The organism is Alkalihalobacterium alkalinitrilicum, from assembly GCF_002019605.1.
Classification (GTDB): domain Bacteria; phylum Bacillota; class Bacilli; order Bacillales; family Bacillaceae_F; genus Alkalihalobacterium; species Alkalihalobacterium alkalinitrilicum.
The window spans coordinates 3,969,533-4,027,203 of sequence record NZ_KV917368.1; the positions used below are offsets into that span (position 1 = coordinate 3,969,533).

The following is a 57,671-nucleotide window of genomic DNA, read 5'->3' on the forward strand; positions in this document are numbered from 1 at the left end:
ACAGGAGTTTTATTTTTAATCGGCTGTTTAGCGATCGCTGGTTTCCCGTTGTTCTCAGGGTTCTTTAGTAAAGAGGAAATTTTACTTACAACATTTGCGGATGGACGATACGTGCTGTTTGCACTAGCACTCGTTACAGCCTTACTTACAGCGATTTATATGTTTAGATTGTTCTTTATGGTATTTACAGGTAAACCTCGTGGAGATCAAAGTAAAGTTCATGAGTCTCCAGCTATTATGACAATACCTATGATTGTACTCGGTGTGTTAGCGGTTATTTCAGGTTTTGTTCATACGCACTGGTTTGGAACGTTCTTAGGAGATTGGCTCGCTGATAGTCCGTGGACGAGAGGACATGTGTACCTTCATGATCCAGGCTGGATTATGCCAGTAGCTGTATTTGTATCCCTGCTGGGTATTTTCATTGCTTGGTTAATTTACGGAAAGGGAACTATTTCCCGAGAAAAGCTTGCCCAAGACAGCGGCTTGTATATTTTACTGTACAATAAGTACTACATCGATGAATTATACAATCGTACGTTTGTGAGAGGTACTACGATTGTTAGTTATCTAATGTTATATATTGAACGATATATAATTGAGTTTACCGTACAAGCGGTTGTCGGTATGACTGATACAATCGGCCGCTTAAATGCTCGATTACAAAATGGTCAAGTCCAAACGTATGGGGCTGTAGCATTTCTAGGATTAGTAGTAATCCTTGTCGTCTTGACCGTGACAGGGGGGTATTTCAGATGACAGATTCATACTTGCTTTCCTTACTCATCTTCTCCCCACTCGTAGGGATTATCATTTTAGCATTTGTACCGAAAGGCCAACATCAGCTACTGAAGTCGATTGGCTTTTTAGCAACATTGTTGCCGCTCATTTTAGCGTTTGTAGCGTTTGTCAATTTCGATCAAGGTGGCTCAGGAAATCAATTTGCGGAAACACGAGAGTGGATTAATTTTAGTAGCAATGGATTATTAGCGCATGGTATAAATCTTTCCATTCCATACGAGTTAGGACTAAACGGATTTGGAATGGTCCTGATCTTACTAACAGCGGTAGTATCAACATTAGCGGCACTGGCTTCCATATTGCAAATAAAATCAGGTTGGAAAGCCTACTTCATGTTATTCCTTTTATTAGAGATAGGGATGCTAGGAGTATTTGCTTCACAAAATCTATTTTTGTTCTTCTTATTCTTTGAAATAACACTCATTCCGATGTACTTCTTAATCGGAAAGTGGGGATTCTTAGATCGAGAAAAAGCAGCGAACAGTTTTTTAATTTACAATGGGCTAGGTTCAGCGGTGTTACTCATTGCGATTATTACGATATTTGTTTTAACAAGTACGACAAATATCGATCAAATTACAATGATGATGCAAATGCTTGGTCCTGAAGCCGATAATTTAAAGTGGGGCTTACTCATCGCTTTATTAGTGGCGTTTGGTGTTAAGTTACCAATCTTCCCGTTGCATAGCTGGATGCTCCGAGTGCACGTTCAAGCACCGCCAGCGATTGTTATGCTTCACTCAGGGATCTTATTAAAAATTGGTGCATATGGACTTATTCGCTTTGGAGTCGGTTTCTTCCCAGAACAAGTGAACCAAATGGCAGCAGTCCTTGCGATTTTAGGGGTTATTAATCTTTTATATGGTGCGTATTTAGCACTCATTCAATCAGATTTAAAAATGGTGTTAGCGTACTCGAGTATTTCGCACATGGGAATTGTTCTTATTGGGGTAGCTGCATTAAACGATGTCGGTATGCAAGGGGCCGTCTTCCAAGTCGTCTCACACGGATTAATTTCCGCGTTGCTCTTCTTCTTAATCGGTGTCTATTATGAGCGTACAAATACATCTCAGATCCCGAATTTAAGTGGGTTAGCACGCTCCATGCCAATCGCTTCAGGCTTCTTGTTAGTCGGGGCAATGGCGTCACTAGGCTTACCAGGAATGTCTGGTTTTATCAGTGAGTTTTTAGCTTTCCTTGGATTATTTAGAGAAATGCCTATTATTGCAGCGGTGGGTACATTAGGTATTATTTTAACGGCTGTTTACTTACTTCGAGCCGTTTTAAATGTAACGTTTGGCCCTACGCCTGAGAAGTGGAAAGAACTTCAAGACATCAAACCACTTGAAATGGTACCTGTGCTCGTTTTGCTTGCTTTTATCATTTTAATTGGTGTGTATCCAAGCGTTTTAGCAGAACCATTGCAAGCATCATTACAATTCATCTTAGCAGGGATAGGGGGGTAAACGATTATGGATTTAGAAACACTACTTAGCTACCCGTGGGGGATTATGGCACCAGAGTTTACAATTCTGATCGTTGCGACGCTCCTATCGCTAGCCGACTTATTTATGAAAGATAAGGTTGACCGAAATGTATTAGGTTGGGGTGCAATTGGTGGGGTTGTACTCGCTCTCATCTTCCTCGTTGGCCAATTTGGTGCACCTGTACAAATGATTTTGTATGATACGTATCGACTTGACTCATTTTCGGTAGCATTTAAACTGATCCTATTAATAGGTACGCTTTTTGTCCTATTGATTGGTCTCGATTATAGTAAAAAGGAAATTAAATATCGCGGCGAATTTTTCTACTTATTACTAACAGCATTACTTGGTGGAATGATCATGTCATCGAGTGCCGACATGATTACATTATTCGTCGGATTAGAACTACTTTCATTATCTTCATACGTAATGGCAGGGCTTCGAAAAGAAAATCTCCAATCCAACGAGTCGGCATTTAAATATGTCGTTAATGGTGGAGTAGCAACAGCGATCACATTATTCGGTATGAGTTATGTTTACGGTCTTACAGGGCATACTAACTTATTTGATATAAGAGATTCCTTGCAAAATCCAGTAGTACTCGAAAACAGTTTCCTGTTAGCGTTCGCGTTTTTCTTAGTCTTTGTTGGTCTAGCGTTTAAAGTCGCTGCAGTGCCGTTTCATATGTGGTCCCCAGATGTGTATCAAGGCGCACCAACACCAGTTACTGCATTTCTAAGCGTTGTTTCAAAAACAGCAGGGTTTGCGTTAATCTTACGCTTTTTACTGGTTGTCTTTGGTGGAGCACACGGGATTGTACCGATGCAACCACTGTTGTTAGATACACAAATTTATATTGCGGTCATCGCTGGCTTAACAATGATTGTTGGTAACGTCATGGCCCTTCGCCAAACGAATGTAAAGCGGCTGTTTGCCTATTCAAGTGTAGCGCAAGCGGGGTACTTGTTAGTTCCTTTCGCAACGTTATCGATTGTTATGTTTGAAAATGTTTGGTTCTACTTAGTTGCTTATCTGTTCATGAACTTAGGTGCGTTTGCAGTCTTACAGTTCGTAACATCACAATCTGGTACGGAAGATTTAAAAAGCTTTTCGGGTCTTGGTGGACGTTCACCATTGCTTGCGGTTGGAATGGCAGTATTCCTCGTTTCATTAGCAGGGATCCCGGTCACTGCAGGGTTTATGGGTAAATTTTATATCTTTATTGGTGCATTAAGTACAGGACACTTTATATTAGCTTCTGTCATGATTGCGACGTCAGTCATTTCGTACTTCTATTACTTTGGCATTATGACGCAAATGTTCTTTAGAAGGTCAGCTACAACAGAACCGATGCGAGTACCAGTTGGGACATCGATTGTCATAGTGGTAGCTGTTATTGCAACCATTGGACTTGGAATTGTTCCACAACTAGCCATCGACTTTTTCAATACGAACTTTGATTTCTCACAAATTTTCATGCGAACCTAATACTAAGGTGTAATGAAGAAGAGCTTTCCTAATTGGGAGGGCTCTTTTTTTAGGTCATACATTGATTAAATGAGGAAGCAAGGAGAGGGGTAACCTTGGAGGGTTCGTGGATCATGTAAAAAGGGACAGTCGTGAACTAAAAAACTTCTCAATGAAATGTGACGGTTTTGTATCTTTGGCGTCTAAAGAAGTGACGAAAAAAAAAGAGGTTTTGAAGTTAGTAAATAGTGGTATCTATAAATTACAAGCTTGAGCATTGCTAATTTGAAGCATTTGGCCTCTATTTTTCAAGAACTTTGTAGATTTATGTATATTTCCAAGGAAATGTAGATTTTTATCAAAAAATCGGGTATTATGTATTTTGCATTGCTTTGTTAGTTTAGGTAAAACGTACCTTTTCATGGAAAAGGCAAATCGAGTATAGTTAACAATGCAGTGATCTTTTGACTAAAGGAGTATTGGCGATGGATGGCTTTGGAATGCAAGGTTTGCTACATATTACAGTTAGTTTAATGTTTGTAGTGATTACTTGGTGGGCGCTTCAAACCTTTAAGTTTGATCTTTTCTTTATAGATCCAAAAGGCCCAAAAGCAAAAACATTAATGATTTTACTCACGATTGGAATAGCTCATCTCGTAAGTAGCTTCTTTTTGGATTATTTGAATTGGTCAACGATGCTTAAATACCTATTTTAAATCAAGTGAAGTCATAACATACACAGTTTATTAAGGCCTTGGCTTCTGAGGTCAAATGTTCTGATAACTTGAGATTTAAAATGAATTTTGAGATACCAGAACATTTGTTTGTAAATAAATTGGCGCAGTTCTGCATCTCACAAATGGGAGTTGTCGAAAGTTGACTGTAACTTCCATGTATGTAAAGCCTCTCAATGGAAAAAATGTTACTAATTAATTGTTTTGTAACGGAGAGGGGCTTACAAAGAGAGATGAAAAAAATAGTGCCGATTATAGGATTGGTTCTTTTATTTGCAATGAGTATCTTAACTCACGGGGAAACAAAGGAACAAACACAACTAGTTGACATTGTTCACTTGATGGAAGAGCAAGCTGTTCAAATTGAAGGTTGGAGACTGTATACAAGAGGGACGGGAAAAGAAGTCGCAACGATTGAAGAGTATGAAGAACAACTCCATGAGATTTTGGCTTCCGAGCAAGACTTTCAATGGGACACCACGAATTGGAAAGATAACGAACATTGGAAAGTGACGGGAACAAACGGTTTTGAACAACTTACTGTTCTAGCTTACCCTCTAGAAGATCAATACTCCATGTACCTCATTTATGAATTTTTAGGAAAAGGTAAACCACAGGACGTAGAGACCATTACTTCTTTTTTTCAAGAACGCTTGGACCAGTTGTATGTAGAAACCCCTACTGTATTTACAACCGTAACAGGACACCGCGAAGACTTACACCAAAGGTCTATGTATGATTTTGGATCTGAGATAGTAGAAGAATTCTCGGCTGAAAAAGTTGAAGAATTAAAAGAAGAAACTTTTATATCGATCTCTGCATATACTAAACAATGGGTACACTCTCTCGATACGAACGGGAACAACATGAACTTGCAAATTGCGTTAAGGCAAGATTCCAGGTTGGGCACTAAAACAACCATAACAATAGGAACGCCTATAATTACGACTGAATATTGATATATAAGAGACGCTGAAAATAAGACGCGGAGGGGAATACGTTGGAAAAAATAATTGTCCAAGGCGGTAAGCAGCTCTCTGGCTCTGTGAAAGTGGAAGGGGCTAAGAACGCTGTTTTACCAGTTATCGCTGCATCTATTCTCGCTAGCCGTGGCACTAGCAACATATATGATGTGCCATCATTGGCTGATGTATACACGATGGAGGAAGTTTTACGAAATTTAAATATTGATGTGACGTACGAAAACGGAACATTTTCTGTGAAAGCAGAAAAACCATTAAAAATTGAAGCACCTTTTGAATATGTAAGAAAAATGCGTGCCTCATTCCTAGTTATGGGTCCATTACTTGCTCGCGTTGGTCATGCAAGAATTGCTTTGCCAGGAGGATGTGCGATTGGTTCGAGACCAATTGATCAGCATTTAAAAGGCTTTGAAGCGATGGGAGCAGTTGTAGAAATCGGTAATGGATTTATCGAAGCGAAAATTGATGGCCGTTTAAAAGGGGCAAAAATATATTTAGATTTCCCAAGTGTTGGAGCAACTGAAAATATTATGATGGCAGCTGCAATGGCAGAAGGAACTACCATCTTAGAAAATGCTGCAGAAGAGCCAGAAATTGTTTGCCTTGCTAACTATTTAAATGCTATGGGAGCTAAAGTTCGCGGAGCAGGAACAGGAACGATTCGCATTGAAGGTGTAGATGAATTAATCGCAGCCAATCACACGGTAATTCCAGACCGAATTGAAGCAGGAACATTTATGGTTGCTGCCGCAATTACAGGAGGAAATGTCCTTGTTGAGGGAGCGGTTTCTGAACATTTACGCCCACTTATTGCGAAAATGGAAGAAATGGGAGTACAAATCATTGAGGAAGAAAACGGTCTACGAGTCATTGGCCCTAAAACGTTAAAACCAATTGATATTAAAACGATGCCGCATCCTGGTTTCCCAACAGATATGCAAGCGCAAATGATGGCATTGCTTCTAAAGTCGAATGGAACGAGTGTTATTACAGAAACGGTATTTGAAAATCGTTTCATGCATGTGGAAGAATTCCGTCGCATGAATGGAAATATTAAAATTGAAGGAAGATCTGCAATTATTAGTGGACCAAGTTCACTACAAGGTGCTGAAGTGTCAGCAACTGATTTACGTGCAGGTGCTGCCCTAATTCTTGCTGGATTAGTTGCAGACGGTGTAACACGTGTAGTGGAACTCAAGCATATAGACCGCGGTTACGTTGACCTTGCTGGTAAATTGAGTAAGCTAGGTGCTAACGTTGAACGAATCGAAGAAATTGTGGAAGAGGAAATTCAAAATCAGGATGCTCCTGCACCCTTGAAAATGAATACAAACCTTGTTTAATACAGAATGTGTCTTACGCTAACCTAAGTGTAAGGCACTTTTTTTGTTTTCGTATTTTTCTAATTTACTTAGCATACAATAATATTCTGTTATAGAACCATTATAGCCATAATTTTATAGAAATATATTAAAAAATTCTAAATAATATGTAAAAATCTTTAATTTGTAAACAAATTGAAAAAAATGGTCTATTTCATGACAAGCCTGCATAAAATCAGTAAAGAGACAAAAAGGATTCCCAGTATACTAAAAAACACGTAACTAACTATGAACTAGGCGAATTTTTTTATTTGACCATCAGTGTGGAGGACACTGATGGAAGTTTTAGTTTAAGTACTGGAGGCTTGGCATGAAACGAATAGTAATTATAGGAACTATTTTATGTAGTATTATTGTAGGTTTACCTGCGATGCTCGTCATCATGTTTTCATCAGATGATCTTGAAACGATAAATCCAGTTGAAACCGCCGCCTCAGCAGGTACGGAGCAAGAGATGCAGCTAGAAAATTCAACACCTATTTCGGTATCGGTCTATCGGTCAAAAGAAAGTAGGATTGAAGAAGTTCAACTCGAAGAATATGTGGTCGGAGTGGTGGCTTCTGAAATGCCAGCAGAATTTGAAATTGAGGCATTAAAGGCACAAGCCCTAACGGCGAGAACGTTTATATTAAAACAAATGCTAGAACCTAGTGATTTTGCCATGCCTGAGGGCGCAATGGTTACGGACACAGTTCACCACCAAGTATATAAAAGCCAAGAGCAGTTAAAAGAAGAATGGGGTAAAGACTATGAATGGCGGATTACTCGTATTCGTGAAGCCGTCGCACATACACAAGGTCAAGTGCTAACCTATGACGGTAATCCAATCACAGCCGCTTTCTTCTCGACGAGTAACGGCTATACCGAGAACTCAGAAGATTATTGGCCAAATCCGATTCCATACTTACGAAGTGTTGAAAGCCCATGGGATACGAATTCACCGAGATTTACGGCAACAACCGCTATTTCTGTTAGCGAATTTCAAGAAAAACTAGGAGTACAATTACCACCCGATGGCTCAGTGGGGCAAATTATCAATCGCACAGACGGAAATCGTGTGGCTCAAGTAAATATCAATGGTAAAGAATTAACGGGACGTCAAGTAAGGGAAAAATTAGCATTAGATTCCAGTGATTTTAACTGGAGGAGACAAGGCGACCAAATTATCGTAGAAACCAGGGGCTGGGGCCATGGCGTTGGCATGAGCCAATACGGTGCGAATGGAATGGCAAAGGAAGGAAGAACTTATCAAGATATTATCCAGCATTACTATCAAGGCGTAGCCGTCTCACCTGTCGATCCATATATCGGTGATCTTGTAGTGCGAAAAGATTGATGTCGAGCTAAGCGCTGTGCTAGAAGTGATTGATGCGGAAATTTATCCCGTTTAACTGGCGCTAAGACCCCCACTTCAAACCTTTGAGGCCACAAGAAAGACTATGTAGGAGATAAGCGCCAGTAACAACCCGATTGGTTCAACTAACATTCAGCGGGGATGAAAGAAAACTTCCTATGAATTAAGTTTCACTTTATATACGAATGAATAGGAGGAGTGCAGGTCCATTTAGGATCAGCTTCCTCTTTATTTTTATTTGTGAAAGCAGTAATAATGCAAGAGCGTTTTTTAGATATCGGAGAAAGAAGGCATATTGAGATTAATTCAGGTTTCAGACGCGAGTATTTACAATAAAAGGAAATAAAAGCGAGTAACAATGCATTTAGGATGAAATGTTTCCAGTAAAAGGAATAAATAATAAGTAAACTCCATTTTAGATCAAAATTATCCCTTAAAATGGAAGCGAAGTCGAGTAAATCAGCTTTTAGATTAAATTTCTCCCTACTCGAGATCCTTACTGAAGCCCTGGTAAATTAGTAACGTTAAGTAATTTCGTTCAATTAAAAAGAGGTGTAACTACCTATAAAAAGTGGCTAACTTAACACATTGTAAAAAAATTTAGTTTTTCTTGCATAATATGAAAGGGTTTGTCGAAAAATAATTCAAAAAACTTTTTTTAGAAAATGTATATAATGTCTTGAATTTGATCAGAATGGTTGCTGAGGTGATGATCAAATGAGAGATGAAGAAAAAAATCAATCTTCAAAACAATCAAATGAAGTGAACAAATTTAATGTTCAACGATTCTTACGCAAGAAATGGATGTTACCGGCTGTTTACTTAGGAGCTGCTGCAATTGTACTTAGTGCTTTTTTCCTCATGCAAAATCAAGATAATACAGCTTTAGAGTCTGATCCAATCGGGGTCACACAACCAAGCGGTGATGGAATTGAAGTACACGAAGGTGATGCAATCCCAGTTACAAGTGCAAATGAAGTTATCAAAATGCCAGTAGCAAACGAAAGTGAAGTTGATATTGTAGGATATTTTTATGACTACAATGCCTCAGCTGAAGAGCAACAAGCTGCATTAGTGTATTACAACAACATGTACTACCAAAACAAAGGAATTGATTTAGCACAGGAAAACGGCGAAAGCTTTGAAGTAACTGCTGCACTTAGTGGTACAGTTGTAAAAGCTGAAAAAGATCCTTTACTTGGTCATGTGATTGAAATTAACCACGATAATGGGGTTATTACACATTATCACAGCTTAGAAGGTTTAGAAGTTGAAGAAGGTTCTTCTGTGAAACAAGGTGACATTATTGGACGTGCTGGACGCAACTTGTACAATGCTGAAGCAGACGTTCACGTTCACTTTGAAATTCGTCATAACGGTGAAGCTGTAAATCCTTTAGACTATTTTAACCAATCTCTTGAAACGTTAGTCGATGAAAGCCATCGTATGGATGAAGACATCGCAAGCGCTGAAGAAGATGTAGATGGTGCTAAAGACGCAGAAGATGACAAAGAGAAAAATGAAGAAGACGAAGAAGTTCAACCAGAATAATTAAACCAAAAAAGTGGTGGCAGACACTTCTAACGAGCAATCGTTAAAGTGTTTGTCACCTTTTTTAACGTGTTCATTGTGGAAAGTTAATCTATCAATGGTTCCGAGAGTTTCAAGAAAAAATTTACAAAAAAAAATAAAAAAACAGTTGACTAAGTATCTGAAAATTTGGAATAATGTGTATTGTAAAACAATAAAATGAAGACTGAGCAAGAGTGCAACCTAGTGATTTCAACAACAATCTTCTGTTATGTAATACATACAGAAAAATGAGAATAAGAGATCTCAACCGATAGTAACGTATAAGAGAAGTTTGAAGAGCTTGGTTCAGTAGTTGTAAACGTAAAAAAATGATAGCGTTTACACCGTAATATAACACGTTAAAATTCTATGTTTTATTTTTTCGCCAAGGAGGGATGGTATAAGAACTTTTTTCAAGCGATCATCATCGCTCAGTCTTAAAAGCAACTTTTGGGTTCTTTTAAAAACTGATTACAGGGTCAGTTTTTCATGCGTTAATAATTTAAGGGGGAAAACTGATATGATCTATGTCTTTTTACTGATTACACTGTTTAGCTTTATATTTGCTTTCTGCAAGAAAAAGCCATTATTCTTATCCGTACCATTCGCTACGATTTTCGTATATATGATCGTCCAAATTGCAATGGTCCCTCTTCCATTTTGGGATACCGTAAAGTTTATTGTGAGTTTAAGGTGATCAAGTGAAAAAAAAGACCAATTGTAAGAAATGTAGTAGCGACGAAACGGTAGTGATGAACAAGTGGCAATACTTCATATTTTTATCAACTTTACCCATCCTAGTATCTCTCATCTTTAGCTATATTTTTCATCCGATCTTACTAAGCTTTATCCTCATTGTTTTTCTCGTCAACATGACTATCGCCAAAAAGAAAACACCATTTATCATCTGTAGAAATTGTAAACAAGCCCAACCAGGATAACAAGCGAGTGTCTCTTCCTTTAGAAACAGTAGCTCAAATAGCACATACGTTTATAGAAAAAAGGCAATAGACCAATTATTATGTAAGCGGTTACAAAGTCTAGGTAACGAAAGTCCTATTGATTATTTAAAGGGGGTGAGAATATGAAAAAAATCGATAAGTCTGTAGCAGATGCCTATTTTAAAGCAAGAAACAGAGTGATCCTCATTTGTCTACTCATTGGGGGTTTAGCATCTTTTGGTGTAGTAGCGATTGCAGAGTCTCTCGTTAACTTCACATTTATGGGAATGCCGTTCCATTACTATATGGGGGCGCAAGGAGCAGTCATCACTTTCGTTGTTTTACTTTATGTCAATGCCATCATAAGTGACCGAATTGATAAGAAGTTTGGTATTGATGAGGAACAAAATACACGGATTGGTGCAGGAAAAGCACTTGATCACTAATTTGCATCTGATTAAAGACACTGACCTCATGTTCAGTCGAACATCATCTCTATAAAAAAAAAGTGAGGCAGGCTCTAAACAGTGCTTAGACACTGCTAGAGTCTAGCCCCTCAAAATAAGCGACATTCATCATTAAGTGGCCCTTAATCGATGAAAAAAAATCGAACACTATTAGTTTAACAAAATTCATAAAAAAATAGAAACCTTATCCTTTAGGGGGAAGATATATGGACTCTCAATCAATCGTTTCAATATTAATGATTTGCTTAACGTTTGGACTTTATATCGGTATTTCCGTTTATAATCGTGCGAAAGTGACATCTGACTTTTACGTAGCGAGCCGTGGTGTACCACCGTTCTGGAATGGTATGGCCATCGGTGGAGACTGGATGAGTGCGGCCTCTTTTATTGGTATGGCTGGTACGCTCATGATCTTAGGGTATGACGGTTTAGCCTACATCATGGGTTGGACAGGTGGATACTTATTTTTAACGTTTTTACTTGCACCGCAATTACGTAAGTACGGTCGTTACACGGTGCCAGAGTTTATCGGTGACCGTTTTGATAGTAATGCGGCTCGTTTAATCGCGGCGATTGCAACGATTATTATTTCCTTCACATACATTATTGGTCAGCTTTCAGGATCTGGGGTTGTTATCGGCCGTATTCTCAACATTCCAGCGATGTACGGAACGATGATTGGGGTTGTCATCATTGCAATTTACGCTACACTGGGTGGTATGAAAGGGATTACGTGGACTCAAGTGGCCCAGTATATCATCTTAATTATTGCCTACATCATTCCAATCGTGTTTATGTCGTTACAAGTAACAGGAAACCCAATCCCATGGTTAACATATGGAAACATCGTTACACAACTTGGTGAACTCGATAAGGAATTGGGCATAAGTGAATATTTCGCGCCATTTGCGCAAAGTGATAAATCTCAGTTTATTGCCCTTTTATTTACATTAATGGTAGGTACGGCAGCGTTACCACACGTTATCGTTCGTTTCTATACGGTATCAACAATGAAAGCAGCTCGTTGGAGTGGAGCTTGGGCGCTTCTTTTTATCGCGTTACTTTACTTGTCAGCTCCAGCATACGCAGCATTCTCTCGTTTCATCTTAATGACACAAGTAGCAGGAAGTCCGATTAATAGTTTGCCAGCTTGGACGCAAAGCTGGGTAGATACAGGTCGCTTGCAAGTTGCTGATACAAATGGAGACGGCGTTCTTCAATGGGAAGAAATTATTATTAGTAATGACATCGTCGTTATGGCAACACCAGAAATCGCTAACTTAGGCATGTTCGTTATCGGTCTTGTCGCAGCAGGCGCGATGGCAGCAGCCTTATCAACAGCGGGTGGTCTATTAATTACGATTTCTTCATCGTTTGCTCATGATATTTACTATCGTCTTATGAACCCACAAGCAAGTGACAAAAGGCGTCTAGCCGCAGGTCGTTGGGCGATCGTATTATCGACGATTGTTGCAGGAATTGTCGCGCTTGATCCACCAGGGGTTATTACGCAAATTGTCGCATGGGCGTTTGCACTCGCGGGCGGTACGTTCTTCCCAGTTCTTTTACTCGGGGTTTGGTGGAAACGTTGTAACGCTAAAGGTGCAATCGCAGGTATGCTTTCAGGTTTATTTGTCACACTTCTGTACATTTTATTAGCTCGTCAAGGAATTACCATTTTTGGTATACTAGACACAGGTGCTGGTATTATCGGCGTTCCGGTCAACTTACTTGTAACGTTTCTAGTGTCTAAAGCTACAGCAGCACCATCGCAACGCATCCAAGATGAAGTCATCGATTTACGTTACCCGGAGCAAATGACTTATAAAGATGGCGAGGTATGGATGGATGAATCGGCAGGAAAATAAAGACTTATTTGAACAAATTCACAAGCACCCTTTATTTTATGGGGTGCTTGATTCTCAATTTATTAGCTTAATGGAAAAGTGTACATTAAAGCATTATAACAAAGCGGAAAAAGTCCTTTATTCGAAAACACCAAGAGAAGGGCTTCTTCTGATTTTAACAGGAATGGCCGAAGTGTATGTTCAAGGAGATGACGGTCTTTTTCAGCAAGAAGTTTTAGAAGTTTTGCAGACGGGTGATATGATTGGCTTTTCTAGTTTAGCCGACTTTTTAGGAGAACCCAATCCCCATGTGGCGAAGTATACGGTTGAAGTCCGCGCCGTGGAAGATTCGTACTGCTTAAAAATTCCTTATTCTGTCGTTGAAGCGCGCTGGGATGATGAAGGGGTACGAGACTTTGTTCTTCGCCAAGTGGCCGTCCGTTTACGAGATATTTACGGATCTTTAGCGGAACAAGTGAAGCTAGCGAACCAATGGGGCGAGAGTGATCCGTTCATTCGCCGAATTCAAGATTTAATGAATGAGCCCGTCGTGTCTGTGGTGAAGGATGAAGCGGTTCAAGTCGCTGCGAAAAAAATGGTCGAACAGCGATCGAGCTCAGTTGTCGTTAATGATTTTGACGGTACGTTAATTGGGATTATTACGGAAAAAGATCTCGTCCAACGCGTTGTTGCGAATAATAGTGATGGTCCGTTAAAAGCGAGTGATGTGATGACCGCAAACCCTGTGACGATTTCACGCTACGCCTATTATTATGAGGCGATGTCTAGTTTTCTTTTAAATGGAGTAAAGCACTTACCTGTTGTGGAAAAAAGTAAAGTCATCGGGATGGTCACCTTATCAGATTTGTTACGAAAGAAAAATCGTGGCTCAATGGAAATTTTACAAAAAATTGAGCAGTCTACTTTGGCGAATCTACCAACGGTAAAAAATGCAATCTATGATGTGCTTGGGCAACTGATCAATGATGAAATTCCAACGGTTCATACGCTGGAGATTATTACGAAGCTATACGACCGGCTTGTCAATCATTGCATAGATTTAGCGGTTGAATCACTCGCAGCGAAAGGAAAAGGCAAGCCTCCTGTGCCGTTTTGTTGGTTTCAAATGGGCAGCGGTGGACGTGGAGAACAGTTTTTATTAACCGACCAAGATCATTTCCTCGTCTATGCGAACCCTGACAGTGATAATAGTGGTGAAGTCGAAGAATATTTTGCACTCCTCGGTCAAGAAATCGTCGATCATCTCCATACAGCTGGCTATAAACTGTGTATCGGTAAAATGATGGCAAATGAAGAGAGTTGGCGTGGGACACTTAAGACGTGGCAAGATCGCTTGCGAGGGTGGGCATTACGAGCAACAAATGACAATGTGTTGTTAGGCCATAATTTTATGTCTTTCCGATTTTTATACGGGGACGATGATCTTCATGATGAGTTTACTAAGATGGTAAAAGATCAAGTGGCGAAATCACGAATCTATTTATACCGAATGGCAGAACAAGAAAGGGACCACCCTGTTCCGACACTCGATCACCCGATTCGTGCATTATTCGGATTAAGACGAAATTCAATCGATATCAAAAAAAATGCACTCTTTCCGCTGCACCATTGCTTACAAATTTTATCCGTTCATCATGGAATTGTGGAAGGAACACCTATGCAACGACTTGATGCCCTCGTGAAACAAAATGTGTTTACACCTGAAGTGGCCGACGATATTCGCTTTGCCTATGAAATCGTCTTAAAAGTAAGAGTCGAGCAAGCATGGGGGAGATATCTGCGCAAAGAAGAAGGAACGAGTGAAGTCCAATTTACGCATCTTCGCTCTCGTGATAAAGAAGAACTCATGATTGCGTTAAAAGCCGTCCGCTCTTTACAAAACCAAACACTTGGTGCATTTGGAATGTTGTGATTGGATTGAGGAAATGGTTTTTATTGTTAAAGGCGTTTGAAGTGGGGAAAGTTAGCTTAAGCAAGATGGATTATCATCATAATAAAAGTACTATAGTGACCGTTTGAGCAGCTCAAAGGAGATAGCGGTCACTATGAAAGCATCATGGTGACCGTTTGAGCAGCTCAAAGGAGATAGCGGTCACTATGAAAGCGTCATGGAGCCCGTTTGAGCAGCTCAAAGGAGATAGCGGTCACTATGAAAGCATCATGGTGACCGTTTGAGCAGCTCGAAGGAGGTAGCGGTCACTATGAAAGCGTCATGGAGCCCGTTTGAGCAGCTCGAAGGAGGTAGCGGTCACTATGAAAGCGTCATAGTGACCGTTTGAGCAGCTAAAAGGAGGTAGCGGTCACTATGAAAGCGTCATGGTGACCGTTTGAGCAGCTCGAGGAGGTAGCGGTCACTATGAAAGCGTCATAGTGACCGTTTGAGCAGCTAAAAGGAGGTAGCGGTCACTATGAAAGCGTCATGGTGACCGTTTGAGCAGCTCGAGGAGGTAGCGGTCACTATGAAAGCGCCATGGTGACCGTTTGAGCAGCTCGAAGGAGGTAGCGGTCACTATGAAAGCGCCATGGTGACCGTTTGAGCAGCTCGAAGGAGGTAGCGGTCACTATGAAAGCGCCATGGTGACCGTTTGAGCAGCTCGGAGGAGATTGCGGTCACTATGAAAGCGTCATGGAGCCCGTTTGAGCAGCTCAAAGGAGATAGCGGTCACTATGAAAGCGTCATGGTGACCGTTTGAGCAGCTCGGAGGAGATAGCGGTCACTATGAAAGCGTCATGGTGACCGTTTGAGCAGCTCGAAGGAGATAGCGGTCACTATGAAAGCGTCATGGAGCCCGTTTGAGCAGCTCGAAGGAGGTAGCGGTCACTATGAAAGCGTCATGAAGCCCGTTTGACCGTCCTGAAGACACAAATACAGCTCGTATTTTATAGAACATTAGTCTTGCGTATCTTGAGCACTAACATAATAAGAATACTTACCGTGTCCCATGGGTTTAAAATTTGTTGATAGGATCCTTCGAATGGTTTTCGTAGACTTGATTATTTTGCACCATTCGTGAACAGTATTTGTTGTTATTTTTCTGTTTGGAAAAAGAGTTTTAAATTCCTCTATGCTCCTTAGGACTGCAGTTGTGATATTTTCTCTGCAACCACATTTTTTACAAATTAAATTTTTTTCTTTGAATTCAGTAATAAATGAGTGGCAATCTAGACATGTTACCCCTTTTTCAAGTTGTTCAAAGGTATATTCAGGTAATCGTGTGTAGGGGGACTCATTAAGGTGAATGGATATTAATTGTTTTGCGGCCTTTTGGTGAAGATCATTTAATGTTGAGGATGTTTTGTTTATTTTGTTCATAAAGCGATTAAGCTGAGCAGGAAAAATAATCGGTAGGTTTAATGGGGCTTGATATAGTTGAAACCCGTGGTTAACGAAGATAAGGTATGCTTCAATCGAAAAGTTAAATCCATGATCTTGGAGCAATCGTCGGAATAAGGATTCACTTCGTTTCAACTGAAGTAGTGGGTTCTTTATTTCAGTCCTTGAAAGTTTATACCAGCTATCACCTTCGACATAGAAATCACCTTCATAATTTTTTATTTCAAAAAGATAAATGGAATCTGAGGATAATAATATTGTATCAATTTGGAATAAAGTGTTATTAAACTCGAACAATAAATCATTTAAAATAAGAAAATTACCATTTAATAGGTCTAATCGGTCCGCTACCCGTTCATCAAACTTCTGCTCACCAATAAACCCCTTTTCAAGATTTGTATAGTGACTCTCAGAGTTAGCACTTAAACTCATACGGTTATTTAGCAATCTCAAAATTTGCAATTCTAAGGGGACATTACGAGGTTTTATAATCATATGTCACATCCTTTCGTCTATTAAATTCATTTTCATTTTATTTAATAGTGAAAAAATTTACAAGATAGAAAGTATAATCGACAAAAAGTGCCTAGTACCTCTCCCCGTTTTTCTTCCTTAATGTACCTAACCCGTCTCAAAAAGCTAGTATTCAATTATATACCGAAAATATTTTTTTTCAATTCTATTCAAAAAAAAATTTTAGCCTTATATTAAATATGAAGAAACTGAATATATTTTAGGAGGAAACGAAGTGAAACGCATAATAATGACATTGGCTTCTATCATTTTATTATTGTCTTTTTCATTACCAACAGTAAGTAACGCTGCACTCAACCAGATCGAGCTAGATGAGTTTTTAATAGAGATAGGATTGACGCAAGAAGAACTTGAAGATCAACTCATGATTCATCACTTTATGGAATTAGGAGGTTTCGAATCAGTAGAAGAGTTGAGAGATTATTTAGGCCCTGTAATTGATGATGAAAATTTACAAGCTTTACTGGATCAATATGGACTAACACTAGAGGAATTAGTCATTCTTTTAGAAGAGTACGGTGAAAGAATAGAAGATTATGTTTTTCTTTATGACCTTGAATTCACGATTGATTTTTATCTTAACTTTGAAGATATCAGTTGGGAAGATATTCTTGCTGAATTAGATGCGATTTTTGCTGAGTTTGATTTAACAGCTGAAGAGCTTGAGCGATTGTTTGACCACTTTAGAAATCTTGATTGGGAAGATCCAGCTTTTGAAGAACGACTTTTTAATCTTGAAGAAAGAGCGATGGCCCTTCCAGACTTTGAAAGTGCTACTGAACTGTCAGCGGAAGAGATTGCGGAAATTTTAGCAATTTATTCAGAATTAATGAACCTTCTTGAGTTAGATGCGAAATATTATCTTATCGAAGGAAAAAACAAAGCGAGTAAACAGCCGATTTCATTGCAAACATTAGTTACGCTTGACCACTTAGAAGGGTACAATCTATTGATCGAGCTGTATAATTTAGAGGGAGATTTCCTTGCTGATCTTATCATTACTGCGGATATGTTCGGATCTGATCTCATTAAAGAACCAGCAGGAGATATAAAAGAAGTGAAAGAAATTGTAAAGAAGGCTCCTGCTAAAGGTCAATCAGAGGCCAAAACAGAAAAAGGAGCAAAAATGCCGAAAACAGCATCAAACTCGATGCAAAATGCGTTAATGGGTGTCGGAATGATGTTAACGGCTGTGTTTATTTATCGTCGCTTTAAAGTTAAAGGGGTATAGGCGATGAGGCTAGAAGAAGGAAAGAGAAGAAGGAGGCGGACGAAACGTCTTCTTCTTCTGTCTGTATGTATTGTTCTGTTTGTAGGTGGATTTTGGTTTACGACAACAAACGCTTACACCTTTTTAAAAGGCTACGGGCTGTATAAGGTCAACGAGGTGAAACAAGATCGTGCCCCTGTTCAGGAAGTTGCAATTAGCGAAAAGGAAGCGAATGAGGATGAGGGCGAGGACGAGGGTCCACTGTATCCTGAACGTCCCAGTCAAGGAGAGTTAATGGGGGAACTTTATATTCCAAAGCTGCAAGCAACGCTACCTATTTATCATGGAACGGATGAGGATGAGCTAGAACGCGGTGTTGGCCATTTTCTAGGAAGTGTTTTGCCAGGTGAACAGGATAATAGTGTCTTATCAGGCCATCGTGACACGATTTTTCGTCATTTAGGAGAAGTCGGGGTACAAGATGACCTCATTGTAACAACGAGTGCTGGGGAATTTACGTACCGCATCAACAAAGTTCGGATCGTCGATGAAGATGACCGCACTGTAATCGTCCCTAAGCCAAGAGCAACCTTAACGGTAACGACTTGCTATCCGTTTGGGTTTATAGGTGCAGCACCTGAGAGGTATGTATTAATTGCCCATTTGGTGAAATTCGATCGAGAGAAGAAGTTTGGTGTTTGATCTCTATATCTTTGAACTTAAGCGTTAGTCACACCCTCTCGTGGAGATCGAGAGACCTCGTGACTAACGTTTTTTATTGGGGTGGAGGTCTGTTTGACTTTCACTTTCTCGAGGACACTAGTGCCGTTATTTTGCAAATCAACAGCACTCTAATGGAGTTAGCGAACACAGACGCACTTATTGACTGAAAAAGACGAGGAAATGGCCATATCGATGGTAGATAACGGAACCACTCGACCTCACTGTTTGGAAACACATCCTGTTTGTCACAGATAGTAAAATAGTCGACATAAGCACTGCGGATCATCAAGACTCTTCACTAGAGCTAACAATAAAAAAATTAGCAATTAAGCATAGAAAAAATTTAGAAAATTCGGTAAAATGTAATCATTGTATATATAAAAAACAAAAAAACATTTCTAGGGAAATACTGTAGCTTTTCATTTCCTAAAACATGAGCAACAGTAAACATCGTTGAAGAAACGATTTCATTTGTAAAGATCTATCAATAAAAAACGCAAAAAAGGCAGATCACCATTACCTGTTGGCTTTCTTCCAAATAAACCAACCAATAAACTAGGAAGCTATCAATCAATTGAAATAAAATGGACTTAAAGAAGTAGAACAAACAGGGGGGAGGTTTTTTATGTTCTGGAAAAAAAAATTAATGCACTATCAACTAGACCAGCAACCCTCTTTGGATACTCCGTTACGCGATTTATCATTTACCGTGTTTGATACGGAAACAACAGGATTTGCTGTTGGTGGAAAAGATCGTGTGATTGAAATTGGAGCGGTACAAGTAGCAGAACTGATGGTAACCGACAATCAGTTTCAGACGTATGTGAATCCAGAAAGAGACATTCCACCTAAAATTACCGAACTGACAGGAATTGAACAACACTTCGTCGATCAAGCCCCCTCTTCACTAGAAGCAATCGAGTCTTTTTTTCAGTTTATCGAAAAGTCAAAAAGTGGGGGATGGGTTGGCCATTATTTAAGTTTTGATGTGATGGTCATTCGCAAAGAACTGCAACGAGCGAAATACACGTTTGAACAACCACTCTATATCGATACTCTTGATATGATCGGATATTTATGTCCGTCTTGGGATATGCGTGATTTAGAACAATACGCTAGGTCATTCGGAACAAACATGTACGATCGCCACAGTGCCATTGGAGATGCCTTAACAACCGCTCATCTCTTTGTTGAACTACTCCGCCTTCTTGAAGACCGAGGAAAGACAACTCTCGCAGACTTAGTTCAAGTGACAGATGCGAACAACCGCAACCGAGTTCTCCAATTTTAACCCTCACTACACCTATCCACGGACCTGTAATTCTGTGCTAACTATAGGTCCGTCGCATCATTTTTACGCATAAATTCATTAACGCATGAAAAAATGCCTTGTCCCTCTTGACTTTTTGGTATATATACCCTCCCTCCTTAATAAAATGTACCATTCACCAACATTGATTAGGAGGCGAGTGGTGTGCACGATTACATCAAAGAACGTACTATCAAGATAGGTAGGTACATCGTCGAGACGAGGAAAACAGTCCGCACGATCGCAAAAGAATTTGGCGTTTCCAAGAGTACCGTACACAAAGACTTAACCGAACGATTACCTGAAATCAATCAAGAGTTGGCAAACGAAGTAAAAGAAATTCTCGAATATCATAAGTCGATACGCCATTTACGCGGTGGTGAAGCAACGAAAGTGAAATATAAGAAAACCGACCTACCGAACGAAAAAGTAGTAAAAACACAAAATTGAAAATAAAAATCAATCCCTGTATTAACAAAATATGATAAAATAAAACATTAGTAGGAATACAGCTTCAAAAGCTGTCGAATGATTAGCCAAAACAGGGAGGATATCACTAATGTTCGGACGGGATATAGGGATTGATTTAGGTACAGCAAATGTTCTGATCTATGTCAAAGGAAGTGGAATTGTATTAAATGAGCCGTCTGTTGTTGCACTAGAAACAACAACGGGGAGAGTTCTTGCTGTAGGGGAAGAAGCGTTTCGAATGGTCGGACGAACACCAGGAAATATCGTTGCTTTACGTCCCATGAAAGATGGGGTTATCGCCAATTTCGAACTCACAGAATCAATGCTAAAACACTTCTTAAGTAAAATTAATGTAAAAAGTTTTTTCTCGAAGCCGAGAATTTTAATTTGTTGTCCTACAGAAATAACATCTGTAGAACAAAAAGCAATTCGAGAAGCTGCTGAGAAAAGTGGTGGAAAAAACGTTTACTTAGAGGAGGAGCCGAAAGTAGCTGCGATAGGAGCTGGAATGGATATTTTTCAACCGAGCGGTAACATGGTCGTAGACATAGGCGGTGGAACAACAGATGTTGCTGTTCTTTCAATGGGTGATATCGTCACCGCCTCTTCTATAAAAATAGCTGGGGATAAGTTTGATCATGATATTCTCCACTATATTAAAAAGAAGTACAAGCTCCTTATCGGAGAACGGACGGCTGAAGAAATTAAGAAGCAAGTTGCAACGGTATTTCCAGGTGCTCGTAAAGAAGAATTGGACATCCGCGGACGTGATATGGTAAGTGGACTTCCACGAACCATTACAGTCTATTCAGAAGAAATTCAAGATGCACTGATTGAATCCGTTTCCTATATTGTACAAGCTGCTAAATCTGTTCTTGAAAAAACTCCACCAGAACTATCAGCCGACATTATTGATCGAGGTGTTATTTTAACTGGTGGTGGCGCATTGCTACATGGAATTGATCAGCTGTTAGCAGAAGAGCTTAAAGTTCCTATATTTATTGCTGAAGAGCCGATGCATTGTGTAGCCAAAGGAACAGGAATTCTTTTAGAAAACTTAGATAAAATGTCTAGTAAAAAAGTTCGCCTATAATCCTCGAGAAGAGCCGAAACTTAAATCTGTGTTTGGATAACAGAAAAAATTACCTCTATCCAATGACTAGGGGATAGACGATATAATAGAGGGAAGATAAAATGCACAGTTCAGTACATGAGTACATGAATTGATTAAAGGTGCAGGTACCACCATAGGTACCACGAATAAGGAGGATGTCATGCTTCGCGGAATTTATGGTTCAGCTGCAGCAATGATTGCCCAACAACAGCGTCAAGAAATGTTAACGAATAATTTAGCGAATGTGAATACGCCAGGATTTAAAGCAGACCAAGCGTCATTACGTTCATTTCCCAATATGCTTATTCAAGCAATGGACACGTCAAACTTAAAACCAGGTACGAGTCATTATGTAGGGTCGTTAGCGACGGGTTCTTATTTACAAGAGCGAACACCGAACTTTTTACAAGGTGATTTACAACAAACCGACAACAACACCGACCTTGCGCTTCTTCAAGGAACAGTGCCCGTAAATGAGGACGGCAGACAAGGAGCTCTATTTTTTACTACTCAAAATGGTGACGGTGAAGTACGGTATACTCGTAACGGAAATTTAGCGGTAAATGGGCAAGGTTTCCTCGTCAATAGCCAAGGGTTTTATATGCTGAATACGGCAGGACAGCCGATTCAAGTAGGGAATGAAGGGTTCAGTGTCGATCGTGAAGGTTTTGTATTTACAGACGATGATGTTCCTGTAGGGCAAATGCTAGTCGTTCTTGCTGAAGACCCAATGCTTCTTGTAAAAGAAGCAGACGGGTTATTACGATTGACTGAAGGTGGAGCGCTGCCAACAGCAATTGGAAATGGACAAGTGACGTATCAAATTCAACAAGGCTTTATTGAACGATCAAACGTAGATTCGTCTCAAACGATGACGGAAATGATGAGTGCTTATCGTTCGTTTGAGGCCAATCAAAAAGTATTACAAGCATACGACCGTAGCTTAGAAAAAGCGGTCAATGAAGTTGGAAGAATTGGCTAAGGTGGTGGAAACGTAGATGAACACATCGATGATGACGGCGTCAGTAACAATGGGACAATTGCAAAAGCAAATGGATACAATCGCTCATAATTTAGCGAATACGAATACGACGGGGTTTAAACGTCGTGAAGCTACTTTTTCTGATTTATTATTCCAACAAGTCAACAATCAGATGGTGCCTTCCATGGAAACAGGACGTCTCACACCGAATGGAATTCGTGTAGGAGCTGGAGCGAAGATTGGACAAACGGCTTTACGTACGGAACAAGGTTCAATCCAAACAACGGATCGACCTCTAGACCTTGCTATTCAAAATCCTAACCATTTCTTCCAAGTAGAAGTGCGGAATGATGATCAATCAGAAGTGCGTTACACGAGGGACGGGGCATACTACTTTTCACAAAATCCAGATAACCCAAATGTGTTAAATATCGTTACAGGTCAAGGCCATTTTCTTCTTGGTCCCAATGGCCCAGTAACTGTACCAGCCGACCACTCAGAAGTGCAAATTGATGAAAATGGTGTCATCTCTGTTATACTTAGAGATGGAACAACGGTTGGAGCAGGACGGTTAGAATTGGTCAATGTCCAACGACCACAAATCCTTGAACAATTAGGGGGAAATTTATTTGGGCTTCCGAATAACTTGATCGAGCAAGGATATGTACCTGCAGATATATTAGGAGTTATCCCAGCTGGACAAGTTAGTGTACGACAAGGGGCTTTAGAAATGTCTAACGTTGATATGGGTAGAGAAATGTCAGAAATGATTTTGGCGCAACGTTCGTATCAATTTAATGCCCGCTCAATTTCAATGGCAGACCAAATGATGGGCTTAGTAAACTCCATCCGTTAAACTTTGCCATGTTAACTTTTCTAAAGTAAACGATAAGAAACGGCACCGTGACTCGCGATATCATCAAAAAAACGGGTCTCACTGAAAAAATGATTGGGCTAACGCTGCCGTACGGGCCTGGCGCTAGCCTTCACATATTTAACTTAGAAATTATTGAACAAATTCGGCAACCCTACGATACTAGGTATGACAGGACAGGGAGAAGTTATGGATAAGCGCGATGTAGCACAACATAAACTTAATAACGAACACGAACCACATTCAGAATCAGACACGAGTCAAGTCACTGAAACAGACGAAACCGTACAGGAGTCTGCATCTGAACAGGAGAGTAAAGAGGAATCCGCAGTGGACCATCAAGTGGATGAAGAAACGAAAGTCTTTACACCTGTGGAATCACAAACGCACGAGCGTGCAGATGATCTAGTAGCTGAACATCAAGAAGACGATGTGACAAAGAGGTACGACGCAGTCGACGGCACATCACTGGAAACAAGTAAGCTCGATGCTGCATCAGCAAGCGAAAGCGATGAGGCAGAGTCAGATGATACAAAGGTCTTTGAATCTACTGACAAATCAACTTCCGAAACACTAGAAGAAGAGAGCTCTTCTGTAGACTTGAGTCAAGACACGATCGTTCATGGTGCACCTTTGGCTTCTTCCACCGAAGCACAGTCGAGTTCAAGTGAAAACGATGAAAACGCTACTAACACGGAAGAAGGAAAAAAGGATACTCGTGAAGAACGGAATAAAAATCGAAAAAAGCGAAAGAAAGAACGAATTCGCATAGTTCCTATCTGGCTACGTTTATTCATTGTGATTTTATTATGTGGTGTAAGTTTGGTAGCTGGTTTAATGGTTGGTTTTGGAGTGATCGGAAACGGGACACCTACGGAAATCCTGCAACGAGAAACGTGGGAACATATATATAGTATCATCAGCGGTGCCGAGTAAGTGAAAGGTGCCGTTTTTGGTTTTTGTATAGTTTTTATAATACTATATTTTTCTACTCAATATATGTTGTAAATACTACGCCCTGGTATACTACAAATAAGAGCAGTATTGTTTAAGTAGAAAAAATAGAGATCTGTGCTACCATCAAGGTATCTAAAATCAAAAAATTGTTCATCTGGGTATAGATTTATTCCCAGATGAACAATGTCAAAACCGCCACTGATAATAATGACGGTTTTTTATAGTTTAAACAAAATTTAAAGGCACTTTAGAATATATTTTATAATGTTACTGTTAGCTAAAGGGAGTATAGGGGGATAATGTTGATGGTTACTAAAATTTTATTATACGTTTTTATATTGTTTAATATTTTAGGATTACTCTATTGGATTGGTGCAATGATTAAATAAAAATAGGATTTAGGAATTAATAAATAGTTTTTCTTTATTATATGGCATGGAGACGTTTTTTTCTCTTTTGTATCGGTTCAAGGTCAACAGAGTATATAAATTAAAATACTTATCGAGACTTAAGTGATATACATCTGACCTGAAAATAATTAATGAAAATGCACTTGTATAAAGAATAAGGCTCATTAGGTTCATATTTCCAGAAAGAATAAAATTAATGTGCATAAAGAGACAAGTAAGGATAGAAGGTATGGTAAATAAACCTGCTATAAGGAATATGCCAAGTATAATTTGGACAATTGGGATAACATAATTCAAAACCATCACATGCTCTAAAGCTATATTCTCTATGAAACTCTTATAAAAGGTTGGGACATGGGAATTTTGTAATGAAATTATTAGATAATCCTTCAAAAATAAACCTGGTTCTTTAAACCAAAACTTTTCGGTAATTTTGGTCACACCTGCCAATAACCAACCTACTCCAAAAAGAATACGCATTAAAACAAAAAGAAATGAAAGGAATCTTACATTTTTCATTATTTTCATTTAACCTCCTAAATCTTATTTTTCCTAAAGGCATTTATTTTGCCTGAGGGAAACTTTTTGATCAAAAAAATTACTAAAAGTTATTTAGGTATTATCCCTAATAAATCATATGCCTTACTGCTGAAATGTTTCCTCCATGCACAAAAGTTTACCATACGCAAAAAGATTTTGTAAATATATATTTATATATCAGGTACTTTAAGAAAAAGTGTGAAATCACCCTGCTGTTATTCTCCCCCCACTTATCAGAGGATATTGTTGAACGTAACGAAACTTGGGAGATTAAAAGATTTAATTATAATCAAGAATGTCTTTGGACTTAATATTCCAATATCTGTTCTATTTATGAAAGTACCTGACCCCCAGCGCGTGGTCAAAATCGGTGATATCCCCCATTTCTGCATAGAATTCAGCACCCGTAACAACTCCTATTCCAGGTACAGCTAAAATAATAGCGCCAGGGGTCTCGATAAACAGGTCTTCAATTTTCTTCTCTAACCGTTTAATTTGATTATCTAATAATTCTAACCGGTCTAATTTTTGAGCAAGAAGATAGATATCAACCTCTACATTCTCCTTAGGCTGAGAAATAGAGCTTTGTGCAAAATCTAGTAAACATTCAATCGTACTATCACGCAGTTTCAAATTTTCACGAATAGATAACTCACGTAACCCTTCTTTACCCAGTTCTAGAATATCGTTAGGGTGTGGGTAATGTCTCATCATATAGCGCGGGGCTTTACCAAACAATTTAGAGAAGGGTTGGACATGTTTTCGCTTTCCATTATCCCAAATACTTTTTCCTTGGAATTCACGAAATACATGGTCTATATGCATCCGAATTAAGTTCTGTGTAGAAGTCCGGTCATCAACTAATTCACGGCGTGCGCGAGTTAATTTTTGTAAAGAACCTATACTGCCTGAACGTAGCTCACTAGATGTTCCTCTCCCGTGGATCAATGACTGTATAATAGCCATGAGATCAATATTATCTGTTTTAGACCAATTTAAGAGAGCTTGCCTTTCTTGGTCCGTTGTCGCTGCATTTATGATTCGGACACGGTATCCTTCTTTATGACATCGACGAACAAGATCTTCGTAATAATGCCCAGTGGTTTCAATTCCTACCACAACCTCTTTCATACCATACTTTTCTCTTTCCTCCCGAATATGCTTTTTAACTATGTCTAACCCTGTTAGAGACGCATCAAACTCAAACGGTTTAACTAATATATCCCCATAGAACGTACAAATCATTGCTTTATGTGTATACTTAGCCGCATCAATTGCCACCATTAATAGGTTTTCAGTCCCAGTTTCTCTTATAAACTTTGCCCACTGACTTCCGTTTTTCCCTTGAATATGGTTCAATAATGTATAAGTCATCGTTTTCATCTCCTTTAGTAAAGGTGTTGTAACTGGAAGTACTGTGGTAGGTCCTTCTATTTTACAATGAAAACGGTGGCCTTTTTTATTTCCTTGAACTATTTTCTATACTAGGCACCCTTTTAAAAATATTTTGAATTTTTTGACCTAATTTCAAAATAAAGGATTGTATGAAATCACTATTAATGATAGTATACTAATAAGTTTAATAGTATAACACATATACTCAAAAATTGAGTAGAAAGTATAACCTAATTAGTCTATAAAACAACAAAATTCGTCAAAGGAATAGGAGGTCGGATGTGAAAAAGAAGGATATTGTTTACGTAGTATCTGATTCGGTTGGCGAAACAGCTGAGTTGATGGTAAAAGCCGTTGCATCACAATTTAATTGGGAAGATGTTGAAATTAAGCATATTTCCTACGTAGAGGATATTAACGATCTTAATAATGTCATTACTGCCGCTAAATATAATAATTCCATCATTGCCTATACGATCGTCATACCGTCTTTAAAGCAATTTCTAGACCAGAAGGCAGAGGAAACAGGAATTACGGCGATTGATTTATTAAATCCCCTGATGGATGCATTTATCCAGAAGTTTAATAAAGATCCTGTTCGTCAGCCACGGCTTATGAGGAAATTAGATGATAATTATTTCCGCAGAGTGGAAGCGGTTGAGTTCGCAGTAAAATATGATGATGGACAAGATGTAAGAGGGATTAAGCATGCAGATATTGTGCTAATTGGGGTTTCTAGAACATCCAAGACACCGCTTTCAATGTATTTGGCCCATAAACGATTTAAAGTAGCAAATGTACCTTTAGTCCCAGAAATTGCACCTCCTGATGAACTTTTTGATATTCCGAAAAATAAATGTGTTGGTTTAATAATAACACCAGATAAACTGAATGAAATTCGCACGGAACGACTAAAAAATTTAGGGTTAACAACCCAAGCGAATTATGCGAGTTTGGATCGGATCCTTAAAGAATTAGACTATGCAGAAAAAATTATGAAACGAGTAGGTTGTCCGGTTTTAAATGTCTCAAATAAAGCGATAGAAGAGACGGCGGATTTAATATTAGCGATGTTAAAAAAGAGAGGGGCAGTATTAAATGGATAAATTTGTTTATATGTTTGATGAGGCGATCAACAAAACAAAGGAACTTTTAGGAGGCAAGGGAGCTAATTTAGCAGAAATGACTCGAATTGGCTTACCTGTTCCTTATGGTTTTACCATTACGACAGAGACGTGTAATAAATATTATGATGCGGGAAAATCGATTTCACCAGAGATGGAACGTCAAGTTTTAGATGCCCTTAACACCCTTGAAGAAAAAACAGGTAAAAAGCTGGGCGATCCATCCAAACCGCTACTTGTTTCCGTCCGTTCTGGTGCAGTGCATTCGATGCCAGGAATGATGGATACCATTTTAAATCTAGGTATGAATGACGATACTGTCGAAGGTCTAGCAAAGCTAACAGACAATCCACGTTTTGCTTATGACTCTTACCGTAGATTTATTCAAATGTTTAGTGATGTTGTCCTAAAAATAGATGGTTTTTATTTTGAACAATTTTTGGAAGAAATCAGGGAAGAAAAGGGTTACACCTCAGATCCTGAAATGACTGCAGAAGATTGGAAAGAAGTGATCAAAGGATACAAAGAGATTGTAACAAAGCATTCGAAAAGGGCGTTTCCTGAGGATCCAAAGGAGCAGTTATTCCTTTCGATTAGTGCTGTTTTTGATTCATGGAATAATCAGCGTGCTCTCGTATACCGTCGTATTCAGAATATTCCCGATCATCTTGGGACAGCTGTTAATATTCAAAGCATGGTGTTTGGAAATATGGGTAACGATTCTGGGACTGGTGTTGCGTTTACTCGTAATCCTTCTACAGGGGAAGCTGAGCTTTACGGTGAATATTTAATAAATGCTCAGGGAGAGGATGTTGTTGCTGGAATTCGTACCCCGCAACCCATTGCTACCCTTCAAGATGAAATGCCAGAAGTATATCAGCAATTTGTAGATACTTGTCAACTTCTTGAAAACCACTATCAAGACATGCAAGACATTGAGTTTACAGTAGAACGTGGTAAACTATTTATTCTGCAAACACGGACGGGAAAAAGAACCGCTCAAGCAGCCATTAGAATAGCCGTTGAGTTAGTAAAAGAACAACTTATTAGTAAGAAAGAAGCGATCCTGCGTGTTGATCCTGATCAGCTTAACCAGCTGCTTCATCGCCGAATTGATGATTTATATGAACGGAAACAGCTAGCTAAAGGTCTACCAGCTTCTCCAGGGGCTGCAACAGGGCAAGTCGTATTTGATGCCGATGAAGCAGAAAAATTAGCAAAAGACGAAATAAAAGTAATTCTTGTTCGCCCTGAAACGACACCTGACGACATTCATGGAATTGTCGCAGCTCAAGCAACAATTACTAGCCGTGGAGGAATGACAAGTCATGCCGCAGTGGTTGCAAGAGGGATGGGGAAAGCTTGTATATGTGGCTGCGAAGCATTAAAAATTGATTTAAAATCAAAGCAGTTTAAAGTAGGAGATACGATTGTCAACCAAGGTGATGTGATTTCGATTGATGGTTCAACAGGTGAAATCTTCTTAGGTGAGATTCCAATGATCGAGCCACAGCTTTCTGACGAGTTTCAATTGCTACTTACTTGGGCAGATGAGGAAAGAAAACTTGGCGTAAGAGCCAATGCTGACAATCCTGAAGATGCTAAAAAAGCTCTTGACTTTGGAGCAGGTGGGATCGGATTATGCCGTACAGAACATATGTTTATGGACGCCAAGCGAATTCCAACTGTACAAGAAATGATACTTGCAGAAACCTATCAGGAGCGTGAAGATGCGCTAGCGAAGTTATTGCCAATGCAGCAAGAAGATTTTGAAGGAATCTTTGAAGCGATGCAAGGAAACCCTGTAACGATTCGTCTATTAGATCCGCCGCTTCACGAGTTCTTACCGGATAAAGAAGAACTTCTGGTTGAGGTGACAAAACTACAAATCACCAATTCAAATGCTAAGGAATTACAGGAGAAAGAGCAGCTTTTACGAAAAGTACGCCAATTAGATGAAATGAATCCAATGTTAGGTCACCGTGGTTGCCGGTTGGGAATGACTTTTCCAGAGATTTACGTGATGCAAGCGAAAGCAATCTTTTATGCGATTACGAAGCTAGTGGAAAAAGGGATCGCTGTAAAACCAGAAATTATGATTCCATTGGTTGGACATGTCAATGAGTTAAAAGAAATGCGCCAATTAGTCATCAATGCAGCGCTAAACATTGAGGAAGAAACAGGACAGAAATTTGATTATCTCATTGGTACGATGATTGAAGTACCACGAGCAGCATTAACAGCTGACCAGATTGCCGAAGAGGCGGACTTTTTCTCGTTTGGAACGAATGATTTAACCCAAACGACTTTTGGCTACAGTCGAGATGATGCAGAAGGTAAGTTCCTTCAAGCTTATATTGAAAACAAAGTTCTTCCAGAAAATCCATTTGCTTCTCTTGATCAAGATGGAGTAGGAAAACTAGTTGAAACGGGCGTAAAGCTTGGTAGGGGAATAAAGCCAGGCTTAAAAACAGGGATTTGCGGAGAGCATGGAGGCGAAAAGAAGTCCATCCAATTCTGCCAAGATGTAGGCTTGGATTACGTAAGCTGTTCACCATACCGTGTACCTCTTGCACGCCTTGCAGCAGCTCAAGCAAATATTAAACATGAACAAAAACAGCGCGAACTGCAAATACAAATATAATAATGAAGAAGGCTGCCTCTTTGAATTATACCCGAATAATGCACACTTATAAAAAAGTGCCCCATATTCGGGTTTTTTCAGGTCTTTAGAAGAAAAAATCGTATTTAACGCTTTTCCGAAAGAAGTCTCCCTCTTCAAGTGTGTGAAGGGCAAAGCCCAACGGTAAGGGGGAGATGAATTTCGGTTGGGCCATAGCCCAAAATACTCTCTTTATGCTATAATAAGAACATACGTTCTTACTTATTAAGTGAGGTGATGATTTGATATGACTAAACGCAATAAAGCATATAAATTTCGTCTATACCCAACAGATCAACAAACCTTGCTCATCCGCAAAACCTTTGGTTGCGTCCGCTTTGTATACAATAAAATGTTAGCCGAACGAATAGAAACCTATGAAACACTGAAAGACGATAAGGAAGCACTAAAAAAAGTCAAACATCCAACACCTTCCAAATATAAGAAAGAGTTTGAGTGGTTAAAAGAAGTCGATTCTTTAGCACTGGCAAATGCACAACTCAATTTGGATAAGGCTTATAAGGCTTTTTTCAAGGGCAATGCTAAGTTTCCAAAATTCAAAAGCAAACGACACAAACAAAGCTACACTACGAATGTCGTAAATGGAAATATTGAAATGTTGGATGGTCATATCAAATTACCTAAACTGAAAAACATCAAGCTCATGCAACATAGAGAGATTCCTATTGAAAACAAAATCAAGTCATGCACGATTTCCATGACTTCATCGGGGAAATACTACATTTCGATTTTGACTGAATATGAAAAAGAAATAAAGAACAAAGAAGTTAAAACTGTCGTTGGATTAGATTTTGCGATGGATGGTCTATTTGTCGATAGCGAAACAGGTAAGAAAGCCAATTACCCACGTTTCTATCGTCAAATGCTTGGTAAATTAGCAACGGAACAACAAAAATTATCTCGGAAGAAGAAAGGCTCTTCGAATTGGAACAAACAACGCATTCGAGTAGCTAAACTACAAGAGAAAGTGGCGAACCAACGGTGGAACTTCCTCCATCATAAATCGAAAGAATTAGCTACCAACTATGATGCGGTCATTGTTGAGGACTTAGACATGAGAGGAATGTCACAAGCTCTCAAATTTGGTAAAAGTGTAGCTGACAATGGTTGGGGTATGTTCACAGCTTTCTTGCAGTACAAACTAAAAGACCAAGGAAAACATCTCGTCAAAATTGACAAATGGTTTCCTTCTACTAAAACTTGTTCGAGTTGCGGTACGGTACGAGAGATCAAACTATCTGAACGTATCTATCAATGCACTTGTGGACTAAAAATGGATAGAGATTATAATTCAGCACTGAACATCAAAAAAGAAGGAATACGCTTATTAGCGGCCGCCTAATATTCTATAAACTCTTGGAACAAGAGGGTTAGCTTGGTCAATTTCGTCAGCTACCAAAAGTGACGATTACCCAAGAAGCCCCCACTTCAAGCAACCCGAAGGGTGGTAAGTGGTGGGTAGTTCACGATGCTGACTTACAAAGTTGTAATATTAATACTTGAGTTTCGCACCCATGAACTTAATGATCATGTTCCCACTGAATTGTTACAGGTGGTACTGTCAATCTAAAAAGTCCCAACGTTGCTCGCTCGAACACTTCCCATCATCCTCACAGCAGGATAGGAAGTAAATCACTTCCTTGAAAACTTCAAGGCGGCGACTCTACTGTGGTACAATATAACAATGAAAAATAGAATAGGTGCCTAGCATCTATAGGGAGGTAAAGTGTTATGTTGTCAATTGAAGAAATTAAAGAAATTATACCCCATCGTTATCCATTTCTCCTCATTGATCGAATATTAGAAGTAGAAGAAGGGCAACGAGCGATTGGGATCAAAAATGTAACAGCGAATGAAGAGTTTTTTAACGGACATTTCCCAGACTACCCAGTTATGCCTGGCGTGTTGATCATTGAAGCGCTAGCCCAAGTGGGTGCAGTAGCTATTCTAAAAAAGGAAGAAAATCGTGGGAAATTAGCTTTCTTTGCGGGTATTGACAACTGTCGATTCAAAGAGCAAGTAAAACCAGGTGATCAATTGCGTTTAGAAGTTGAAATTGTTCGACTGCGCGGCCCGATTGGAAAAGGAAAAGCAACGGCTTCTGTTGACGGTAAAGTCGTGTGTGAAACTGAATTAATGTTTGCCCTTAAATAAGGACCAGCACCTTAGACGCTTTGATATGTTCAAAGTGCGAGGTGCTATTTTTATATTAACTTAATCGCAATATATGAAATTTAACATTGCCAAACAAATTTTCTGAACGACGAATCATAATAGGAAAAAGAGGAATTTGACGAATTATATAGAATAATATAAAAAAACTGAGGAATCAATGGCGAAAGCTACTACTAAGGAAAAATAGAAAGACTTCAACGGAAAGTGGGGGAGGCTTTATGATCGTATTCTTAACAGGAAGCCAAGCGAAATGAAATCGATTGTCGAAAAATTTGCTAATGATCGTGATAATGTTTGGCACCTGTTTAATCACATGAATGATGGATTAATGATTACGGACTATAAACAAAACATCATTGCGGTTAATCCCTCCTTTGAAAAAATAACCGGTTACATTTTTGACGAAGTTGTCAATAAAAACCCTAGATTTTTACAATCAGGTCAAACGTCGCGTTCAGTGTTCAATGAAATGTGGGAAAAAATAAGAACTGAAGGAACGTGGACAGGAGAGTTGATCAACCAGCGAAAAAACGGTGAACAATTCTGGTCTTATATTACGGTTACTTATATCAAAAAGAAGAAGTTAGAAGATAGTTTTTATATAGGAATTATGAGAGACATTACGGAGAGAATTAAAGCCGAGAAACGAGTGTCCTATTTAGCTTATCATGACGATCTCACCCAACTTCCTAATCGTGCTTTATTTAAAAAACATATGAAAGAGACATTGCTCCATGCAAAACATAACAATGAAAAATTTGCGCTGTTGTTCCTCGACCTCGATCATTTCAAAAAAGTAAATGATTCTCTTGGTCACCATGTAGGGGATTTACTTCTTCAACATATCGCAACGAGGTTGAAAGAAGTCGTAGGAGAACATGGTATGGTCAGTCGCTTTGGTGGCGATGAATTTACGATCTTACTTCATCCTCTACCCAATAAGTGGGCAGCTTACGATATGGTTAATCGCATTATTCATAGCTTTCAAAAACCTGTGGATTGTGCTGGAGAAAAAATATACTCGAACACGAGCATGGGGATTAGTTTTTACCCTGAACACGGGTTGGACTTCCATACATTACTGAAAAACGCTGATAGTGCGATGTACCAGGCGAAGCAAGAAGGTAGAAGTCAATTTCAAGAATATAACTATACGATGAATGAAGGCTCAAGAGAACGACTACAGCTAGAAAGGGAGCTAAGAACAGCGATACAAGACCAACAATTTCAAGTGTATTATCAGCTTCAAGTTGACGTGGACAAAGGTTTGCCTTATGGGATTGAAGCGCTTATCCGCTGGAATCACCCGAAAAAAGGAATTTTGTCACCCGCCGCTTTTCTACCAGCAGCAGAAGAAACAGGTCTGATCGTAAAAATAGATGACTGGGTCTTGCGGACAGCTTGCATGGAAACGAAAAAGTGGCATGATCAAGGGTTTGAAGATTTGGTCATCTCGGTAAATATTTCACAAAAGCAGTTTGATCGATTTGATTTTGTTGAGAGAGTGAAGCACATTTTAAATGAAACGAAATTAAACCCTGAACGACTTTGCCTTGAAATCACTGAAAATATGGCGATCACTCACATCAATCAGGCAGTGGATAAGCTTAATAAGTTAAAAAAGATCGGTGTGAAATTTTCACTTGATGATTTTGGAACAGGGTATTCATCTTTAAGCCAATTAAAACATTTCCCGATTAATACGTTGAAGATTGATAAATCATTTGTACAGCAATCAAGCGAAGAACAAGAAAACCATGCCATCGTAAAATTAATTATTGCCATGGCTAATAGTCTCAATTTCTCGGTCATTTGTGAAGGGGTTGAAACCGAAGATCAGTTAAGGCTGATCAAAAAGGAAGGCTGTAACCATGCACAAGGCTACCTATTTAGCAAACCGCTATCGTTTGAAAAATGTGGTTCTGTGATGAAAAGTATGAATTGTGGTAAATTCTCTAACAGTTTGTAAGAATGTCGTGATATTACCAAAAATCCCTGAATTAGGTAGACGTGGAATTCGCTGTTTGTTACGATAACGTCAGGTTAACAGAAATACATATTGCGTTAACCATATTAAAACCATACGGGGGTTTGATGAACATGAAAAAATTCTTATTAGGATTAGGTACAGCTGTACTAGCTTTAGGAGTATTAGCTGCTTGTGGAGAAACACCTGCTGACGAAGAGGCTCCAGTAGAAGAAGCACCAATCGGAGAAGAAGCTCCAATTGAAGAGGATGCTGACTTAGGCGCAGAAGAGCCTGCAGATGACTTAGAAGATGCTGAAGGCGACCTAGAAGAGCCAGTTGAAGACGACGTTGATCTTGGCGAAGAAGAAGAAGAAGAAGCTCAAGGTTAATAACGAGCGCAATATTTATAGTAATAAGGCTGCCGATCTATGGCGGCCTTTTTTACATGAATGGAATGGAAAGGCTATCTTCAGGATCAAGGTTTTCGCGGTGTCTGTTTAGCTCGAAAAATGTCGAGAAATCGATATATGGGAGGAGGTTGAAAATAAATAGACCAAGATTGAAAATAAAAGCCTCGAACTCAAAAATAAAAGCACGAAATTAAAAATAAAAGGGCTCAACATAAAAATAAACAGAAAAATAAAGAAAAGAGGCAGGAAATTCGCACCAAGACATGGAATCCAATCACGATAAAATAGGATTGGAGTAAGAAAATGATCATAAAAAAGCGAGAAATACCTCTATCCATTCAAAAATTACAGGCATTGCACCGCAGGATCCCTAAACAGCATCCCAAACAGCCAGTAATAAAAGAAAATTTAGCTAAAAGGCTGGCTGGATATAAGGGTGAACACTCAATTGATTACCCAATAAGCTTCCTCCCAGAAAAAAACTACTTCATACTACACGATGTACGACTTTTTGATTCAATGCATTACTTTCAGATGGATAGTTTAGTGCTCAATCAAAAATTTGTACTCATTTTAGAAGTTAAAAACAATACAGGGAGTTTGTACTTTGACCAAGCATTCCATCAACTGATACGAACGTTGGACGGCCAGAAAGAAGCCTTTCCAGATCCTCTACTACAAATTCAGCGCCAAGAGCAGCAATTGAAAAAGTGGTTAGTACATAACCATCTCCCAGAAATCCCCATCCTCTCCTTAGTTGTTATCAGTAATCCCTATACATTACTTCAATCTTCTCCAGAAAATAAATTAATCCATCAAAAAGTGATCCGCAGTGAATTTCTTCCAATGAAAATCAATCAGTTTGAGGAAGAATATCAAGCTGACATCCTTTCTCAGAAAGAGTTAAAAAGGATAATTAGCAAAATGAAAAAACAGCATTCCCCCGTCGATCAAAACATGTTAGAGCAGTTTGAGCTTACAAAAGAAGATTTGATAAAAGGCGTGTTCTGTCCAGCGTGTGATTACCTCCCTTTACGGCGGATTTATGGTACGTGGTATTGCCCCCAATGCACCTGTAAAAATCAAAGTGCCCACATAGGGTCTATAAAGGATTACCAACTCCTATTGGGACCTACCTTTACGAACAGCGCCATGAGAGACTTTTTACAAATTTCTTCCCCTTCCCTTATGACAAGATTACTTCAATCCATGGACATTCCTTATGCAGGCACAAGAAAAGGACGAATTTATCATTTAGTACAGGAGGAGTAATGAAATTCGTGCTACGGATCTCCTTAATGTAACGTTGTTCTTTTCTGTGCGGAAATTGATAGTGTCGAATTATATCAGGTATTGTCGAGAAATCGATATATTGGCCGAGGTTGAAAATAAAAGACCAAGATTAAAAATAAAAGCGCCGAGCTCAAAAATAAAAGGGCCCAACTTAAAATAATCTGCTCCCAAAACCTAAAATAACGGAAGATAAGTTAAAAAACCCCCTCCATTTGTCACCAAATGAAGGAGGAACGTTATAAAAAATACAAATGTAACGCAGCAATTATGGATTTCATCCTAAAAAATCACCCGAATGATACCACGCATGTCTCTCATCCCAGAAAATTACCCGAAATAGTCACATGCCTGCATCCCTCATAAGGCCCCAACTACTTAAGGTATTCTTAGCTCTTGTCCGACGTGTATTGTGTCGCCTGATAAGTCATTTGCTTCCTTAATGGCATCAACCGTCGTGCCAAAGCGTGAAGCAATTCGCCACAAGGAGTCTCCTGACACGACTGTGTACGTTTGAACTTCTGTTATTACATCTTCCATAGCTTCCTCTTCTACGGCTACATCCCGATTAGTAGGAATTCTCAACGTCTGTCCAACAAAAATCGCATCGCCCGTTAAATTATTGGCTTCCTTAATCGCCGCAATCGTTGTGTCAAACCGATTCGCGATCACCCAGAGGCTATCTCCAGAAACCACCTGGTAGGAAGTGTAACTTCCAGGTGCAGACACAGGTTCTGAATCTTGTCCTGAATTAGGTGAAGAAGAACTCACTGGTACCGTAGTAGGAAGGGTGGTTGCATAGCTATTGAAAACCTCTAAGTTCCCTTGTCCTAAGCTCCAGGTTCCGACTCCACGAATATTGTACTTACTTACAAGCGCAAGTTTTTGCCGCGCCGATTCTTCATTTTCAAACCAAATCGTATACGTTCCAGGTTCTAACGTACGGCCACCGACTACGGTGACTGGATCGCCTTCACGAATAGTAATCGTCGCTTTCGGTGATTGGCTTGCCTCGTCGAACTCAACGGTGCCGTTGTACCGCTCGATCATTTGCTCGACAGCCGTATTGGAGATACCAAATCCGCCAACTGAAGCTCCTTCCATCCAATAGCGGCCATATTGTGCTAATCCGACGACGATTTTATCGCGTGGAACTCCTTGATCAATCGCATATTGAATCGAACGCTCTACCCAAGGAAGGCTTGCCACTGGTCCAGGGTCCCCGCCATGGTAGCTTTCATCATACGACATAATCATTATATAATCGACATACTTGGCTAAGTTCGTATAATCATAGGCCCCGTGCCAGCCAGTATTCCAACCATTTGGATTGGCAGCAACAGCGACTGATACTTCTTTATGTGCAGGAACTAACTCACGTAACAACCGCACAAATTCGGTAAAATGATCGCGGTCCGCCACTGTAATATTTTCAAGGTCCACATTTACGCCGTCTAGGTTATAGCGCTCGATGGCATCGGCGATTTGCTGTACAGCTTGCTCCTTGTTTGCCAGCATCGCACGTCCAATTTCTCGGTCCCAGTGATTACTTAAAAAGGGAACAACACGAATCCCTTGCAGGTGCATCGTTTCAATAAAATGGGTATCCAGCTGATAAGTAAGTTTTAATGTCCCATCTGGATTTACATCGAAGTAGCTGGGCGAGACAACGTTTACCGAGTGACTTGTTTGATTTACCGTACTGATAAAGTGTTGTGTATTCCCAAAATACAAATAGCCAAGATTGATCACTTCACTAGCGGAAGCAGGTAGCCTTAACGTTTGGCCCACTTGGATCGTATCTCCAGTTAAATTGTTCATTGAACGTAAGGCAGTAGCGGTTGTGTTAAAGCGTTTCGCGATCATATCCAGTGTGTCCCCAGCTGCAACGATATACGAAGAAACTGAAACCAACGTCACTTCACTCACATTTTCTGCTTTATCTCGTTGTTGAACCGTGATCTTAACATCTTCGGTAGACTCCAAGTGGCTAACAGGTACATGGATCGTAAAAAAACCATTTCTATTAGCTGTTGCGCTAACCGATGTCGGTTCCTCGCGAAGCGGGTCATCAATAAAAACAGTGACAGTTGCACCTGGCTCCGCAGTACCAATCACCGTATATACAGGCTCGCCATTAACGTAACTAAATCCATTTTTGGCAATAACAGCGTCCTCAACAACTGTATCCTTTTCGATCGTTGCCGTTTGGACTTCACTCGTGTTTCCAGCTAAATCGGTTTGAGTTATCCTTATACTAATAGGCCCATCCTCTAAAGTACTTAGATCAAGAGTGGCACCAAAGGCTCCATCTCTTACTTCCACTTCTTCGATTACTTCATTCACGCCATCGCTAAAAACAAGGACCACTCTCGTCCCATCATCAGAACCCCACGCAATCATAGAAAAGAGGTCGACATTATCTCGGTTAATAAATTCAGGTAAATCTAACGTGACTTCACTAGGAGCAACGGTATCTTTAAATATCGTCCTAGCTTGATCGGCTTTGTTACCCGCCTTATCACTGATCGTAAACAACACGGTGATATCGCCATCCGAGAGGGTCCGTACATCGAATGGAACTTCGAACCTACCGTCACTGTCTGCGGTCATCGTTTTCTTAATTACTTTTAAACCATCTGTCAATGTGATATCGACCGTACTATCAGGCTCTACTGCACCAGCGAGGAGGTAATCGGCCTCATTTCCACTGTAAATAATTCCTCCATCATCGAGACTAAAATCAGCGGGAGCAATCGTATCCTTGATGACTGTCTCTGTTGCAGCTTCACTTGTGTTTCCTGCCCGATCGGTTTGTGTGATTTTGAATTGAATGTCTCCGTCATCGATCGTTGAGACATCAATAGGAATGTGGTAGACCCCATTTTCATCCGCTCTCGTTGTAAAAGAAATCGACTGCTCTAAACGATTAGTGGCAGTGATGGCAATCAATGCATTGGCTTCTGCAGTCCCAGTGATCTCATAGCTCGATTGATTTTCTCCATTGATAAACCCACGATTATCAAAAAGGGGAGCGTCTGGGATGAGAGTGTCCTTTTCCACCGTCATTTCCTGAACGGCACTTGTAATCCCTGCCTTGCTCGTTTGGGTCGCCCGAAGCGTTAAGCTTGTATCGTCTAATGACGTTACATCGATCGTGACATCAAATATTCCATTTTCAGCTGTGGTCGTCGTTGCTCGAACCTCAGGATTCACACCGTCCGTTAAAATGACTTCCACGGTTGTGCCAGGTTGAGCATGGCCATTTACGGTAAAATGAGCGGCGGTTTCTTGATTGATCGCCTCGATCGGCTCGAGGGTAGGGGCATCTATCGCCGTTTCTTTCAACAATGTTGCTTCATGTACGTTACTTTTGTTTCCGTGTCGATCGACCGCAAAAGCTGTAATCGCTAGGGTCCCATCATTTAACCCTAGTAAATCGATCGCCTCACTAAATTCCCCATCCTCATTTGCAGTGGTGGTAAACTGAATGTCTCGATTTACTCCATCTGAAACGGTAACTTCCACGGTCGCTCCAGGAGTTGCGGTACCATAAAATCGGAAGTCATTTGCATTTTCGCTATTCACCGTGTCGCTCATCTCTAACACAGGTGTTTCGGACACCGTAACTTTAGTGATTTCTGCTTCGGTTGTAGCACTCGTATTACCAAATCGATCTGTACTAATCGCAGAAATCGTTACTGTTCCGTCATTTAAACCGCGGAGATCGATTGTCGTATGAAACACACCATTACCATTTGCCGTTACCTCTGTCAAAACAGCTGGATTGACGCCATCTGACGCACGAATTTCCACGGTCGCATTCGGCTCCACCGCCCCAGAGATTTCAAAGTTTTCCATGGTTACACTCGTGGTGATCGGGGCGTGATCCAAACCAGGAGTAGCGGTCATCGTATTTTTCGTAATGGACTGTTGTGTTTCTTTGCTGTTTTTTCCTGCCTTTCCCGTTGCAAACGCAGTTACGGTCAAGGCCCCTTCATTCAGTGCGGATAAATCAAACGCTTGTTCATACGTGCCGTCTGCATTAGCCGTGACCTGTTTGGTAATCGGGGGATTTGCTCCGTCAGTAATCGTCACCGTTACCGTTGTATCTCTCCCCGTCGTTCCAGAAATAAGATAAGAGGTGACATTGTGACTTGTCACATTTTCTCTTTCGCTAATAACAGGAGCAACTGGTGCAGGAGTCTCGACGACCTCCTCATCTGGTATCGTAAGAGTCTGTCCGACGCGAAGGACATCGGTCGTAAGGTTATTGACGGACCGAATAGCATCAATGGACGTCCCAAACCGATTGGCGATGAGCCACAAAGAGTCGCCTGAAACAACGGTATAAGTAACAGTCTCAGGTTCAGGTGTAGGAGCAGGAGGAGGAGTCTCGACGACCTCATCTACAGGCGCATCAACAACCTTAGAAATCGTAAGCGTTTGTCCAATGCGGAGCACATCGGTCGTAAGGTTATTGGCCGATCGAATAGCATCAATGGACGTCCCAAACCGATTGGCGATGAGCCACAAAGAGTCGCCCGAAACAACGGTATAAGTAACAGTCTCAGGTTCAGGTGTAGGAGCAGGAGGAGGAGTCTCGACGACCTCTTCCACAGGGGCATCAACAATCTTAGAAATTGTAAGCGTTTGTCCGACGCGGATCACATCAGACGTAAGGTTATTGGCTGATTTAATGGCCTCGACAGTTGTGCCAAACCGTTTAGCGATAACGGATAAAGAGTCCCCCGAAACAACTGTATAGGTGACGGTCTCTAGGTTTGGAGCGGGTGGCTCAACTTTTTCCTCCACTGGGGTTGTCGTCAAAGGGTTTTCTGTTCTTGGAGGTTCTTCGGCTTTTACCTGTTCCACTTTTTGTGGTATTTTTAATTTTTGCCCAATGGAAAGAACATCTCCAGTTAATCCGTTTATCGAGCGAATGTCATCGATTGTCGTGTTATAGCGTTTTGCCAGTAAAAACAGCGTATCACCAGATGAAACATGGTATGTAAAATATGGAAGCTTTAAAGCTTGCCCAACGAAAAGTTGATCTGTCGTCATCCCGTTTACCTCTTGAATAGAAGAAATAGGTACATTAAATCGCTTTGCTAATAAAAACAAAGTGTCGCCAGATTGGACAATGTACACATCGAACTGAGCCTCTTGCTGAATTTGTATTGCTGCCGATTGTGCACTTGCGCCTGTTGATCCTCCAAAATAAAAAGAAGCCACAAGTAAAGAGCCAGCCATTACTTTCACGGTAGATACGCGTAATTGTGGGAATTGCTCTCTAATTAACAGGCGGACGTGTGATTGAAGTTCGATTCTTTTTCGAGGTGATTGTCCTAATTCATTTGCGAATTCTGTTAAATGTTCCTCTAAATGGACAACGAGTGTATAGCTTTTATCTTCATTTATCTTCAATTGATAGCTTCGAATAAGTTCCATCGCAATAACTCCCTCCGTACTATAAAACCTTATGTTTAGTCTTCCAAAGTAAGAGAAGAAAATGCACTTGTTGAGTGAATTTAAGAGGTGCCAGGCTTTGCTCGAAAAAGCTCAAAGTTTGTCGAGAAATCGATAAATGAGCAAAGTTGAAAATAAAATAACGAAAGTTGAAAATAAACAGCTAAAGTCAAAAATAAAATTCTATTAAGTAGAGGAGTTTTACACAGAATCCCAAAATTAAACGCTATTCATAAAGAAAAGTCGCTGGTATAATTGACACATGCACAATAATTTTGAAATGTGTGGAAGAGTTTAATTGAGATATAATCGTTTATGTTGTTATAGTTAATATAATATTCTTCCTAAAGGGGAGTAGCATTTACAGCAAAGTCGTCATTACGGGAAAACATCCCCGGCTTTGTTGGCAACGTTTGTTGTTTGCAAGACCTTTACCAATTATTTTGGTGAGGTCTTTTTCTGTCTCTGATGAAAAGGCGTTATGACCGAATAATTGGTCTAACGTCTTTTTATTTTTGTCCTCTATGAAGGGAGTAGTAAAATATGAAATCATTCTATGTATTAGCTAACAGTGTTAAATTTGATCATCGAATGTCGATTGTAGCTAAAGATGAAAACTTAGAGTTAATAGGTACTGGGAAAAGTGCAGCGGTTTTCAAGGTGAGCTCAACAAAATTAGCTATAAAAGTGTTTTATCCTCAATATACTAATCTAGCAAATGTAGAGGCGGACATCTATCGAAAGCTTAATGGAATCGACTACTATCCGACATTACATGCGGATGGACCGAATTATGTAGTGATCGACTTGATCGAGGGGAACACCCTATATAGTTGTCTGAATAAAGGAATCGAAGTTCATGAGAAAGTCATTAATGAAGTAGATAATGCTTTAAGGTTTGCAAAAAAGAGAGGGCTTAACCCGTCAGATGTGCATTTGAAAAATATTTTTATTACGCCTGACTCAGCTGTTCGTATCGTCGATGTCGCGCGCTTCACACAGGAGGCGCCATGCCCCAAATGGAAGGATACGAAAAAAGCATATTATAAGTTTTATCGAAGAGGCATCCTCCCGAAGAAAATGCCGACCTTTCTACTAGATACCATCGGAAGAATATATAGAAAATATAGCTAATAAAGGGCGCCTGGAACTTTTCATTCCATATTTCACACTTTTTCTTCAACTGCATGCACAACCAAAGCCTCTCGAGATTATAATGACTGTGACCTTATACAGTAGGGGTGAAAATAAAATGATTCTGGTTACAGGGGCGGCAGGTTTTATCGGGAGCCACGCATGTGTCGAACTACTGAATGCAGGATATGAAATCGTGACAGTTGATAATCTTTCAAATAGCAAGCGAGAAGCTATAAACCGGGTGAAACAAATTACCAAAAGAGATTTCCTGTTCTATCCAATTGATCTTTTGGATAAGGAAGCTTTAGAAAAAGTTTTTATAGAAAATAAAATAAAAGCTGTTATTCATTTTGCAGGTCTAAAGGCAGTAGGGGAATCGACAGAAAAGCCGCTAATGTACTACTACAATAATATCGTAGGTACAATCATCCTTTGCGAATTAATGACTAAGTACAAGATAAAAAGAATTGTGTTTAGTTCCTCGGCAACGGTTTATGGCATGCCAGATCAAGTTCCTATCTCAGAAAACTCTCCACTTAGAGCAATGAACCCGTATGGTCGGACAAAATTGATGATTGAAGAAATATTACGAGATCTCTATCTTTCGGATAAAAGTTGGTCGATTTCCATTTTAAGGTACTTTAATCCAGTCGGAGCCCACCCTAGCGGTACAATTGGTGAAGACCCTAATGGGATCCCGAGTAACTTAATGCCTTTTATAACTCAAGTAGCTATCGGCAAATTAAATCAATTAAAAGTTTTTGGTAATGATTATGAGACCATTGATGGAACTGGGATTAGGGATTATATCCATGTAGTTGATTTAGCCAAAGGTCATTTAAAAGCGTTAGAGGTTGTCATGAACACATTTGGGGTAAAAGTTTTCAATCTTGGTACTGGTAGTGGTTACAGTGTCCTTCAAATTATTGAGACTTTTGAGAAAGTTACAAAAAAATCCGTACCTTACCAAATCGTTGAAAGGCGTCAAGGAGACGTAGCCGCGATCTATGCTGATACTAATAAAGCGAAAGACGAACTAGGTTGGGTTGCAACCAAAGGGCTAGAAGAAATGTGTATAGATTCGTGGAGATGGCAAGTCAATAATCCCAAAGGTTATATATAATATTAGAAAACATAGTTATCAATAGTGTGTTTAGAAAGAAGTAAATGATTGTCGATGAAGTGTTTGTGAACTAGAAACGAATGAATGAGGCTATATTTCCGACCTACAAGCACAATTACACAAGAGATTATTTTAAAAAAGAGAACAACAGAGAAAAGAAGTTAACAAAAAACATTATTTAAAGTTGTGTTAGAAAAACCATTTTAATTTTGCAAAACGAATAAAGCTCCATCGTACCCTAAATCATTTTCTTCAAACTTTTCCTTCTTTTGTTTTGTTCTCTCCCTTCCTCAGCTCTTTATTTGTAACATTCTTGTAACCTACTACCAAAATTTTCACTTTATAATAAAAGGAAAGACGAACCTTGCCGATATATACCTAAAGTACGAAAAAAGAATAATGTAAATCTATAAAACTACTAAAAATGCTCTATAGGAGGAAATAATGAATGGGTACAAAGTCAGTTGTTAAAAAAGCGGTGATTTCTTCAACTTTTGCAACAGGGATCGTATTAACAGCTCCGCTAGTTGTAGATGCGGCTCTTGGTGACCAACCGTTAAAAAAGGGGATGTCGCATCCTGATGTCAAAGAACTGCAAGAAGTATTGAAAACAAAAGGCTATTTTAATTATCATACAGCAACTGGCTTCTATGGAACGATAACAGAAGAAGCTGTAAAGCAATTCCAAAAAACACACGGTATACAGACAACAGGAGTTGCTAACACGAATACGTTAAACATTCTTCTGAATACGACAACACAGCGTAGTGCAACGTCTACTCAGATTGCTTCTGCAACAGCGACTAACTCAGCCCTTGCACAAACAACAGGCCTTCTTCGTGCAGGTTCACAAGGACAAGCAGTAACAGAATTGCAAGAATTACTAAAAGAAGCGGGTTACTTTAATACCAATCCGACAGGCTATTATGGTAGAGTAACTGAAAGTGCAGTGCGAGAATACCAAAAGAAAAATCGCTTAACCGTTGATGGTATTGTAGGTCAACAAACGCGCTCTCATCTGTTAGGTGGAACAGCGCAATCTTCAACAGCGCCAGCACCGACACAGCCAGCAGCATCAACACAAGCAGCACCAGCACCGTCTTCAAATACAAATACAACGACTGAAAACACGACTGTACAGTTCAATGCACAGACGTTACGTGTGGGGTCAAGAGGAACTCAAGTGAGACAACTGCAACAGTCTCTAAAACAACTTGGTCACTTTAACCATACGGTAACAGATTACTTTGGCAGTGTTACCGATGCTGCTGTCCGTTCGTTCCAAATTAGTCAACGTCTAACGGTTGACGGGATTGCAGGCCCGCAAACTTTCCGTGCATTAGAGGCAGCTTTAAGTGGTTCAGCCCAGGGTACGGAGCAGACGGTTCAAAATCAAACACAAACAAAAGCTGAAACAACGACAGCACCTAAAAATACGGCATCAGAAAATTCAAATCCACCTGCAGAACAAGGTTTTCAACCGATGAACCTTGTGGCGGATGCTGCTCAACTTACAGGCGTGCCTTACTTATGGGGTGGAACAACACCAAGTGGTTTTGATTGCAGTGGCTTCGTGCAGTACGTCTTTAAACAACAAGGGGTAAACCTTCCGCGTACGGTTGCTCAGCAATGGAGTGCAGGGAAATCGGTGGACAAGCCTAGTGTTGGAGATCTTGTATTCTTTGAAACCATCTCAAAGGGACCTTCTCATAATGGAATATACATAGGAAACAATCAGTTCATTCATAGCGGCTCATCAACAGGTGTGACCGTTGCAAGTATGAATAATAGCTATTGGGCGCCGCGATACTTAGGGGCTAAGAGAATGGAATAATAAAAAAAGGAGGTGCCGAATTCGGTACCTCCTTTCAAATTACTCAATTTTAAATTTTGCATCAGCAAAATTTAGAACTGTGTTTTTAGGGTTATCCTCTTCAAATTGGAAGATAGAAATTGTATAAATATCAGGCTCTAATAAGTCGCCAATAATCGAAAACTCAGATTCCAGAACGTCCTCTGTAGTAAAGACCGTAAGAAAATCCTCATTTAAAAAGGCGTAAACTTCCTGGTCAGGGTTAAAATTGACTAGCATAAAGTAGATGGTAGTCATAAGTTGATTACGATCAAAGATAGGTATTGCATTTTCAGTTTGTCGACCGTCGTCATTTGACAAGATGAATACTACTTCTTCACTTCGGTGTGGGATTTCAGTAGGGAAAACGATCTCCTCTGCAGAATGTACATGATCATCCACAGTTTGTACTTCATCATCTGATACTATTGGCGCACTTGTATCTTGTTTACAGCCAGCTACTATCATCACGAAACAAAAAATAGCTATGACCTTTAGAATTAATTTCATAATTAGAACCCTCTTTCAAAAATAATATCTATGCAAGCCTATTAATTATAATATAATGTTTATTGCTTGGATATTTCCTTTTAATTACTTATACTGGTCATCATATAAAAGATATGCTCTTAGTGGACACCAATAAAGGGTGTGAATGAAAGCGATTTATTTATTAAAAAAGGGTTACTAAGTAGAAAAAGAGAGCAGAATGGAAGGATATAGATAGGGAAAATTGAGGGAACCGAGTTTAGAAAGGAAATGATTTTGTGGATATTTTATATGTATATAAACCGAAGATAGATAATGATACAGTAAAGTTCAGTTGGAATTTTAGCTTCGATAACAATGTGTTTAGAAAGAACGAATTTTATATAAAATATGATGGGTTTAATATAACAGATATCGACTTTTCCGTATTCTATGAAGTGTTTTTAGGATTAATGACCCCAGTATTAAAAGAAACCAAGCGAGAATATCTCATCTTGCTTCCTGAAAGTATTTCCAATACAAGTGTTAACTTTTGGTTAAGTTATAACGAAGCAGAAAACATTAAAGTTTTTCCTGTTGAAGACAAACAGCCAGAAAAGACTTATTCTAATTTTGAGGGAAAAGATGAAATTGGAATTTTGTTTGGCGGAGGAAAAGATTCTTTATTCACGTATAACTTATATAAAGAAATTTTCGGTACTGAAAATATTTCTGTTATTTCTTTTGTTTTTCCAATGGATCATTCTAACTTGAAAAAACTAGATCAAAGACGAGAGAAATTTGCTCTTAACCATATCGCTAATGATGGTGTAACAGTTAGAAAAATATATACTGATTTCCGAAGTATCTTTAAAATTTATTCCTACTTCAATCATTTACATACACAACTGTATTATCTTATGTCATTCCCATTATACTTAAAAACAGATATGAGCTATTTAACGTATAGTTACGAATTTACACACTACTGGAATAAAGATCATAATGGAAAAGAATATTTTCACTTCAAAAAATCAAGACCAGAATTTGATGATTTAGTCTCAAATTATCTTCATCAAAGATTAGGCAAACCGTTTAAAGTTTTTAATAGCAACTATTATATATCCGAAACATTAGCCTTTAAAATAATAAATGACCGATACAAGCGAGTGGAAGATGTTATGATGTGTGAAGCAGTTGTCGATCCAGAAGAAAAATGGTGTGGACAATGTTATAAGTGTGGAGAGTTTGTAATCTATTCATTGGCTAACAAGTATGAAAATAAAGAATTAGACATCGATGCTTTTTTAAACAACAGTAAATTTATTAATAAAATTATAAATCAAGTAGAAGAAAACAATTACGCAACGAATAAAGAGGGTAATATAATATGGTTTGAAGGCTTAGTATCACATATTCACTATATGTCATTATGCCATATTGTAAATTCTATTGATGTAGACTTTTGGTCAACTAAATTAAGTGAGAAAGCTATTTTAAACTTATCCAAGATAAAAAGTTGGTTTGGGAATAAGAACTATGAGATCCTTGATTCTTTTATTTTAGAGGCATTAAAAAAATTAAACCTACCTTTTGAAGATAAAATTATTAAAATCATGGATGAACATGCGCATATTGTAAAATCAAATGAGGTTGAGTTTTTATTTGGGAATCATATGGTAGTAGCTGATTATAATTTAAGTTATCCTATACAATTACATGAACAAAATGTGATAAATAAGGACGATATTTCGACTTCAATCATCGATAGCACAGCTAAAGACTTGTTTAACAGGCATTACAAGAAAGAGATCGTTTCATATAATACAGATACAAATGAGACTGTGCCATATATAGAAGGTGCGAGTTATAATGGTTACTTCTTCCACATGGACAAACTTGCTCCTAAAAAAGGGGATACCCTTGAATTGAAGTACCATTTGGAAAGTCTAAACGTTGATAAATCGTATCATATTAAGCTAAGCCTGGTATCTCTGTATAAATCGCAGTATAAAGACCGAATGAAATATAGTCTGTTACTCGATCATCATGTCTTGCTTGATGAAGACATTGCAAGTTGGCAACATGAAAATAGTATTAATGTATATTTTAAGGCAAAATCAAATAAGCATCTGCTAACTATAAAAGTTACCGCGGTCAATAATTGTGAACCGTGGAATTGGGGTAAAGTGGCATGTATTACCCTTCAAGATCTTCAACTTAAACAAGTTCCGCTAACAGAAACACAACATATTTCATGTAGTAGTCCATATTCCAATATTTATGAATTCCATTGATAACGTAATATTTGGTAAAAAAAAGTAACACCTTATTGGCCATGAATAACATGGCTTTGTGAGGTGTTTGTTTTTTGAAATTTATGTTATATATTGGAAGGTGATATGGAGTTGTAACCATTAAGAAGGTATCAAAGACCAATTAGCCAAATAAAAGTGACTAGTCCAACTTTCTAGAAATTGAGGCTTAGATGTCACTTCTTCGTCAAATAAAAGTATTATTAATTATATTAGAGGATAATTGCCCAAAGTGCATTTTAGATGTACAATATGACAGAATAAATGAATAAACGACATTTGATAGAAAATGAAGTAAGGGAGGATTATGTCGAATGAAAGTGCGTAAAGCGATAATACCTGCCGCTGGATTAGGTACACGGTTTTTACCAGCAACAAAAGCACAACCAAAAGAAATGTTACCAATTGTTGATAAACCAACGATACAATATATTGTTGAAGAAGCAGTAGCATCAGGAATCGAAGATATAATCATAATTAGTGGTAGAGGAAAAAGAGCGATCGAAGACCATTTTGATAAATCGTATGAACTTGAAGAAACGTTAGAGAAAAAAGGGAAAAATGAATTATTGGAGGAAGTTCAGTCTATTTCAAGCATGGCGAACATCCATTATATCCGCCAAAAAGAATCGTTAGGCTTAGGACATGCGATACATTGTGCAAGCCGTTTTATTGGCAATGAACCATTCGCTGTTTTACTAGGAGACGATGTGGTAAAAGCTGAAATACCATGCCTTAAACAATTACTTGATGTATATGAAATACATCAAACTTCAGTAGTTGGGGTTCAACCAGTCGCTCTAGAGGATGTAAATAAGTATGGGATCATAGCTCCTAAAGAACAAGAAGACAACTCTAAGGTTATGAAGATACAATCATTAGTAGAAAAACCACCTACTAACGAAGCGCCATCTAATTATGCTATAATGGGCCGGTATGTGCTTACTCCAAATATCTTTAATTTACTTGAAAAGCAAACGCCAGGTGCTGGCGGTGAAATTCAATTAACCGATGCAATCAATAAGCTAAGTAACTTTGAAAATGTACTAGCTTATCATTTTGACGGCATACGGTACGATCTAGGTAATAAATTTGGATTTATAAAAGCAACATTAGACTTTGCACTTGAGAGAGAGGGTTTAAGAGAACCCGTGCTTGATTATTTAGAACATCTTCTCCAAAACAGATTAACGATAAAGAAATAACTGGGAGATAGGAAGGGCATGGGTAATTATTTAACTATTTAAGTGTGTGATAGGGGTAAAGTAATGTTTAATATATTGAAAAAGATGGTTAATGATGTCAAAAATCATAAAGACCTTATTCGTTATTTAACAATATCTGATTTTAAAACTAACACGGCTAGAACTTACTTTGGATTTTTGTGGTGGATTTTGGATCCTATCTTATACATGTTAATTTTTTATTTGTTAGTACAAGTGATACTACAACGTGGTGGACCCGATTATTCGGTCTTTTTATTTGTTGCTTTAATTCCTTTGAAATGGACGATAGCCTGTCTCGTGGATGCCACTAATGCTATTACGTCAAAAGCAAGGATTATTCAACAAGTTTATGTACCCAAAATCGTTTTTATAGTTGTTCGTTTAGCTGTTAATACGTCAAAATTCCTGATTAGCTCCGTTGTTTTATTTACTTTCTTATGGGTGTATGGAATAGATTTCACGATAAATATGTTCTATTTCTTTATCATAATAATCGTTCACACATTATTCCTTTTAGGAAGCATGATTATTTTGGCACATATGGGTGTCTACTTTAAAGATATAAAGAACATGATGCAATACGTAGCAAGAACTTTATTTTATATATCTCCAGTTATGTTTTCCATAACGGATGTTCCAGAGCGCCTGGCTCAATATCTTTATATTAATCCATTAACATCTTTAATCGTTTCTTATCGAAATTCTCTACTCTACGCAATACAGCCAGAATGGGGTTCACTTCTAATACTTTTTCTAGTTTCAATAGTATTACTCCTCATCGGGCTAGGTATTTTATTTAAATATGAAAAACACTATGCTAAGGTGATGTAATGACGAATCCTGTAATAGAACTAAATGACATATGGGTTTCTTATCCTGATAATCAACAAAGCCCATTGAAAAGTTTAATTAAAAAAGATAAAAAGGTATTCTGGGCATTAAAAGGCTTAGATTTCCAAGTGAATAAAGGTGAAGTGTTAGGAATTATCGGGCGTAATGGCTCTGGGAAAAGTACACTTTTAAAATTGCTAAGTGGATTGATTACCCCTGATAAAGGTGACTTCATCGTAAGGGGACAGAGGCCTGTTTTACTATCGTTAGGTACAGGCTTTGAACCTGAATTGTCAGGAATGGAAAATATTTATTTAAATGGTTTGTTATTAGGACAAAACAAAAAAGCCATCGATAAAGCGTTAGAAGAAATAATTGAGTTCTCTGAATTAGGAGAGTTTATTTATAAGCCAGTACGAACCTACTCGTCTGGTATGAAGTCGAGGCTAGCCTTTTCAATAGCCATTACACTAGATCCCGACATCTTATTAGTGGATGAAGTATTAGGTGTAGGGGATGCGGCATTCCAGCAGAAATGTAAAGATGCGATTACTGAAAAGATTAAGCAAGATCGAACAGTCATACTAGTGACTCACTCTTCTAGCTTAGTAAAAAGTATATGTGATCGAGTCGTTTGGATTCATCTAGGCGAGCAATTTGCCGTTGGTGATACAAAAGAGATTGTTACAAAATATGACCAATTTATGTACGGTAATAAAAAATGAATATTCTAATGCTACTCTTTAAGGATATTCACTACGATGCAAGGGTGCAAAGAGAAGCACTAGCTTTAGCGGAAGCAGGCCATTCAGTATTTATTGCTTGTGTACAAGAGTATCAAGAGGATCCGCCGCATTTTCATAACAATATTTCGATTATTCGAGTATCACTATTAACAAAAAGTATTAAGAGAAACTTATCAACTGCTAATAATAAACATCAAAAACCAAGTGCTTTAAAACAAATGGCTTTCAAAGTGGTTCGAAACCCATTTATTAAAATTGTAAAAGATCTCGGTGCTTATAATGAGTTTTATAAAAAAGTAAAACACTATATAGATGCATCCAACTTGAAAGTCGATGTAATCCATTGCCATGATTTAAATGTATTGTGGCAAGGCTCTCGTCTGGCTGAAAAATGCCAAGCGAAATTAATATATGATTCACATGAGCTATTTAATGAAATGGCGGGTCGAAACTCCGTGGACCGTAAATTTGGATACTTGATGGAAAGTAAATTAATTAAGCGTATTGATCATTTAATTGTCGTTAATCCATATGTTGAGGATGAGTTTATGAAGATGTATGGTGAAAGACCATCTACAGTCGTGCAAAATATCCCTCACCTAAAAGACAAAGCACAATTACTAAAGAATGAATCTAGTAATTATTGGCGAGATCACTATAACTTGGCAGAAAGTGATGTCCTGCTTTTGTATCAAGGTGGACTAAACCCAGAAAGAGGAATAGAAGAGTGTATACATGCATTAGCTCTTCTAGAAAGCCAATATAAGCTTATCTTATTAGGTGAAGGACGGCAAAAACAACACCTACTTTCTCTTGTAGAAAAGTTAAATATTCAAGACAGAGTCTTTTTTCATGAACAAGTTCCAAGTGATCAGATATTGTGGTATACCAAACAAGCAGATATTGGGCTAGTCATGTATAAGAATACGTCAAAAAATAATTATTTTTCAACGCCGAATAAGATTTTTGAGTATTTACTAACAGGGATTCCTTCAGTTGCTTCCAAGCATCCAGGAAAAGCTTATGTAATTGAAAAAGAAAAAGTCGGGGTTTGTGTTGAGGAAACGCCTGAGGCTATAAAAGAGGGGATCATTTACATTAGTAAAAACTATGAGCAATTTCAAGAGGCATGCTTGATGAAACGAGAGTTTTACTCTTGGGATCAAGAAAAGCAGAATTTAATTGAAGTTTATCGAACCCTCTAAGTAACAAGTTATAACATCCTAATACGAAGGGAGGGTATACGTTTGTTTAAAAAAATATTTAATGGAATAAAGCGGGTAGTATTCCGTAATAAGGAATTAATTAATAGATATGGTGAGAATAACAATAAAGTATGCATGGTTGTTTGGAATACTTTTGAAACAGATGCAAGGGTGACAAAAGAAGCGAAGAGTTTAATTAAAGGTGGAAAACAAGTAACGGTTGTTGCTGTTCACCAGCCAAATCGAACGAAAAGAGAAGAAGTGAAAGACGGGATACATATCGTAAGGGTAGATCGTAGTATCCGAAAAGCGAGTGATTCTGTAAGTAATCAATCTACTGCGAAGCAATTCAGGCCAACACAAGCAAATGTGAAGTCGAACACAAACAGCAAAACACCGCAAAGACGATCGGCGAACCCACTTAAAATGCTTAAGAAATATTTGGTGTTTGTACCGAAGACGGTTGTTAATGTACGTTTCTTCACAAATGCGTACCGTCAAAAAGCAGGGGTATATCATTCGCATGATCTAAATACGCTTATCCCAACATTCTTAGTATCAAGGTTAAGAGGTGCTAAATTAATCTATGATGCACACGAAGTATCTACAGATCGAGCGGGCTGGAAAAATATATGGTTCTGGGAAAAGGTAGAATCATTTATCATAAAAAAAGCAGATCAGGTTATAACAACAAATGAGACGAGGGCTAATTTTTTTAAAGAACGTTATAATATAAAAAAACCATGGATTATAAGAAATGTACCACCTTATGAGGAACTTCTAAATTCAAATCGAATTAGAGACGAATTTAATATTCCAAATGATGAACCGATTATACTATATCAAGGTGGTATTCAAAGAGAACGAGGGATTGAAAATATGGTTAAAGTCATTCCCCGTGTGAAGAAAGGCTGTTTCGTATTTATCGGAAACGGGGCCTTAAAACCAACGATCATGGAGTTAGCTCACGAATTAAGCGTCAATGACCGTACAATTTTCGTCGGTGCGGTTCCAAATGAAATTTTATTAACGTACACTGCATCTGCTGATATCGGATTACAGTTACTACAGGACACATGTTTTAATCATTATTCGGCTTGTTCGAATAAAATTCACGAATATATTATGGCGGGGATCCCAGTGGTTTCCAGTGATTTACCTGAAATGAGACGGTTGATAGATACAACAGACACAGGGATTTTAGTAGATCCTGAAAATCTTGAAATGATCGCTGACGCTATTAACCGATTACTAAATGATCATGATCTGTATCAACGACTAAAAGAGAATACAAAAGAAGCAGCAAAGTTACATCAATGGGAAAATGAAGAAGTGACCTTACTGGAATTATATAGATCCTAATTGAAGGAAGGGGTATTTTTATCATGAAACTTTGTGTAATGGGCTTAGGTTATATCGGTTTACCGACTGCGGTAATGTTCGCAAAGTATGGAGTTGAAGTGCTTGGAGTCGATGTAAATGAAGCAGTGATTAAAAAATTGAAAAATAGAGAATTACACATTGAGGAACCTGGCTTGGAAGAACTGATGGCAGAGGTTATGGATACTGGCTTATTGAAGTTATCTACTGAACCAGAGCATGCAAATGCCTTTATCATTGCTGTTCCGACTCCAATCAACCGTGATAAAACGGCGAATTTAGATTATGTTAAAGGCGCTACAGAGATGATTACCCCTTTTGTTCAGAGTGGGAACTTAATAATTCTGGAGTCGACCGTTCCACCAAAAACTGTTGAAAATGTAATGATCCCAATATTAGAGAAATCTGGATTGGCCATTGGTAAAGATTTATTTATTTCGCATTCTCCAGAACGAGTGATGCCTGGGAATTTATTTGAAGAATTAGTTTCCAATGATCGTATCGTGGGTGGAATTAATGAGCGCTCTTCACAAATGACAGTCGAACTTTATAAACGGTTTGTAAAAGGGACAATCCATGTAACCGATTCAACCACTGCGGAAATGGTTAAATTAATGGAAAATACGTATCGGGATATCAATATTGCATTCGCCAATGAGTTAGCAAGAATTGCCGAAACAGTGGGGTTTAATGTGTGGGAAGCGATTGACCTTGCAAACTGTCATCCCAGAGTGAATATCCACAAGCCTGGTCCTGGTGTGGGTGGGCATTGTATTGCAGTAGATCCTTGGTTCATTATTGAACAAGCACCAATGGAATCTAAGCTGATTTCTTTATCAAGAGATATCAATGAAACAACTCCTCATCATGTAAGTGGTCAGGTTGAAGAGCTTGTGAAAGATAAAGATCAACCAGTCGTTACGTTATTGGGGTTAGCGTTTAAAGGAAACATAGATGATATGCGTGAAAGCCCATCACTTGAAATTATTGATAATCTCAGTAAAAAAGAGTTGCAACTCAAGATTTTTGATCCACATGTTGTTGAAGAAATGGATGGAAAAGTAGCAACGATTGAAGAAGCCGTAACTGGTTCAGATTGTGTAGTCATATTAACAGATCATCACAAGTTTAAAACATTAGATTATCAAAAAATAAAAGAGTTGATGAGAACTCCAGTCATTTATGATACAAGAAACTTATTGAATGAAGAGGAATTAAAGGATTACGGATATATATATAATCCAATTGGAGCACCAATGAAAAGAACAAGGTATGTATAGAAGAGGTGAGGAGTTTGACAATGATGTATGAAACCTATTACAGAAAATATGGTACTCATCAAGAACAAGAAAACCTTCGAGAGAGAGTCCATTGGATCTGTGAACAAGTAGATGGACAGCAAGTTCTAGATGTTGGCTGTAACCAAGGCGTTACTTCCCTTCTGCTTGGCAAAGAAGGTTTTCATGTTGTAGGTATTGATGAAAATAAACAGCTTATTGATTTTGCACAGAGACAATTAAACAAAGAAAGTGAATACGTAAAGAGCAGAGTTCAATTTATCTTTAATGCACTTCAGCAACAGGAATTCAGCCAATCTTTTGATACGATTATTTTAGCTAATATTTTAGACGAGGTTACGCGTCCTGAACAGCTATTAGAAAAAGTAAAGCAGTGGTTAAACCCAGATGGAAAGTTATTGATAACAGTCCCGTTTGGCTATGAATTAGATAAAAACCATAAACGATCGTTTTATTTTTCAAATTTAGTAGATCTCTTCGAGGAAAGTGGTATTTATTTACAGGAATCGAAGGTTGTAGGAAATGCCATAGCGATTAGCGCGTCTATTAAGGCTAGAGATATCGATTTAGATGTTTACAAACTTTTATATTTAACTGAAGAGTATTTAGATCAATTGATTAAAGAAACAGTTAATCCAAAAGAAAAAGGTCAAAATTACCAAAACTTCTTAAATAAACAAAGTTATGAACAAGTAGAAGTGATACAACCAGAAGGAAACGAAAACACAAATAAGAAATATAATGAACTTTTAGATAAATACAATACAATCAGGCAAGAAAGAGATAACAGACAGAGGCAAATTGAAAAGTTAGAAAAAAGCATTGTTGATCAGAAGAATACACTTCGATTTAGAATGGGCGATGAAATCGCTAGTGCCTTGTTAAAACCAAGCTTCCGAACGTTATTTTTACCATTTACCATTACAAAAATGATGCTTGAAGGAGCTCAAAATGTAAATGCTCGAAATAATAGAAAAAAACGCAAAAAAGGTAATCAACCTCAAGTAAGAAAGAATGTGTCGACCAATAATAATTATGGTTTAGCGGGTCGTGATCGAGAATTAAATAAAATAAAAAGTTTTAAAAGCCATACATTAACGAAACAAAATCGTCCAGATGTGAAGGTCGCGTGTATATTAGACAATTTTAGTTATGAATGTTTTAAATATGAATGTACTCTTGAACAATTAAGAAGAGAAACATGGGAAGAACAAATTGAACAATTAAATCCTGATTTTCTTTTAGTCGAATCGGCTTGGCATGGAGTAGACATGACGTGGAAGTTCATGTTGACGGATATCCAAAACAAAGAAGAATGTGCGATACGTGACCTTGTCAATTATTGTAAGACAAAAAACATACCAACCGTATTTTGGAATAAAGAAGATCCACCAAATTATGACCACTTTATTGAGACAGCTCGATTGTTTGATGTTGTTTTCACAACGGAAGAAAATGTAATACCAAAGTATAATAAAGACTTATCTCATAATAATATTTTTGCTTTACCGTTTGCAGCTCAACCGAATGTGCATAATCCAGTGAATATTAACTTTAAAGCGAAGAATAATGTCGCTTTTGCGGGATCTTGGTATGCTCAAAAGCATTTTGAACGTCAACAAGATATGGACTTAATTTTAAGTGGCGCTAAAAACCACGGGTTACATATATTTGATCGCTTTTTTAATTTCACTGAAAATGATCGTTATAAATTCCCAGAAAAATTCCAAGAGCATATAATTGGTTCTTTAGATTATGAGGATATGGTCAAAGCGTATAAGATGTACAAAGTATTTCTTAACATCAATTCTGTAAAAGATAGCTCCACGATGTTTTCGAGAAGGGTTTATGAACTGTTAGCTTCGGGAACAAATGTAATAAGTACGTATTCTAAAGGAATTCAAGAATTATTTGGTGACATCGTTTCATTATGTGAAACCGAAGAACAAGTAAGTAATCAAGTAAAGCTTTTAATCAATAACCCTGAAATAAGTGAACGGTTAAGCTTAATCGGAATTCGTGAAGTTTATTCAAAACACCTATACAAGCACCGTTTCCAAA

The 57,671-nt window shown here is 38.6% G+C and carries 43 protein-coding genes (2 of these 43 running past the window's edge); 38 read left to right on the top strand and 5 right to left on the bottom strand.

Annotation, left to right across the window (positions count from 1 at the left end; genetic code table 11):
* The 12 genes from nuoL to BK574_RS19390 all read left to right on the top strand — a co-directional run.
* Positions 1 to 759: the final stretch of an NADH-quinone oxidoreductase subunit L gene (gene nuoL, locus BK574_RS19340; RefSeq protein WP_078429703.1), read on the top strand. The gene continues 1,113 nt to the left of window position 1, outside the view; only the last 759 of its 1,872 coding nucleotides appear in the window; its start codon lies beyond the left edge, outside the window; its stop codon occupies positions 757 to 759.
* Positions 756 to 2,267 carry a complex I subunit 4 family protein gene (locus tag BK574_RS19345; RefSeq protein WP_078429704.1) on the top strand — a complete coding sequence of 504 codons (1,512 nt, stop codon included), beginning with the start codon at positions 756 to 758 and terminating at the stop codon, positions 2,265 to 2,267. Before nuoL ends, BK574_RS19345 begins: the two co-directional genes overlap by 4 nt.
* A 6-nt stretch (positions 2,268 to 2,273) precedes the next feature.
* Complete coding sequence (nuoN, locus tag BK574_RS19350; RefSeq protein ID WP_075385294.1) at positions 2,274 to 3,776, top strand: NADH-quinone oxidoreductase subunit NuoN; 1,503 nt, start codon at positions 2,274 to 2,276, stop codon at positions 3,774 to 3,776.
* A gap of 443 nt (positions 3,777 to 4,219) precedes the next feature.
* Positions 4,220 to 4,471, top strand: a complete 252-nt coding sequence (locus BK574_RS19355; protein WP_338020604.1) for a DUF1146 family protein — start codon at positions 4,220 to 4,222, stop codon at positions 4,469 to 4,471.
* A gap of 251 nt (positions 4,472 to 4,722) precedes the next feature.
* Positions 4,723 to 5,448 carry a YwmB family TATA-box binding protein gene (locus tag BK574_RS19360; RefSeq protein WP_158211696.1) on the top strand — a complete coding sequence of 242 codons (726 nt, stop codon included), beginning with the start codon at positions 4,723 to 4,725 and terminating at the stop codon, positions 5,446 to 5,448.
* Between the two features lie 41 nt (positions 5,449 to 5,489).
* Positions 5,490 to 6,815, top strand: a complete 1,326-nt coding sequence (murA, locus tag BK574_RS19365) for a UDP-N-acetylglucosamine 1-carboxyvinyltransferase (RefSeq protein WP_075385297.1) — start codon at positions 5,490 to 5,492, stop codon at positions 6,813 to 6,815.
* A gap of 349 nt (positions 6,816 to 7,164) precedes the next feature.
* Positions 7,165 to 8,190, top strand: coding sequence for a stage II sporulation protein D (spoIID, locus tag BK574_RS19370; protein ID WP_078429707.1), 1,026 nt, complete (start codon positions 7,165 to 7,167; stop codon positions 8,188 to 8,190).
* Between the two features lie 735 nt (positions 8,191 to 8,925).
* The gene (locus BK574_RS19375; RefSeq protein WP_075385299.1) at positions 8,926 to 9,759 is read left to right on the top strand and encodes a stage II sporulation protein SpoIIQ; all 834 of its coding nucleotides are present in this window, start codon (positions 8,926 to 8,928) and stop codon (positions 9,757 to 9,759) included.
* A 541-nt stretch (positions 9,760 to 10,300) separates the two neighbouring features.
* Positions 10,301 to 10,477 carry a hypothetical protein gene (locus tag BK574_RS27915; RefSeq protein ID WP_169917357.1) on the top strand — a complete coding sequence of 59 codons (177 nt, stop codon included), beginning with the start codon at positions 10,301 to 10,303 and terminating at the stop codon, positions 10,475 to 10,477.
* 387 nt (positions 10,478 to 10,864) lie between these two features.
* Positions 10,865 to 11,167, top strand: coding sequence for a DUF4212 domain-containing protein (locus BK574_RS19380; protein WP_075385300.1), 303 nt, complete (start codon positions 10,865 to 10,867; stop codon positions 11,165 to 11,167).
* Between the two features lie 227 nt (positions 11,168 to 11,394).
* On the top strand, positions 11,395 to 13,056 hold the full coding sequence (locus BK574_RS19385; protein ID WP_078429708.1) for a sodium:solute symporter family protein: 1,662 nt from the start codon (positions 11,395 to 11,397) through the stop codon (positions 13,054 to 13,056).
* Positions 13,037 to 14,968 (top strand): DUF294 nucleotidyltransferase-like domain-containing protein, encoded by a 1,932-nt coding sequence (locus BK574_RS19390; RefSeq protein ID WP_078429709.1) that lies wholly within the window; start codon positions 13,037 to 13,039, stop codon positions 14,966 to 14,968. Before BK574_RS19385 ends, BK574_RS19390 begins: the two co-directional genes overlap by 20 nt.
* Positions 14,969 to 15,946: 978 nt before the next feature.
* On the opposite strand, the gene BK574_RS19395 is transcribed toward BK574_RS19390, so the two are convergent.
* Positions 15,947 to 16,885 (bottom strand): nuclease-related domain-containing protein, encoded by a 939-nt coding sequence (locus BK574_RS19395; protein WP_078429710.1) that lies wholly within the window; start codon positions 16,883 to 16,885, stop codon positions 15,947 to 15,949.
* A gap of 253 nt (positions 16,886 to 17,138) precedes the next feature.
* Here BK574_RS19395 and BK574_RS19400 point away from each other — a divergent pair, with 253 nt between their 5' ends.
* The 8 genes from BK574_RS19400 to BK574_RS19435 all read left to right on the top strand — a co-directional run bounded on the left by BK574_RS19400 (position 17,139) and on the right by BK574_RS19435 (position 24,543).
* Positions 17,139 to 18,155 (top strand): processed acidic surface protein, encoded by a 1,017-nt coding sequence (locus BK574_RS19400; protein WP_078429711.1) that lies wholly within the window; start codon positions 17,139 to 17,141, stop codon positions 18,153 to 18,155.
* Positions 18,156 to 18,158: 3 nt separating this feature from the next.
* Positions 18,159 to 18,836, top strand: a complete 678-nt coding sequence (locus BK574_RS19405) for a class D sortase (RefSeq protein ID WP_078429712.1) — start codon at positions 18,159 to 18,161, stop codon at positions 18,834 to 18,836.
* 646 nt (positions 18,837 to 19,482) lie between these two features.
* Entirely contained in the window at positions 19,483 to 20,148 is a 666-nt protein-coding gene (locus BK574_RS19410; protein ID WP_078429713.1) for a 3'-5' exonuclease, read from the top strand.
* A 183-nt stretch (positions 20,149 to 20,331) separates the two neighbouring features.
* Positions 20,332 to 20,616: a sporulation transcriptional regulator SpoIIID gene (gene spoIIID / locus BK574_RS19415; protein ID WP_075385306.1), complete on the top strand. Its 285-nt coding sequence runs from the start codon at positions 20,332 to 20,334 to the stop codon at positions 20,614 to 20,616.
* 109 nt (positions 20,617 to 20,725) lie between these two features.
* Positions 20,726 to 21,730: a rod shape-determining protein gene (gene mreB, locus BK574_RS19420; protein ID WP_078429714.1), complete on the top strand. Its 1,005-nt coding sequence runs from the start codon at positions 20,726 to 20,728 to the stop codon at positions 21,728 to 21,730.
* 181 nt (positions 21,731 to 21,911) lie between these two features.
* The gene (locus tag BK574_RS19425; protein ID WP_078429715.1) at positions 21,912 to 22,733 is read left to right on the top strand and encodes a flagellar hook-basal body protein; all 822 of its coding nucleotides are present in this window, start codon (positions 21,912 to 21,914) and stop codon (positions 22,731 to 22,733) included.
* 16 nt (positions 22,734 to 22,749) lie between these two features.
* Positions 22,750 to 23,589 carry a flagellar hook-basal body protein gene (locus BK574_RS19430; protein WP_078429716.1) on the top strand — a complete coding sequence of 280 codons (840 nt, stop codon included), beginning with the start codon at positions 22,750 to 22,752 and terminating at the stop codon, positions 23,587 to 23,589.
* Positions 23,590 to 23,742: 153 nt separating this feature from the next.
* The gene (locus tag BK574_RS19435) at positions 23,743 to 24,543 is read left to right on the top strand and encodes a DNA-directed RNA polymerase subunit beta (RefSeq protein WP_238458051.1); all 801 of its coding nucleotides are present in this window, start codon (positions 23,743 to 23,745) and stop codon (positions 24,541 to 24,543) included.
* A gap of 419 nt (positions 24,544 to 24,962) precedes the next feature.
* Here BK574_RS19435 and BK574_RS19440 read toward each other — a convergent pair whose 3' ends face one another.
* On the bottom strand, positions 24,963 to 25,502 hold the full coding sequence (locus BK574_RS19440) for a DoxX family membrane protein (protein WP_142247997.1): 540 nt from the start codon (positions 25,500 to 25,502) through the stop codon (positions 24,963 to 24,965).
* A gap of 339 nt (positions 25,503 to 25,841) precedes the next feature.
* Positions 25,842 to 26,888, bottom strand: a complete 1,047-nt coding sequence (locus BK574_RS19445) for an IS110 family transposase (RefSeq protein WP_238458052.1) — start codon at positions 26,886 to 26,888, stop codon at positions 25,842 to 25,844.
* 302 nt (positions 26,889 to 27,190) lie between these two features.
* Between BK574_RS19445 and BK574_RS19450 the strand changes: the two genes are divergently transcribed.
* From BK574_RS19450 to BK574_RS19485, 7 genes are all read left to right on the top strand, one after another.
* A complete protein-coding gene (locus BK574_RS19450; RefSeq protein WP_078429718.1) occupies positions 27,191 to 28,015 on the top strand; it encodes a pyruvate, water dikinase regulatory protein in 825 nt (274 codons plus the stop codon).
* Positions 28,008 to 30,677 carry a pyruvate, phosphate dikinase gene (ppdK, locus tag BK574_RS19455; RefSeq protein WP_078429719.1) on the top strand — a complete coding sequence of 890 codons (2,670 nt, stop codon included), beginning with the start codon at positions 28,008 to 28,010 and terminating at the stop codon, positions 30,675 to 30,677. Before BK574_RS19450 ends, ppdK begins: the two co-directional genes overlap by 8 nt.
* Before the next feature lie 265 nt (positions 30,678 to 30,942).
* Entirely contained in the window at positions 30,943 to 32,058 is a 1,116-nt protein-coding gene (locus BK574_RS19465) for an RNA-guided endonuclease TnpB family protein (protein WP_078429721.1), read from the top strand.
* Between the two features lie 389 nt (positions 32,059 to 32,447).
* Positions 32,448 to 32,870: a 3-hydroxyacyl-ACP dehydratase FabZ gene (gene fabZ, locus BK574_RS19470; RefSeq protein ID WP_078429722.1), complete on the top strand. Its 423-nt coding sequence runs from the start codon at positions 32,448 to 32,450 to the stop codon at positions 32,868 to 32,870.
* A 271-nt stretch (positions 32,871 to 33,141) separates the two neighbouring features.
* Positions 33,142 to 34,860: an EAL domain-containing protein gene (locus BK574_RS19475; RefSeq protein WP_078429723.1), complete on the top strand. Its 1,719-nt coding sequence runs from the start codon at positions 33,142 to 33,144 to the stop codon at positions 34,858 to 34,860.
* Between the two features lie 131 nt (positions 34,861 to 34,991).
* Complete coding sequence (locus BK574_RS19480; protein ID WP_078429724.1) at positions 34,992 to 35,249, top strand: hypothetical protein; 258 nt, start codon at positions 34,992 to 34,994, stop codon at positions 35,247 to 35,249.
* Positions 35,250 to 35,573: 324 nt separating this feature from the next.
* Complete coding sequence (locus BK574_RS19485) at positions 35,574 to 36,542, top strand: nuclease-related domain-containing protein (RefSeq protein ID WP_078429725.1); 969 nt, start codon at positions 35,574 to 35,576, stop codon at positions 36,540 to 36,542.
* A 396-nt stretch (positions 36,543 to 36,938) separates the two neighbouring features.
* Here BK574_RS19485 and BK574_RS19490 read toward each other — a convergent pair whose 3' ends face one another.
* Positions 36,939 to 42,011: a LysM peptidoglycan-binding domain-containing protein gene (locus BK574_RS19490; protein WP_078429726.1), complete on the bottom strand. Its 5,073-nt coding sequence runs from the start codon at positions 42,009 to 42,011 to the stop codon at positions 36,939 to 36,941.
* Between the two features lie 561 nt (positions 42,012 to 42,572).
* Between BK574_RS19490 and BK574_RS19495 the strand changes: the two genes are divergently transcribed.
* The 3 genes from BK574_RS19495 to BK574_RS19505 all read left to right on the top strand — a co-directional run bounded on the left by BK574_RS19495 (position 42,573) and on the right by BK574_RS19505 (position 46,123).
* On the top strand, positions 42,573 to 43,163 hold the full coding sequence (locus BK574_RS19495) for a serine/threonine-protein kinase (RefSeq protein ID WP_078429727.1): 591 nt from the start codon (positions 42,573 to 42,575) through the stop codon (positions 43,161 to 43,163).
* A 118-nt stretch (positions 43,164 to 43,281) separates the two neighbouring features.
* Positions 43,282 to 44,289 (top strand): UDP-glucose 4-epimerase GalE, encoded by a 1,008-nt coding sequence (galE, locus tag BK574_RS19500; RefSeq protein ID WP_078429728.1) that lies wholly within the window; start codon positions 43,282 to 43,284, stop codon positions 44,287 to 44,289.
* Between the two features lie 448 nt (positions 44,290 to 44,737).
* Positions 44,738 to 46,123 (top strand): C40 family peptidase, encoded by a 1,386-nt coding sequence (locus BK574_RS19505; RefSeq protein WP_078429729.1) that lies wholly within the window; start codon positions 44,738 to 44,740, stop codon positions 46,121 to 46,123.
* A gap of 39 nt (positions 46,124 to 46,162) precedes the next feature.
* Here BK574_RS19505 and BK574_RS19510 read toward each other — a convergent pair whose 3' ends face one another.
* Entirely contained in the window at positions 46,163 to 46,651 is a 489-nt protein-coding gene (locus BK574_RS19510) for a hypothetical protein (RefSeq protein WP_078429730.1), read from the bottom strand.
* A 257-nt stretch (positions 46,652 to 46,908) separates the two neighbouring features.
* On the opposite strand from BK574_RS19510, the gene BK574_RS19515 reads away from it, so the two are divergent.
* The 8 genes from BK574_RS19515 to BK574_RS19550 form a co-directional block, all read left to right on the top strand.
* A complete protein-coding gene (locus BK574_RS19515) occupies positions 46,909 to 48,906 on the top strand; it encodes a hypothetical protein (protein ID WP_078429732.1) in 1,998 nt (665 codons plus the stop codon).
* A gap of 332 nt (positions 48,907 to 49,238) precedes the next feature.
* A complete protein-coding gene (gene galU, locus BK574_RS19520) occupies positions 49,239 to 50,129 on the top strand; it encodes a UTP--glucose-1-phosphate uridylyltransferase GalU (RefSeq protein ID WP_078429733.1) in 891 nt (296 codons plus the stop codon).
* A gap of 63 nt (positions 50,130 to 50,192) precedes the next feature.
* On the top strand, positions 50,193 to 50,981 hold the full coding sequence (locus tag BK574_RS19525; RefSeq protein WP_078429735.1) for an ABC transporter permease: 789 nt from the start codon (positions 50,193 to 50,195) through the stop codon (positions 50,979 to 50,981).
* Complete coding sequence (locus BK574_RS19530) at positions 50,981 to 51,706, top strand: ABC transporter ATP-binding protein (RefSeq protein WP_078429736.1); 726 nt, start codon at positions 50,981 to 50,983, stop codon at positions 51,704 to 51,706. The genes BK574_RS19525 and BK574_RS19530 overlap by 1 nt, the downstream gene beginning before the upstream one ends.
* Positions 51,703 to 52,932 carry a glycosyltransferase gene (locus tag BK574_RS19535; RefSeq protein ID WP_078429737.1) on the top strand — a complete coding sequence of 410 codons (1,230 nt, stop codon included), beginning with the start codon at positions 51,703 to 51,705 and terminating at the stop codon, positions 52,930 to 52,932. The genes BK574_RS19530 and BK574_RS19535 overlap by 4 nt, the downstream gene beginning before the upstream one ends.
* A gap of 42 nt (positions 52,933 to 52,974) precedes the next feature.
* Positions 52,975 to 54,294: a glycosyltransferase family 4 protein gene (locus BK574_RS19540; protein WP_078429738.1), complete on the top strand. Its 1,320-nt coding sequence runs from the start codon at positions 52,975 to 52,977 to the stop codon at positions 54,292 to 54,294.
* A gap of 23 nt (positions 54,295 to 54,317) precedes the next feature.
* Complete coding sequence (locus BK574_RS19545; protein ID WP_078429739.1) at positions 54,318 to 55,592, top strand: nucleotide sugar dehydrogenase; 1,275 nt, start codon at positions 54,318 to 54,320, stop codon at positions 55,590 to 55,592.
* 20 nt (positions 55,593 to 55,612) lie between these two features.
* Positions 55,613 to 57,671: the 5' portion of a glycosyltransferase family protein gene (locus BK574_RS19550; RefSeq protein WP_078429740.1), read on the top strand. The gene runs 734 nt beyond the window's last position; only the first 2,059 of its 2,793 coding nucleotides appear in the window; the start codon lies at positions 55,613 to 55,615; its stop codon lies beyond the right edge, outside the window.

Bases quoted from the DNA above. Each gene is read 5' to 3' on its own strand.
- BK574_RS19345 (WP_078429704.1), top strand. From the start codon at position 756: ATGACAGATTCATACTTGCTTTCCTTACTCATCTTCTCCCCACTCGTA.
- BK574_RS19445 (WP_238458052.1), bottom strand. From the start codon at position 26,888: ATGACTTATACATTATTGAACCATATTCAAGGGAAAAACGGAAGTCAG.
- BK574_RS19525 (WP_078429735.1), top strand. From the start codon at position 50,193: ATGTTTAATATATTGAAAAAGATGGTTAATGATGTCAAAAATCATAAA.
- BK574_RS19485 (WP_078429725.1), top strand. From the start codon at position 35,574: ATGATCATAAAAAAGCGAGAAATACCTCTATCCATTCAAAAATTACAG.
- BK574_RS19475 (WP_078429723.1), top strand. From the start codon at position 33,142: ATGAAATCGATTGTCGAAAAATTTGCTAATGATCGTGATAATGTTTGG.
- spoIID (WP_078429707.1), top strand. From the start codon at position 7,165: ATGAAACGAATAGTAATTATAGGAACTATTTTATGTAGTATTATTGTA.
- BK574_RS19360 (WP_158211696.1), top strand. From the start codon at position 4,723: ATGAAAAAAATAGTGCCGATTATAGGATTGGTTCTTTTATTTGCAATG.
- BK574_RS19440 (WP_142247997.1), bottom strand. From the start codon at position 25,502: ATGAAAATAATGAAAAATGTAAGATTCCTTTCATTTCTTTTTGTTTTA.
- BK574_RS19430 (WP_078429716.1), top strand. From the start codon at position 22,750: ATGAACACATCGATGATGACGGCGTCAGTAACAATGGGACAATTGCAA.
- BK574_RS19410 (WP_078429713.1), top strand. From the start codon at position 19,483: ATGTTCTGGAAAAAAAAATTAATGCACTATCAACTAGACCAGCAACCC.
- BK574_RS27915 (WP_169917357.1), top strand. From the start codon at position 10,301: ATGATCTATGTCTTTTTACTGATTACACTGTTTAGCTTTATATTTGCT.
- BK574_RS19530 (WP_078429736.1), top strand. From the start codon at position 50,981: ATGACGAATCCTGTAATAGAACTAAATGACATATGGGTTTCTTATCCT.
- fabZ (WP_078429722.1), top strand. From the start codon at position 32,448: ATGTTGTCAATTGAAGAAATTAAAGAAATTATACCCCATCGTTATCCA.
- nuoN (WP_075385294.1), top strand. From the start codon at position 2,274: ATGGATTTAGAAACACTACTTAGCTACCCGTGGGGGATTATGGCACCA.
- galU (WP_078429733.1), top strand. From the start codon at position 49,239: ATGAAAGTGCGTAAAGCGATAATACCTGCCGCTGGATTAGGTACACGG.
- BK574_RS19545 (WP_078429739.1), top strand. From the start codon at position 54,318: ATGAAACTTTGTGTAATGGGCTTAGGTTATATCGGTTTACCGACTGCG.
- BK574_RS19375 (WP_075385299.1), top strand. From the start codon at position 8,926: ATGAGAGATGAAGAAAAAAATCAATCTTCAAAACAATCAAATGAAGTG.
- BK574_RS19385 (WP_078429708.1), top strand. From the start codon at position 11,395: ATGGACTCTCAATCAATCGTTTCAATATTAATGATTTGCTTAACGTTT.
- BK574_RS19480 (WP_078429724.1), top strand. From the start codon at position 34,992: ATGAAAAAATTCTTATTAGGATTAGGTACAGCTGTACTAGCTTTAGGA.
- BK574_RS19490 (WP_078429726.1), bottom strand. From the start codon at position 42,011: ATGGAACTTATTCGAAGCTATCAATTGAAGATAAATGAAGATAAAAGC.
- ppdK (WP_078429719.1), top strand. From the start codon at position 28,008: ATGGATAAATTTGTTTATATGTTTGATGAGGCGATCAACAAAACAAAG.
- mreB (WP_078429714.1), top strand. From the start codon at position 20,726: ATGTTCGGACGGGATATAGGGATTGATTTAGGTACAGCAAATGTTCTG.
- BK574_RS19495 (WP_078429727.1), top strand. From the start codon at position 42,573: ATGAAATCATTCTATGTATTAGCTAACAGTGTTAAATTTGATCATCGA.
- BK574_RS19405 (WP_078429712.1), top strand. From the start codon at position 18,159: ATGAGGCTAGAAGAAGGAAAGAGAAGAAGGAGGCGGACGAAACGTCTT.
- BK574_RS19535 (WP_078429737.1), top strand. From the start codon at position 51,703: ATGAATATTCTAATGCTACTCTTTAAGGATATTCACTACGATGCAAGG.
- BK574_RS19380 (WP_075385300.1), top strand. From the start codon at position 10,865: ATGAAAAAAATCGATAAGTCTGTAGCAGATGCCTATTTTAAAGCAAGA.
- BK574_RS19465 (WP_078429721.1), top strand. From the start codon at position 30,943: ATGACTAAACGCAATAAAGCATATAAATTTCGTCTATACCCAACAGAT.
- BK574_RS19510 (WP_078429730.1), bottom strand. From the start codon at position 46,651: ATGAAATTAATTCTAAAGGTCATAGCTATTTTTTGTTTCGTGATGATA.
- BK574_RS19390 (WP_078429709.1), top strand. From the start codon at position 13,037: ATGAATCGGCAGGAAAATAAAGACTTATTTGAACAAATTCACAAGCAC.
- BK574_RS19395 (WP_078429710.1), bottom strand. From the start codon at position 16,885: ATGATTATAAAACCTCGTAATGTCCCCTTAGAATTGCAAATTTTGAGA.
- BK574_RS19425 (WP_078429715.1), top strand. From the start codon at position 21,912: ATGCTTCGCGGAATTTATGGTTCAGCTGCAGCAATGATTGCCCAACAA.
- BK574_RS19505 (WP_078429729.1), top strand. From the start codon at position 44,738: ATGGGTACAAAGTCAGTTGTTAAAAAAGCGGTGATTTCTTCAACTTTT.
- galE (WP_078429728.1), top strand. From the start codon at position 43,282: ATGATTCTGGTTACAGGGGCGGCAGGTTTTATCGGGAGCCACGCATGT.